Source organism: Streptomyces sp. NPDC043176 (assembly GCF_056436715.1).
On the sequence record NZ_JBWKCA010000029.1, the window covers coordinates 1 to 57,671 of the forward strand.

Below are 57,671 nucleotides of genomic sequence, written 5' to 3' on the forward strand. Positions count from 1 at the left end.
GGGGGGGGGGGGGCGGGCGGGGGGCGCCGCCCCCCCCCCCCCCCCCGGGGGGGGGGGGGGGGCCCCCCCCCCCCGGCCGGGGGGGGGGGCCCCCCCCCCCCCGCGGCTCGCGGACATCGCGGCCCAGTCCGGCGTCAGCGAGGCCACCGTCAGCCGCGTCCTCAACGGCAAGGCGGGGGTGGCCGGCGCGACCCGGCACAAGGTGCTCGCGGCGCTCGACGTGCTCGGCTACGAGCGCCCCGTACGGCTCAAACGCCGTAGCGCGGGCCTCGTCGGGCTCGTGGTGCCCGAGCTGACCAACCCGATCTTCCCGGCCTTCGCCCAGGTCGTCGAACAGGTCCTCGCCGGGCACGGCTACACCCCGGTGCTCTGCACCCAGATGCCCGGCGGCGCCACCGAGGACGAGCTCGTCGAACAGCTGGTGGAGCGCGGGGTCGCCGGCATCGTCTTCCTCTCCGGGCTGCACGCGGACGCCAGCGCCGACCCGGCGCGCTACGCCCGGCTGAGCGCCCGGGGCGTGCCGTACGTCCTCATCAACGGCTACAACGAGCACATCGACGCCAACTTCGTCTCGCCCGACGACCGGGCCGCGGCCCGGATGGCCGTGCGCCACCTGGTCGAGCTGGGCCACGAGCGGATCGGGCTCGCCATCGGCCCCACCCGCTACGTGCCCTCGCGCCGCAAGGCCGAGGGCTTCGCCGCCGAGCTGTACGAGCTCCTCGGCATCGAGCGGGCGGACGCCGAGCGGTTCATCAGGCCCACGCTCTTCGGCGTCGAGGGCGGGCACGCCGCCGCCGACATCCTGCTCCGCGAGGGCTGCACGGGCATCGTCTGCGCCTCCGACCTGATGGCGCTCGGCGTGATCCGCGCGGTCCGCGCCCGTGGCCTGGAGGTGCCCGACGACGTCTCCGTCGTGGGCTTCGACGACTCCCCGCTGATCGCCTTCACCAGTCCGCCGCTGTCCACCGTGCGCCAGCCGGTGCAGGCGATGGCGACGGCCGCCGTCGGCGCGCTCCTGGAGGAGATCGAGGGCAATCCGGTGCAGCGCACGGAGTTCGTCTTCCAGCCCGAGCTGGTGGTGCGCGGCTCCACGGCGCAGCCGCCCGGCAGGGAGTCGCAAGTCCTTTCGTAACAACTTGCGTTGCGGCGTCCGGAGGGTTGACCGGGCGCCGGGGCGCTCGTACGGTCACGGCTGAAAACAGTTGCTGAAGTTTTCGGCAACTTCTTGCGACACTGATGTCGTCCAGGAGGAAGCATGGCCAGAAGAACCGTGGCCGCTGCACTCGCCCTCGTGGCGGGAGCCGCCGCTGTGGCCGTCACGGGAAACAACCCGGCGCAGGCCACTCCGCCCGGTGAGAAGGACGTCACCGCGGTGATGTTCGAATGGAACTTCGCCTCGGTCGCCCGCGAGTGCACCGACCGCCTCGGCCCCGCAGGATACGGATACGTCCAGGTCTCACCGCCCCAGGAACACCTCCAGGGCGGCCAGTGGTGGACCTCGTACCAGCCGGTCAGCTACAAGATCGCCGGACGCCTCGGCGACCGCACCGCCTTCAAGAACATGATCGACACCTGCCACGCGGCCGGTGTGAAGGTCGTCGCCGACTCCGTCGTCAACCACATGGCGAACGGCTCCGGCACCGGAACGGGCGGGACCCCGTTCTCCAAGTACGACTACCCGGGCCTCTACTCCGGCTCCGACATGGACGACTGCCGCTCCTCGATCTCCAATTACCAGGACCGCGGCAACGTCCAGAACTGCGAACTGGTCCAGCTCCCCGACCTCGACACCGGCGAGGACCACGTCCGCGGCAAGATAGCCGGCTACCTCAACGACCTGCTCTCGCTCGGCGTCGACGGCCTCCGCATCGACGCCGCCAAGCACATGCCGGCCGCCGACCTCGCCAACATCAAGTCCCGGCTGACGAACCCGAACGCCTACTGGAAGCAGGAGGCCATCCACGGCGCCGGCGAGGCCGTCTCCCCGAGCGAGTACCTCGGCACGGGCGACGTCCAGGAGTTCCGCTACGCCCGCGACCTCAAGCGCGTCCTCCAGGGCGAGAAGATCTCCTACCTCAAGAACCTCGGCGAGGCCTGGGGCTACATGCCCTCCGGCCAGTCCGGCGTCTTCGTCGACAACCACGACACCGAGCGCGGCGGCGACACCCTGTCCTACAAGGACGGCGCCAACTACACGCTCGCCTCCGTCTTCATGCTCGCCTGGCCCTACGGCTCCCCGGACGTCCACTCCGGCTACGAGTGGACCGACAAGGACGCCGGACCGCCCAACGGCGGCCAGGTGAACGCCTGCTACAGCGACGGCTGGAAGTGCCAGCACGCCTGGCGCGAGATCTCCTCCATGGTCGCCTTCCGCAACGCCGCCCGCGGGCAGGCCGTCACGAACTGGTGGGACAACGCCAACAACGCGATCGCGTTCGGCCGCGGCTCCAAGGCCTACGTGGCGATCAACCACGAGTCCTCCGCACTCACCCGCACCTTCCAGACCTCGCTGCCCGCCGGCTCCTACTGCGACGTGCAGAGCAACACCGCCGTCACGGTGAACGCCTCCGGCCAGTTCACCGCCACCCTCGCCGCCAACACCGCGGTCGCCCTCCACGTGAACGCCACGAACTGCGGCGGGACCACCCCCACCCCGCCGCCCACGACGACCCCGCCGCCCGCCACCGCGGGTGCCTCGTTCAACGTGAACGCCACCACGGTCGTCGGCCAGAACATCTACGTCACCGGCAACCGCGCCGAGCTCGGCAGCTGGGCCCCCGCCTCCGCCCTCAAGCTCGACCCGGCCGCCTACCCCGTGTGGAAGCTGACCGTCTCCCTGCCCGCCGGAACGTCCTTCGAGTACAAGTACGTCCGCAAGGACGCGGCCGGGAACGTCACCTGGGAGTCCGGCGCCAACCGCACCGCGACCGTCCCCGCCTCGGGCCAGATCGTCCTGAACGACACCTTCCGCAGCTGAGCCTCCCCCCCACGCAAAGGGCCGCCCCGCCGGGGCGGCCCCCTCTTCCCGTACCTCCAGGGAGCACCCCCGTGACACGCAAGAGAACGGTGGTCGCACTGGCCGCCGCCCTGTGCGCGACCCTCGTGCCCGCCGTCCCCGCCGCCGCCGCGCCCCGGCCCCCCGCCCCGCCGTCCGACCGCTCGCTCGCGGCCCAGCCCGCCCGCCAGGACCTCACCCGCGAGCAGTTCTACTTCGTCCTGCCGGACCGCTTCGCCAACGGCGACACCTCCAACGACCGCGGCGGCCTCACCGGCAGCCGGACGCAGACCGGCTTCGACCCCACGGACAAGGGCTTCTACCAGGGCGGCGACCTCAAGGGCCTCACCCAGCGGCTCGACTACATCAAGGGCCTCGGCACCACCGCCATCTGGATGGCGCCGATCTTCAAGAACCGGCCCGTGCAGGGCACCGGCAAGGACGCCAGCGCCGGCTACCACGGCTACTGGATCACCGACTTCACCCAGGTCGACCCGCACTTCGGGACCAACGAGGACCTGAAGAAGCTGATCGCCGCCGCCCACCGCAAGGGCATGAAGGTCTTCTTCGACGTCATCACCAACCACACCGCCGACACCGTCGACTACGCCGAGCAGAAGTACGGCTACCGCCCCAAGGGCGCCTACCCGTACCTCGACAAGGACGGCCGGCCCTTCGACGACCGGACCGCGATCGGAAAGGTCGACGCCGACTCCTTCCCGTACACCCCCGTCGAGAAGGCGAACGCCAAGGTCCCCGCCTGGCTCAACGACCCCACGATGTACCACAACCGGGGCGACTCCACCTGGGTGGGCGAATCCGCCGAGTACGGCGACTTCGTCGGCCTGGACGACCTGTGGACCGAGCGCCCCGAGGTCGTCGAGGGCATGAAGCGGATCTACGAGAAGTGGGTCCGCGACTTCGACATCGACGGCTTCCGCATCGACACCGTCAAGCACGTCGACCTGGACTTCTGGACCCAGTGGGCCACCGCCCTCGACGCGTACGCCAAGAAGCAGGGCCGCGAGGACTTCTTCATGTTCGGCGAGGTCTACTCCGCCGACACCACCGTCACCTCCCCGTACGTCACCCGGGGCCGGCTCGACGCCACCCTCGACTTCCCCTTCCAGGACGCGGCCCGCGCCTTCGCCTCCCAGGGCGCCGGCGCCGACCGCCTCGCCAGGGTCTTCGCGGAGGACTACCGCTACACCACCGACAAGGCCAACGCCTACGAGCAGGTCACCTTCCTCGGCAACCACGACATGGGCCGCTTCGGCACCTTCCTCAAGCAGGACAACCCGAACGCCTCCGACGCCGAACTCGTCCAGCGGACCCGGCTCGCCAACGAGCTCATGTTCCTCTCCCGCGGCAACCCGGTGATCTACTCCGGCGACGAGCAGGGCTTCACCGGAGCCGACGGCGACAAGGACGCCCGCCAGCCCCTCTTCGCCTCCCAGGCCGCCGACTACCTCGACGACGACCAGCTCGGCACCGACCGCACGCACGCCACCGACGCCTACGACACCACCCACCCGGTGTACCGGTCGATCGCCGCGCTCGCGAAGCTGACCCGCGAACACCCCGCACTCCGCGACGGCGTCCAGCAGGAGCGGTACGCCGAGGGCTCCGTCTACGCCTTCACCCGCACCGACGCCGAGACCCGCACCGAATACCTCGTCGCCACCAACGGCGGCACCACCGCGCGGACCGTCACCGTCCCCGTCGACTCCGCGGACCTCCGTGCCCTGTACGGGGGGCAGGGCGCCGTCACCGCCGAGAACGGCAAGGTCACCGTCACCGTCCCCGCCCTCTCCTCCCTGGTCCTCAAGGCCGGCCGCGCCCTCCCGGCACCCGCCGCCGCACCGGCCCTCGCCCTCAAGGCCCCGGCCGCAGGCGCCACCGGCACCGTCGAGCTCACCGCCGACGTCACCGGCGGACAGCTGAACCGGGTCGTCTTCGCCGCCCAGGTCGGCAACGGCCGCTGGCAGACCCTCGGCACCGCCGACCACGCCCCCTACAAGGTCACCCAGCACGTCACCGCCCCCGCGGGCACCGCCCTGCGCTACAAGGCCGTCGTCGTCGACGCCGCCGGACGCACCGCGAGCGCCACCGCCACCACCACCGCCGGAGCGCCCCCGGCCCCCGAGAAGCCGGTCGCCGTCGAGCGGACCCACGCCGTCGTGCACTACCGCCGCGAGGACGGGAACTACGATGGCTGGAAGCTGAAGGCAGCCGGTCAGGAAGCCGCGTTCACCGGTCGCGACGCCCACGGCGCCTTCGCCTGGGTCAAGGTCCCCGACGGCGCGTCCACCCTCGCCTACACCGTCGAGAAGGACGGCACCGCCGACGGCCCGCAGCGCAGCATCACCCTCGGCCGGACCGGCGAGGTCTGGATCACGCAGGGCGCCGACGGCCAGTCCGACACGAACCCGGCCCCGGCCCCGCAGGACAAGACCAAGGCCGTCATCCACTACCAGCGGCCCGACGGCGACTACGACGGCTGGGGCCTGCACACCTGGACCGGCGCCGCCCAGCCCACCGACTGGTCCAGGCCCCTCATGCCCGTCCGCATCGACGCGTACGGCGCCGTGTACGAGGTCCCGCTCACCGACGGCGCGACCTCCCTCTCGTACATCCTCCACAAGGGCGACCAGAAGGACCTGCCCACCGACCAGTCCCTCGACCTCGCCACCTACGGCCACGAGATCTGGGCGCTGTCCGGACAGCAGAAGTACCTGCTCCCGACCGTCGGCGGCACCCCCGCCCTCGACCTCGCCAAGGCCGAGGCCCAGTGGATCGACCGGAACACCGTCGTCTGGAGGGTGAAGACCACCGACGCCACCAGCCAGCAGCTGGTGTACGCCCAGGACGGCGGCATCACCGTCACCGACGGCGCCCTGAACACCGAGGGCCGGTGGCTCCGGCTCACCCCCTCCTCCCTGAGCGACGCCCAGAAGGCGAAGCACCCGCACCTCGCCGCGTACCCGGCCTTCACCGTCGACCCGCGCGACGCCGACCGCGTACGCGACTCCCTGCGCGGCCAGCTGATCGCCACCCAGCGCGCCGCCAACGGCGCCCTCCTCGCCGCCACCGGCGTCCAGACCGCCGGCGTCCTCGACGACCTCTACGCGAAGAAGGCCACCGGCGCGGCCCTCGGCCCGGTCTTCGCGAACGGCCGCACCACCCTCTCCGTCTGGGCCCCCACCGCCCAGTCGGTGGCCCTTGAACTCGACGGCCGCACCCTGCCCATGCGGCGCGACGACGCCTCCGGCGTCTGGTCGGCCACCGGCCCGAAGTCCTGGACCGGGAAGCCCTACCGTTACGTGGTGAAGGTCTGGGCCCCCACCGTCCAGAAGGTCGTGGAGAACAGGGTCACCGACCCCTACTCCACCGCCCTCACCACCGACTCCGCCCGCAGCCTCGCCGTCGACCTCACCGACGCCCGCCTCGCCCCCAAGGGCTGGAAGGAACTGAGGAAGCCCGCCGCCGTACCGCTGCGGGACGCCCAGATCCAGGAACTCCACATCCGCGACTTCTCCGTCGCCGACCCGACGGCCAAGGCCGACCACCGGGGCACCTACCTCGCCTTCACCGACAAGGACAGCGAGGGCTCGCGCCACCTCAAGGCGCTCGCCGACTCCGGCACCTCCCACGTCCACCTCCTCCCCGCCTTCGACCTCGGCACCATCCCCGAGAAGAAGTCGGACCGGACCGAACCCGCCTGCGACCTGAAGGTCTACGCCCCCGACTCCGAGGAACAGCAGGCCTGCGTCGCCGCCGCCGCGGCCAAGGACGCCTACAACTGGGGCTACGACCCGCTGCACTACACCGTCCCCGAGGGCTCCTACGCCACCGACCCCGAGGGCACCCGCCGCACGGTCGAGTTCCGGCAGATGGTCCAGGCCCTCAACGGCGACGGCCTGCGCACCGTCATGGACGTCGTCTACAACCACACCGTCGCCGCCGGACAGTCCGACAAGTCCGTCCTCGACAGGATCGTCCCCGGCTACTACCAGCGCCTCCAGGCCGACGGCTCCGTCGCCACCTCCACCTGCTGCGCCAACACCGCCACCGAGAACGCCATGATGGGCAAGCTCGTCGTCGACTCGGTCGTCACCTGGGCACGCGACTACAAGGTGGACGGCTTCCGCTTCGACCTCATGGGCCACCACCCCAAGGAGAACATCCTCGCCGTCCGCAAGGCCCTCGACGCCCTCACCGTCGAGAAGGACGGCGTCGACGGCAAGGCGATCATCTTGTACGGCGAGGGCTGGAACTTCGGCGAGGTCGCCGACGACGCCCGCTTCGTCCAGGCCACCCAGCGCAACATGGCCGGCACCGGCATCGCCACCTTCTCCGACCGGGCCCGCGACGCCGTCCGCGGCGGCGGCCCCTTCGACGAGGACCCCGGCGTCCAGGGCTTCGCCTCCGGCCTCTTCACCGACCCCAACACCTCCACCGCCAACGGCACCCCGGAGCAGCAGAAGGCCCGCCTCCTGCACTACCAGGACCTCATCAAGGTCGGCCTCAGCGGCAACCTCGCCTCGTACACCTTCACCGACACCTCCGGGCGCACGGTCAAGGGCTCCGAGGTCGACTACAACGGCGCACCCGCCGGCTACGCCGCCGCACCCGGCGAGGCCCTCGCCTACGCCGACGCCCACGACAACGAGTCCCTGTACGACGCGCTCGCCTTCAAGCTCCCGGCGGGCACGAGCCCGGCCGACCGCGCCCGCATGCAGGTCCTCGCCATGGCGACGGCGACCCTCTCGCAGGGCCCCGCGCTCTCCCAGGCCGGCTCCGACCTGCTGCGGTCCAAGTCCCTGGACCGCAACTCCTTCGACAGCGGCGACTGGTTCAACGCCATCCACTGGGACTGCGGCGACGGCAACGGCTTCGGCCGCGGCCTGCCGCCGGCCGCCGACAACAAGGCCAAGTGGTCCTACGGCAAGCCGCTGCTCGTGAACCCGAACCTCACGGTCGGCTGCGAGCAGATCGACGGCACCTCCGCCGCCTACCGGGACCTGCAGCGGATCCGCACCACCGAGCCGGTGTTCTCGCTGGCCACCGCCGGGCAGGTCCAGTCGGCCCTGAGCTTCCCGCTCTCCGGCGCCGCCGAGACCCCGGGCGTCATCACCATGCGCCTCGGCGACCTGGTCGTCGTCCTCAACGCCACCCCGGCCGCCACCACCCAGAAGGTCGCCGACCTGGCCGGCAGGAGCTACGCCCTGCACCCCGTCCAGGCCGCCGGCTCCGACCCCGTCGTCAAGTCCGCCTCCTACGACACCGCCTCGGGTACCTTCACCGTCCCGGCCCGCACGGTCTCGGTCTTCAAGCCCGAGTAACCCTCCCGGCCCGCACGGTCTCGGTCTTCAAGCCCGAGTAACCCTCCCGGGCCGCACGGTCTCGGTCTTCAAGCCCGAGTAACCCTCCCGGGCCGCACGGTCTCGGTCTTCAAGCCCGAGTAACCCTCCCGGGCCGCACGATGTCGGTCTTCGAGTCCGAGTAACCCTCCCGGGCCGTCGGCGGCGAGCCTTTCCCGCTCCCGCCGACGGCCCGGGACTTCGGCTTTTTTCGCGCCGCCACCCGGGCCCGGCGTCCCCTCGCGCCGCCACCCGGGCCCGGCGTCCGCGCCCCCGTCCCGCCGTGTGGGCGTGCCGCCCCGTGGGTCCGGCGCCCGCGCCCCCGCCCGCGTGGGCCTCTGCGCCCGCCCCGCGTGGGCCTGCGCCTGCCACCCACCTACCTGCCGTGTGGGCAATCGTCCCGCTGGGCGGGACGGGTGGGCACACGGGACGGCGCCCTTTGCCGGGCCCAGGTTTTCCGTGCCTGAGCGGTGCGCCGGAGGTGCGGCGCCGTCGTGGGGTTGTGCCCACCCGTTCCGCCCCGCGGAACGTCTGCCCACAACCCGGGGGCACGGGGTGGGCGCGGCCCACAACCCGGGGACACGTGGAAGGTGTCGTCCACAACCCGGGGGCGCGGGGAGGGCGCCGCTCACAACCCCGGGGCGCGGGGAGGGCGCCGCCCACAACGCGGGGGCGCCAGGGGGCGCCGCCCACAACCCGGGGCACGGGAGGACGCCGCTCACAGCCTGGGCGAGGCCCGGCCCGCCGGGGCGCCCCGTCCACCCCCCGGAAGGTCACTTGTGTCACCGAGGGGATCCCCGTAAAGGTGTGGCCAAACATCCGTCGCACCGGGAGCGCCCCACATGCCGCAGATCACCGTCGACTACTCCGCCCCCCTCGACCGGCGCGGCTTCGCGCTCGCCCTGCACCCGCTCGTCGCGGAGACCGTCGACACCACCGTCGAGGCCTGCAAGACCCGCTTCCGCGAGGTGGAGGAGCTGGTCGTCGCCGACGGAGCGACCGACGACGTCCTCGTGCACGTGGAGATCGCGCTGCTGCCCGGCCGCCCGGAGGCGCTCAAGGCGCGGCTCTCGGAGGCTGTGCTCGACCTGCTGCCGGCCTACGTCAAGGAGACGGAGGGCGTACGGCTCACCGCCGAGGTCCGCGACCTCGACCCGTCCTACCGCAAGCGCTGATCGGGCACCACGGCCGTCGCCCCGACCGCGGGCACCAGCGTGACGAGCCGTGCCACCAGGTCCGCGAAGGGGCCGTCGGCCGGCTCGTCGGCGATGATCCCGACCAGGATCCCCGCCATGTCCGGGTCGTAGGCGGCGCTCACCGCGGCGAGCGCCGCGAAGTCGTGCACCAGCTGCAACTCCAGCTCCGCACGCGGCACCCGGCGGCCGTCCAGCCAGAGCAGCGCGGTCGACTCGGCCAGCGACACCCAGGACCTGACCACCAACTCCAGCCGGGCCGAGGGCTTCTCGACCTCCAGGTGGGCGAGGATCTGCTCGTACGCGGCCTGCCGGACCTCGTCGATCATCGCGTTCGTCGTCGACGAGCCCACCGCGGGCCCGCCCCGCATCAGCGCCGCGAACCCCGGCCCGTGGTCGTCCACGAAGTCGAAGAACCGGCCCATCACCCGCAGCAGCCGAGCTCCCAACGGGCCCTGCGGCGGCTCGACGAACCGGGCCGCCAACTCGTCGGCGGCCCGCCGCAGCGCCGCCTCGTACAGGCTCTGCTTGCCGGGGAAGTAGTGGTAGACCAACGGCCGCGAGATCCCCGCGGCCGCGGCGATCTCGTCGATGGACACGTCATCGGGAGAGCGGTGGCTGAAGAGTTCGAGGGCCACCCCGATCAGCTGCTGCTTGCGCTCCTCGACGCCCATCCTGCGGCGCACCCCGGTCGTCATACGAACAGCCTAACGGGGTCCGTTACGCTCCTGCTCCATGAGCGCTTCCGACCAGGACACCCCGGCAGCCGAGGCCCCCGCGGCCACGAAGACCGACGAGGCTCCCGAACCCGCCGAAACCGACGCGACCGGGGAACTCGACGCGGCCGACGAGGACGACGAGGCCAGGGAAGGCGGAGAGCTCGACGAGGCCGACGAGGCCAGGGAAGGCGGAGAGCTCGACGAGGACGACGAGTTCGACGACGCCTCCGCCTCGGGTCTCACCCCCAAGCAGGCGCGCCGCCTCCGCGTCGCCGCCGCCTCTGTCCTGCTCGTCACCCTCGCCGTGGTCCTGGTGATCCGCCTCGCGAGCCGTACGTCCGTCCTGGTCGTCGGCGTGTACGGCCTCGCGATGATCCTCTGCGGTGTGGTGATCGAGCTGTCCCGCAACGGCCGCACGCGGCTGGCCACATGGCTCCTGGTGGGTGGTCTGGGCGCCGCGCTCGCCTTCGACTGGCTGATCCTGCCGTAAGCGGGTGCGGCACTCCGTTCAGAGGTCGAGGACGAGCCGCTTCCCCGTACAGCGCGAGACGCAGATCAGCATCGAGTCGTCCCGCTCGGCATCCGTGAGCAGCTCGTCCCGGTGCTCGATCTCGCCTTCGAGGACCCGCTGTCGGCAGGTGCCGCAGAAGCCCTGCCGGCAGGAGTACGTGATGCCCGGCAGCTTCTCGCGGACCGCTTCGAGGACCGACCGGTCGGCCGCCACCGTCACGGTCCGCCCGGACCGGCGCAGTTCGACCTCGAAGGCCGTGCCGCCGGTCGTGGCCGCGGCCGAGAACCGTTCGAAGCGCGCGGCCCGGCCTTCGGGCATCGCCGCGGCCACCGCGTCCGTCAGCCCGTCGGGGCCGCAGCAGTAGACCACGGTCCCGTCCGGCAGCTCCCCGAGGAAACCGAGGCCGGGACGGCCGGACTCGTCCTCGGCGACGACGGTCACCCGGTCGTGGCCGAGCCGCTCGATCTCGTCCAGGTACGGCATGGTGGCCCGGCTCCGGCCGCAGTACAGGAGACGCCAATCCGCCCCGGCCGCCTCGGCGGCGCGCACCATCGGCAGGACCGGGGTGACGCCGATGCCGCCGGCGACGAACACGTACGCGGGGGAGTCGATCAGCGGGAAGCGGTTGCGGGGGCCGCGGATCTCCAGCTCCACGCCGTCGTGGAGCTGCTCGTGGACCTCGCGCGAGCCGCCCCGGCCGCCCTGCTCCTCCTCGACGAGGCGGGCCGCCACCGTGTACGCGCCGGTGTCGGCGGGGTCGCCGCAGAGCGAGTACTGCCGCACGAGGCCCGAGGGCAGGACCAGGTCGATGTGGGCGCCCGGCTGCCAGGCGGGCAGTCCCGCGCCCTCCAGGCGCAGTTCGACGACCCCCTCGGCGGGCGTGGCCCGGCCGGTGACCAGGACCTTGCGGGGGACGGTGCTGCCCCGGCCGTACCCGGAGACGGGCTCGTCGAGGGCGGGCATCGGCCAGAGCGGGGCCGTGGACATCCGGCTGCGGACGGCGCGGCGGACGAGCAGCGCGGCTCCGGCGGCGAGGGCGACGGTGGTGAACCGGGGCATCAGCGGCCTCCGTTGGCGCCGGGCGAGGAGGCCAGGTAGGCCATGGCCTGCGCGGTGTCGCCCTCCTGCGAGGGGTGGTAGGCGCGCGAGAGGTAGCGGGGTACCGAGCGCAGCATGTCCGGCGTCGAGGGCAGCACGCCCTTGCGGCCCCTGCGCACGAAGTCCGCGAAGGAAGCCTTCGGGTCGAGCAGGCTCGGGTCGTTCTCCAGGAAGAAGCGGACTCCGCGCTGCCAGAGGAAGACCAGCGCGGAGAAGGCGAGCGCCCAGGTGCGGGCGCGACGCCGGTAGCCGCCGTCGAGGTGCATGAACAGCTCGAAGGCGACCGAGCGGTGCTCGACCTCCTCCGCTCCGTGCCAGCGCAGCAGGTCCAGCATCACCGGGTCGGCGCCGACCCGGTCCAGCTCGTCGGCGTTGAGCACCCAGTTGCCCAGGAAGGCGGTGTAGTGCTCGATCGCGGCGATCATCGCGACCCGCTCCAGCAGCCACCAGCGGCGCGGCCGGCCCGGCGGCAGGGTCCTGTCCCCGAGGAGCTTCTCGAAGAACCAGTCGACCTGCGCGGTGTACGGAGTGGGGTCCAGGCCCAGCTTCCGCAGGTGGGGGAGGACGTCGTCGTGGGCCTGGGAGTGGATGGCCTCCTGCCCGATGAACCCGATGACGTCCTCGCGCAGCCGGTCGTCGGTGATGTACGGCAGCGCCTGCTTGTAGACGTGCACGAACCAGCGCTCACCGGCCGGCAGCAGCAGGTGCAGCACGTTGATGGTGTGCGTGGTGAGGGGGTCCCCGGGAACCCAGTGGAGCGGGGTCTCCTCCCAGTCGAAGGAGACCTTCCGGGCCTTGAGCTCGACGTGTTCCGACGCCACCGGGGCAGGCTGCGTATTAGACATGCCGTCAATGTACTGAGGGGTAGGGCCCCGGAACAGGCCCCTGCACCGCCTTTTTCCCACCCGCCCGCCGCCCCTCCGGCCCGGTCACCGCAGGGCGCGGCCCGGTTCACCGCAAGACGTGCCGCCGGGTCACCCGCAGTGCGCGCCCAGGGTCACCCGCAGTGCACGCCCAGGGTCACCCGCAGTGCGCGCGCCGGGTCACCGCAGGGCGCCCCGCCGGGTCCCGTCCTCCAAGGTGCCCACCAGGTCCGCCCGCGCCCCCGCCTCCGCCCGTACGGCGAGAACCGGGCCGTCCGAACGGCCCTTCACCCCGCCCGAGACCTCCAGGGCCGTGAACTCCGGGCTGCCCGCCGCCAGGACGTACCAGCCGCCGCCCGGGGCCTGCCACAACACGCCCGCCAGGACCCGGGGATCCCGCACCCCGCACGCGGGCGAACCCTCCGAACCGGCCGCGAGCGCCGCGGGCACCTTCGCCGACGGGACCAGGAACTGGGCGAGGACCCGGCCACCCGTACCCCGCCAGGTCTCCGCGCGCGTGCACAGCCAGGTGCCCTGCCCGGCACGCTCCGGCAGCTGCTGCCGCGCGAACCGCCAGGCGTTCACCGACCGCACCCCCCGGGCCCGTACCGCCGTCAGCCCGCACGCCGTCCGCGCCCACGCCTCCCGCGCCTCCCGGCCCGTCGCGTCCACCGGCGCCGCGGGCGAGCCCCACAGCAGCCGCGCGGGCGCCAACTCGCCGAGGTCCGTGAGGAGCCGCAGGCCCGAACCGTCCCGCACCTGCAGGGTGTTCCAGCGGGCGCAGTCCTTCGCCTCCGCCGGACTCGGCACCGGCTCCGTCACCCCGTACGCGTCCCGGGCCAGCGGCCACGGCTCCTTCGCGGCCGCCAGCAGGTCGCGCACCGCCGTCTCCCGCACCCAGGGGGCCGTCAGATAACGGACGTTGCCCGAGGCCCTCGACAGCACCAGCGCCGCCGAACCGACCGTGTCGGCCCCGTCCGTCCGCGCGAAGTCCAGCGCCGCCCCCGCCGCGCCCCCGGTCGGCTCCGCGTACCGCACCACCCGCAGCCCGTCGTGGAAGAGCACCACCCGGGCCCCGTCCACCACCCCCGCGAACAGCAGCTGCGGCGGCCCCATCGGCGGCCCCACCGGCGTCCCCGGCGTCGCCGACGACCGCACCGAGAGCCCCGGCCGCGCCCACACGGCGAGCGCCCGCCGCAGCAGCGTCCCGTCCCCGGTGAGGCCGCCGCGCGCGGGCCACACCGAGAAGTCCCGCCGCGTCGAACCCGGCCACGCCGCCGGCGGCACCCGCTTGACCGCTCCCGGGTCGAGCGCCGCCTCGGCCGCCGGATTGCGCGCGTACGACGGCGCAGCAGCACCGTTTCTTCCCCAGCCGTCCCCGGGCAGCCCCAGCAGCGTCCCGCAGACCGCCAGAGCCGCCACCGCCACCACCGCCGCCCGCCCGTGCTGCCGCCGCCGCATCAGATCCGTCGGCCGCGCCTGCAACGCACACGGATCGAACTCGTCCGACTCCAGCAACGCCGCCCCACTGACCCCCCCGGCCCGCCCGGCCCCGAGCGGCCAGGGACCACCACCGGGCGCACCGCCCCCGGCACCGAGCGGCCCTGAACTGCCCCCGGCACCGAGCGACCCTGCACCGCCTCCCGCCCCGAGCGGCCCTGCGCCGCCGTCGGCACCGAGCGGCCCGGCACCGGCGGCGGGGACGTCCGCCTTTCCGGGGCCCGGCCCGCCGGCCCGGCCACGCCCCGGCCCGGCCTGTTCCCCGACCCGCTCGCCGGACCCGCCCGGGACGACCCTGCCGGCGGGTCCCGTCACGGAGCCGCCGTCGTCCAGGGCGCCCCCGTCGTCCAGGGCGTCCAGGGCGTCCGCCTCGGCCAGGGCGGCCGTGGGGTCCTCGACACCGGCCGCGGCGAGCACGCGCAGGACCTCGGGGTCGCCCTGGAGTTCCAGACCGCGCAGCACGTAGGCCGCGCGGCCGGGGCCGGAGAGCCGGGACAGCCGCTGGTCGAGGGCGAGTTCGTCGGCGCCGCCGACCCGGGGGAAGAGCCGCAGGCCCCACACGTGCGGCAGCAGCGGCGGGAGCTGCGCCCGCCGCGGCAGCGCGAGCCGCCGCAGGGGCAGCCCGGCGACGAGCGCCTGCCGCAGCACCTCGCCCCGTACGTACGCGTACCCGGGATCGACCGCGTCCTCCGCCCGCCGCGGCTCCGGCACCGAGGCGGGGCCCGGCACCCGGCGGCGCGGCAGCGAGCGCTGCACCAGCGCGTGCGCGGTCAGCACCCGCCGGTTGCGGCCGAGCGACGACGGCAGCACGAGATAGGCGATGCGGACGAGACGCGGATAGCGCTCGACGAGCGCGGCCTCGGCCTGCTCGACGTCGACGGGACCCACGGGCGAGGGAACGAGATCCTGGGTGCTCACGTTCAGCAGAACGAGCGATTCTTCCGATGGTCACCCCGGCCCCCGGGCGGCCCGGGAGTGACCCGGGGCGACCCGCGGGCGCTCCGCGGCGCGGACTCAGGCCGGGGAGACCGTCAACCGCTCCCGGATCAGCTCCGTCACCTCGTCCGGGACCCCGAGCCCCTCCCGTACGTACTTCTCCATCGAACCGTGCCGCACCGCCACCTCGTCGAGCGCCGCGTCCAGGTACTCGGGCAGCACCCCGATCAGGTCGAGCGCCAGCTGCGGGTCGCCGCCCTGCGCCGTGAACCCCTCGATCATCGGCGCGAACGCCAGCCGTACCGCCGGATTCACCGCGAGGTACTCGGTCCGCACCGTCCCCTCGTCCGCGCCGAGCAACGACAGCACGACCGTCGCCGCCCAGCCCGTCCGGTCCTTGCCCGCCGCGCAGTGGAAGAGCAGCGGCCCGGCACCCGGTGTGCCCAGCTCGCCCAGCAGGGCGCGGTACGAGGCGCGGGCGGAGTCCCCGGAGACGAAGGTGCGGTACGTCCGCTCGAAGGCCGCCCGCACCCTGCCCCCGCCCAGGTGCTCCTCGGCGAGGGCCGGATCGGCCAGCAGCGTCTTCAGACGGGCGGCCGGCGGCAGCCCGCTGCCCGCCAGCTGGTCCGACAGCACGTCCGCGACGAGCAGCCGCGCGTCGGCGGGCAGCCGGTCCGGCCGCTCCGCCCGCTCCCTCTCCGTCCGCAGGTCGACCACCGTACGGATGCCCAGGTCCGCCACCGCCGGCTCGTCCGGATCCAGCCGGTCGAGCTGTGCCGACCGCAGGACCCGCCCGGCCCGCACCTCCCGCCCGCCGCCGACCGGCAGTCCGCCGAGATCACGGAGGTTCGCTACGGAGGTGGCGGGGATGGCGGGCATGGCATCGACTCCTCCGGTTCGCACACGTTCGTGTCGACCGTAGTGGATCGCCCTGTTACGGGCAGATCGGAGCGGGTCCGTCCGGGCGGGTCGGGTCGGGGTGGGTCGGGTCCGTCCGAGCGGGTCGGGCCGGGGTGGGTCAAGCCCGTCCGGGCGGGTCGGGCCGGAGCGGGTCCGTCCGGGCGATTCGCCCGAGCGAGCCTGTCCGAGTGGGCCCGTACGAGCGGGCCCGTCCGTACGGACCCCGTCCGAGAGGGTCGGGCCGGCCGGGTCCCTTCGGGCGGGTGGGGTCACTCCCCGGACGCGGCCAGTTCGGCCAGGACCTTCGCCTCCCGTTCGGGGGAGAGGCCGACCGGCGGCCGGTCCGGGCGCTGGGGCGCGACCCCGCCGAGGGACCGCAGCCAGGCCCAGGTGTCGGCGACGGTCTCCGCCACGGGCCGGCAGCGCAGCCCGGTGGCGACCGCCCGGGAGACGTCGGCGGTGTGCATCGCGTCGTGCATCTCGCCCGGCGGCAGCCACACGGGCAGCTCCGTCCAGGGCGCCACCCCGGCGGCGAGCAGCGCGTCCGGCGCGGCCCAGCGCAGTTCGGCGTCCGAGCCGGTGACGCGCACACAGGCGTCGAGGAGTCCGCCCATGGTCGCGTGCCCGCCCGGCGAGACGATGTTGTACGGCCCCGACAGCCCCGCCGCCACCGCGTCCAGCGTCCATTCGGCCAGGTCGCGGCCGTCGACGTACTGGACCGGCAGGTCGCGCGGCCCCGGGGCGAGGACCTCGCCCCCACGCGCGATCCGGCCCAGCCACCAGGGGAGCCGGCCCACGTTCTCGTACGGACCGAGGATCAGGCCCGCCCGGACCAGCAGCGTCCGTTCCGGTCCGAAGGCGGCCGTGGCGGCGAGCTCGCCGCCCCGCTTGGCCTCCGCGTAGGGCACGTCCCCGTCGTCCGCCGAACCCTCCACCAGCGGCCCTTCCTCCGCGAGCCCGGCGGCCGGGGGCCACGCGTACACGGACCGGCTCGACACGTACGCGTACCTCCCGACCCGGTCCGCGAGCAGCCGGGCCGCGTCCCGTACCGCCGACGGCGCGGCCGACCAGGTGTCCACGACGGCGTCCCACGAGCCGGTCGCGAGCGCGGCGAGGCCGTCGGGGGCGGTCCGGTCCCCGATAAGCGACACCGCTCCCGCCGGGGGCGTACGGCGGCCCCGATGGAACACCGTCACCTCCCAACCCCGGCCGAGCGCCGCCTCGACGACCGCGCGGCCGACGAACTCCGTACCTCCGAGCATCAGCAGTTTCATGATCCGAAGCCTGCCCGGCCGCGCCGTCCCCCGCGAGGGTGTTCCGCTCCCGGAGGATTCCGCCACGGGAGGAACGGCGCCGGAGGGCGCCGGTGCGGCCGTCCGGCCGGGATGACACCATGACGGGCGATGACGGATGCCCGGTCGCCCCTGCGCGCCCTGCGAGCCGCGCTCTTCGCGGTGGTGTGCGTGGTCTTGGCCGCCGTGGGGCATTCGTCCATGTCCGCGCACCACCTGCCGGCCTCCACCCTGCTCGCCGCCTTCGCGGCGACGACCGCCCTCGCCTGGGCCGCCGCCGGCCGCCGCAGAACCACACCGACCGTCGCGGGCGCCCTCCTCGTCCTCCAGGGCGCCCTCCACCTGACCTTCTCCACCACCGGCGCCCACGCCCACACCGCGCCCGGCACCACGAACCCGCCACCGGGCGGCACGCCCGACGCGCACGCGATGCCCGGTACCGAGCACGCGCACGCGATGACGGGGCTGGAGCACGCCCACGCGATGGGCGGCCTGGAGCACGCGCACGCGATGACGGGCCTGGAACACGCCCACGCCATGGCCGCCATGGCCGCCGATCACACGGCGTCAGCCGCTGCCGCCGCCGTGACCGCCACTGGGACCGCCACCGCCACCGCGTCCACGACCGCCCACCCCGCCTCCGGCGCCGGCATGCTCGCCGTCCACCTCGTCGCCGCGCTCCTCTGCGGCCTCTGGCTGGCCCACGGCGAGGCCGCGTTCTTCACCCTCGCCCGAGCCGCCCTCGCGTACGCCTTCACACCGCTGCGCCCGCTGTTCGCGCGCGTGCAGGTGCCCGACGCCCCGCGCCGGCCGGTCCGCCTCCGGCGCCGGAACGCCCGCCGCCCCCACGTCGTCGTCCTCGCGCACACCCTGTCCCGGCGCGGCCCGCCCCGGCTGCCCGCACCCCGCGCCACGGCCCTCGGAGCACACGTCTGACCGGGGGTCCCTTTCCCCTGTCCGCACCGAACTCCCAGGACGGCCACGTCATGACCACCACGGACGATCCCGTACGCCCGGACACCCCCGAGGCACCACCGGCGGAACCCGCCCCCACCTCCCGTCGTCCCGGCGGCACCTGGAGCGCCCTGCGCCCCCTCGTGCTGCGCCTCCACTTCTACGCGGGCGTCCTCGTCGCCCCGTTCCTCCTCGTCGCGGCCGTCAGCGGCCTGCTCTACGCGCTCTCCTTCCAGGCCGAGAAGGTGTACTACGCGCACGAGCTCGAAGTCCCCGTCGGCGACAGCACCCTGCCGCTCTCCCGGCAGGTGGACACCGCACGCGAGGCCAACCCGAACGGCACCGTCACCGCCGTCTGGCCCGGCGCCGAACCCGGAGCGACGACCCGGGTCCTGATGGCCGACCCGGACGTCCCCGAAGGCGCCTCGCTCGCCGTCTTCGTCGACCCGTACACCGGTGAGGTGCGCGGGCAGCTCCCCAGCTACGGCAGCTCCGGGGCCCTCCCGCTGCGCACCTGGCTGGACGAGCTCCACCGGGACCTGCACCTGGGCGAGTTCGGCCGCAACTACAGCGAGCTCGCCGCGAGCTGGCTGTGGGTGATCGCGCTCGGCGGCCTGCTGCTCTGGCTCGGCCGCCGGCGCCGGAACCGCCGCGCCCTCCTCCTGCCCGAGCGGGGCCCGAAGTCCCGCCGCCGCACCCTCTCCTGGCACGGCTCGGTCGGCCTGTGGGCGGTCACCGGCCTCGTCCTGCTCTCCGCCACGGGCCTGACCTGGTCGCGGTACGCCGGCGAGAACATCGGCACCGTGCAGGACGGACTCGGCGGCGCCACCCCCACCCTCAGCGCCACCCTCGACGGCGCGGCCGGGGCCTCCACCGGACACGAGGGCCACGGCGCCGGCCACACGCCGGCGGCACCCGTCGCCGGCGCGGACACCGGAGTCGACAAGGCGGTGGCGGCGGCTCGCGCGGCCGGCATCGACAGCCCGCGGATCTCGGTCGTCCTGCCGACCGACGGCAAGGGGTACGTGGTCAAGGAGACCGACACCCAGTTCCCGCTCCAGCTGGACTCGGTGGCCGTGAACCCGGCGGACGGCACGGTCCTCGACCGCCTCGCCTTCGCCGACTACCCGCTCCTCGCGAAGCTCACCCGCATCGGCATCGACGCCCACATGGGCGTCTTCCTGGGCCTGTTCAACCAGCTGGCCCTCGCCGCCGTCGCGCTCGCCCTCATCCTGCTGATCCTCTGGGGCTACCGCATGTGGTGGCTGCGCCGTCCGGGCCGCCCGGCGGCCCGCGGGGCCTGGCGGAAGGTCCCGGTGACCCTGCTGCTGCCGCTCGCGGCGGCCACGGCGGCCGTCGGCTGGTTCGTCCCGCTGCTCGGCCTCAGCCTGCTGCTCTTCCTCGCGGTGGACCTCACCCTCGCCGCGGTGGCGAAGGTGAGGGCCCGGCCGGGCCGAACCGCCTGATCAGGGGGTGTACTTGTAGCCGACCCGCCGCACGGTCTGGATCGTGTGGCGGTGCTCGGCCCCCAGCTTCCGCCGCAGCCGCGCCACGTGCACGTCGACCGTGCGCCCGTCGCCGACGTGCCCGTACCCCCACACCGTCGTGACCAACTGGTCCCGGGTGTGCACCCGGTGAGGGTGCGCCACCAGGTGCGCGAGCAGCTCGAACTCCAGGTACGTCAGGTCCAGCGCCTGCCCGTCCACGACGGCGATCCGCCGCACGTCGTCGATGCTCACCGGCCCCTCCTCCGCCGCCGCACCGGCGGCCTGCGCGGGAACCGGCGCCACGGGCAACTGCGCCTGCTGGTCGGCCGGTACGAGCACCAGGTACCCGACCATCGGCGGCCGCCCCGGCAGCGTCGGCAGCGTGTGCTGCGGCGCCGGCAGCAGCGTCGCCCCCGGCGGCAGGAAACTCGCCACCTGCGCCAGGTCGACGACCTCGTTCGGATCGACGGCCCGCAGTCGATGACGACCGGGCCGCACGGCGGTCAGAGAAGAAGCGGCGGAAGCGATCTGGGTGTGCACCATGGAGAACTCAGCTCTTTCGCGCGAGAAGGGACGGACAGGCGTCGTACGTCAGTCGTCATGCGCGCGGGCCGAAGGCCGTGGATCGGACCGTACCGATCAGGGCTTTAGAGGGCCGACGCGTTCATCGCGCGGCAACACACCCGGTCGAAGTCGTCATGCTGCCGGGACGGCCAGAACGGCTCGAGGTCGTGACGACCCGTCGCGGTGTCGTTCTTCATGATGGCCATATCCCTATTGAACCAGAAGGGAATGTCTCCGACGAGCCTTTCGGCAGTCGAACACCGTGTCATCTGTCCCACATGACGGAAGGGGCGCCCACCGTGTGGAACGGTGGGCGCCCCTTCCGGAGTGCTTGGTCAGGTGCCGATCAGGTGCTGATCAGGCGTGGATCAGACCTGGCCGGCCTTGGCGAGGGCCTCGCAGCAGGTGTCCACGATGAGGCGGGTGACGACGTAGGGGTCGACGTTGGCGTTCGGGCGGCGGTCCTCGATGTAGCCCTTCTGGTCCTGCTCGACCTGCCACGGGATGCGGACCGAGGCGCCGCGGTCGGAGACGCCGTAGGAGTACTCGTCCCACGGGGCGGTCTCGTGGAGGCCGGTGAGGCGCTCGTCGATGCCGGCGCCGTAGTTCTTGACGTGGTCCAGCGGCTTCGAGCCCTCGCCGAGGGACTCGCAGGCGGTGATGATGGCGTCGTAGCCCTCGCGCATCGCCTTGGTGGAGAAGTTGGTGTGCGCGCCGGCGCCGTTCCAGTCGCCCTTGACCGGCTTCGGGTCGAGGGTCGCGGCGACGTTGAAGTCCTCGGCGGTGCGGTACAGCAGCCAGCGGGCCACCCACAGCTGGTCGGAGACCTCGAGCGGGGCGAGCGGGCCGACCTGGAACTCCCACTGGCCGGGCATGACCTCGGCGTTGATGCCGGAGATGCCGAGACCGGCCTTGAGGCAGTTCTCGAGGTGCGCCTCGACGATCGGGCGGCCGTGGATCTCGTCCACGCCGACGCCGCAGTAGTAGCCGCCCTGCGGGGCCGGGAAGCCGTTGACCGGGAAGCCGAGCGGGCGGGTTCCCTCGAAGAAGGTGTACTCCTGCTCGATGCCGAAGATCGGCTCCTGGGAGGCGTACTTCCCGGCGACCTCGGCCAGCGCGGCACGGGTGTTGGAGGAGTGCGGCGTCATGTCCGTGTTGAGGACCTCGCACAGCACCAGGATGTCGTTGCCGCCGCGGATCGGGTCCGGGCAGACGAAGACCGGCTTGAGGACGCGGTCCGACGCGTGGCCCTCGGCCTGGTTCGTGCTGGAACCGTCGAAACCCCAGATCGGCAGCTCGTCGAGCGCGAGGCCCTCACCGGCGATGATCTTCGTCTTGGAACGAAGCTTCGCGGTCGGCTCGGTGCCGTCGATCCAGATGTACTCAGCCTTGAAGGTCACGGGTCTCATCCTTTGGCGTGCTGCTGCGGGGTTCCGTCGCGGCTCGCGGCACTGCGAGAAGCTGCGGTGTCTGCGCTGACTGCGCTGTTTGTGTTCGACCGCAGCTTCGCAACACGGGATTTCCCGTCGGTTGCCCGTTTGTGAACCCCGTGTTACTCAGCTTTCCTGATTTTCCCGGATCCGCTGTGCGACCACGTGCGCGTCCAGCAGCGAGCCGAGCCCCGCCGCCCGGATCCGCCGCACGACCTCCTCGTACGAGGTGCCGAGCGCCTCCGCGGTCCGCCCGAGGTGCCAGTCGGCGTCGGCGAGCCGCCGCAGCAGGTAGCCCTTGCGGATCTGGTTCTCGGACAGCCGGAAGCTCTTCAGGTAGGCCGTGCGGCCCTTGTGGTCGGTGATCAGCTCGCCGATGTGCTGCTCCTGCCCGCCCCGCAGGAACGGCGGCAGGAACCGGTACAGGGCGAAGGACCCCGTCCGGTACACCCGCTCGAACGCGTACGGCGTCTCCAGGAGGTCCCGCGCCATCAGCCCGTCGTGCGCCTCCGCCCAGGCCCGCTCCTGCTGCCGCGCCGCCGCCCGCAGGTCCGCGAGGGTGCGGATGCCGCCAGCCCCGTCCCGGATCCGCGCCGTGAACTCGGGCACGGGCGCGCCGTAGTGCGCGTACTGGTGCACCAGCTCCCCGTACAGGTCCTCCACCAGCGTCGGGTGCAGCAGGCGGTAGTCGTCGGGGTGGGGCACCACGAAGGCCGCGGCCAGTGCGTCGGCCACGTACAGGAGCAGGCCGCACTGCCCGGGGTGGAGCTCGAAGATCCGCAGTGCCTCGGCGAGGCCCGGCACCGACCATCCCGCGTACGCCGCCTCGGCGCGCGGCGAGAGACCGCGCCTCAGGGCCTGCCGCGACCAGTCGTCCCAGACCACGGAGGGCCCGCCGAAGTGCAGCGCGAGATACCCCTCGAGCGAGAGGTGCAGGGGCAGGAACCGCAGCCTCCGCTCGCCCCGGCGACGCTTGGCCATCCGCTGCGGGCGGCGCACGGCCACCCCCGGCGGCGCCCCCTCGCCGCCCAGCCGGGTCCCGTACGCCGCCTGCTCGGCGCCCGTCGCCGTCCAGTCGGCGACGAAGCCGTGCGGGATGTACGAGGTGTACGAGGTCCGGTCGCCGAGGTCGACGGAGGTCTCGCCCCACCCCTCGTACACCTCCCGGCCCAGCCGCAGCCCCGCCACCGGCTCGTCCCGCACCAGCGGCACGAGCCGCACCCCGCCCCACACCTGCGCGGGACGAACGCCGAGGCCGGTCAGATCGATCGTGGTCATGCCCCCGCCTCCGTCAGGAAGTGCTCCACCCGCCGGTCCAGATACGCCCGCAGCTCCGTGAGACCGGTCCGTCCCTCGGCGAACTGCGCGATCTCCACCAGCGCCGCCAGGTCCTCCGCGTCCCGGATCCCGGCCGTCGGCACGCTCGGCGCGAGCCGGCGCACGTCGAAGCCGTCCGCGTCGTATACGGGGTTGAGGTGGACGACGCTCGTCCCACGCCCCGGGTCGAGCCGCGAGCGCCAGACCCGCAGGACCTCGCCCGCGAGTCCCGGCGGCGCGTTGTCCCAGCCGTCCGAGACGATCACCAGGCGCTCCGGTCCCGCCTCCAGGCCATCCAGGATCCGAGCCCCCAGCGGCGTCGGCCCGTACGGCCTGACCAGCAGCGGATCGTCCCCGCCCGAGGTCCAGAGCGCCGTGTGTGCCCCCGGCGCCGCGAGGGCCTCCAGGAGGAAGTGGCAGCCCAGCGCGACGGCCAGCGGCCGGCGCCGCTTCACCGCCGAGCCGGACGAGGAGAAACTGTCGTCGAGCACCGCCGCCACCCGCCCCCAGCTCCCGGCGTACGGCCCCGCCGCCCGCCGCGCCGAGGCGCGCAGCGCACGCGTGAGCTCCGCCCGGCGCTCGGCCCGCTCGCCGAACGGCAGGGCGAGCACGTACAGCGCGAGCCGGGTCAGCGGCATCACGGCCAGATCGGCCCCCGCGCCCGACGCCCGCTCCGTCCTGAGCCGTTCGAGACGGGTCATCCGGGGCGCGATCCGTTCCAGGAACACCGCACGCGGCACCCCGTGCCGGGCCGCGAACCCCTCGGCGACCGTGAACGGCAGCTCGTACACCGCGGACTGCTCGTGGTGCGCCCGGCGGTACGCGTCCAGCAAGGCGTTCCCGTACCGCACGCGACGGCCCGGCGAGAACAGGAAGTCGCCGGTCTCGGGGTCGACGGGCCGGCCGTGGACGTGTCGCACGGCGGCCTTCACCCCGGCGCGGTACTTCACCGCGTCCAGCGCCGGATCGGGTCGGGACGCGAGCCACCCGCGCACGATCGCGCGCGTGCGCCGGTTGTTCACCCCGGCCGCCCGCAGCGCGCGGAACAACCGGTAGACCCGCTGCGGAGGCAGCGACGCCAACCGCGCCGCGATCAGCCTGCCCTCCGCCCGCTTCTCCTCCGCCCCGCCCGCCTCTCCGGCGGTGCGCAGCAGCCCTTCGACGATCAGCGCGGCGTTGTGGTCGTTCACGTCCAGGGCCAGCGCGGCCGCGTACACGGACCGGTAGTTGACCCGCACGTACTCGTGGAGGAATCCCAGCGAGAACCGCTGCTCCCCGGCGGTCGAACGGAACTCCCGCTGCCCCGTCGCCGTCACGGCGGCGTTCACGAAGAGCAGGACGTCCTCGGCGGCGACGAGCTCGGACACGGCGCTCCCCCTCTGATGGACGCCGGCCGGGGAATGAGGGCGCGAACAGCGAAGACGTTGCTTCAGAGGCAAGTTCGGAAGTCGCACCGGAGTCCCGCGGCCGGCGGAGGAACGCTAACACCGGGGTGGGGGAGGGCTGCCATCGGATTTCGACGAGGGGCGACCGGGTCGTACGGGGTTCGGTCGTCGGCCGTGTGGGGCGGGGCCGGGTCGTGCGGGGCGTGGCCGTCGGTCGTGCGGGGCGCGGCCCGGTCGTACGGGGTCCGGACTTCGGCTGTACGGGGTCCGGGCTTCGGCCGTACGGGATTCCGGCCTGGTCGTACGGGGCACCGGCCGGGTCCTGAGGGGGCGCCGTCCGGTTGTCGGTGGCGCCCGGCAGACTGGGGGCATGGCGAAGAAGCTGGGCGCGAAGCCCCGTATCGGACTCCTCGGCACCGGCCCCTGGGCGGCCCGGACGCACGCGCCCGCGCTGGCCGGACACACGGGCGTCGAGTTCGGCGGGGTGTGGGGGAGACGGCCCGAGGCGGCGGCGGAGCTCGCCGCGGCGTCGGGCACCCGGGCGTACGACGACGTGGACGCGCTCTTCGAGGAGTGCGACGCCGTCGCCCTGGCGCTCCCGCCGGACGTCCAGGCGCCGCTGGCGGTACGGGCCGCGGAGGCCGGCTGCCACGTGCTCCTGGACAAGCCGGTCGCCACGACGGTGGCCGGGGCCCGCGCGGTGACCGACGCGGTCGAGGCGGCCGGTGTCGCCTCGGTGGTCTTCTGCACGCTGCGGTTCGCGGAGCCGACGGCCCGCTGGGTCGAGGAGCGGGCGGCGGACGGCGGCTGGTTCCTGGGCGAGGCGCACTGGCTGGGCTCGCTCTACGGCCCCGGCTCCGCGAGCGCCTACGCGGCCTCCCCCTGGCGGCGGGAGAAGGGCGGCCTCTGGGACGTCGGCCCGCACGTCCTCTCGGTCTACCTGCCGATCCTCGGCGACGTCACGGAGATAACGGCCGTGCCGGGTCCGGGCGACACCCACCACCTGGTCCTGCGGCACGCGTCGGGCGCGAGCAGCACCGCCACGCTCACCCTCAGCGCCCCGCCGGAGGCGGCGGAGGCGGCCCTCACCCTGTACGGCACCGGGGGCCGCGCCGAACTGCCCCGCTGGGACGGTGCGCTGGACGCCTTCCGCGCCGCCGTCGACGCCCTCGTCACCGCGGCCCGCACCGGCGAACCGCACCCCTGCGACGCCCGCTTCGGCCTCCGGCTGACCGAGATCCTGACCGAGGCGGAGCGCCGTTCCGCCGACGGCCCCTGACCGCGCCCCTACAGCGCACCCGTACAGCGCACCCGCTCGTCCGGCCCGTTGCCGTTGCCGTTGCCGTTGCCGTTGCCGTTGCCGTTGCCGCTGCCGCTGCCGACCGGCCGGACCGGCGCGCCGCGCGCCCGCGCCTGTCCGGCCGGACCGGGGGATTGAGTCTCGGCCCGGCGTCGGCCCGGCTTCTCGACCCCGTCCCTTCCGGCCCCGTCCCTCCCAGGTCTCTCGTGATCCCACCGGTCCGACGCGTCACCCCCGAGCGCCGACCGCCTCCGCCAGCGCCGAGCACAGGGCGTCCAGGGCCGCGCCGTAGAGGCGTTCCGGCGGGGTGGCGTAGCCGACGACCAGGCCGTCCGGGTGGGCGGGGTCCGGGGCGTGGGGGTGGCGGTAGGCGGTCAGGCCCTCGACGGCGACCCCGTGGCGGGCCGCCGCGGCGAGCGCGGCGGTCTCGGTGCCGGCGGGAAGTCCGAGGACGGCGTGCAGCCCGGCGGCGATGCCCGTGACCCGTACGGTGGGTGCCCGTTCGGCGAGTGCGGTCACCAGCCGGTCGCGGCGCTGCCGGTGACGCCGGCGCATGCGGCGGACGTGCCGGTCGTAGGCGCCGGAGTCGAGGAAGGCGGCGAGGGTGAGCTGCTCGGTGGCGGAGGCGTACGGCTCGCGTTCGCCCTTCGCCGCGACGACGCCGTCCACGAGCGACGCGGGCAGGCACATCCAGCCGATCCGCAGCGCGGGCGAGAGGCTCTTGCTGACGGAGCCGAGGAGGACGGTCCGCTCGGGGTCGAGGCCCTGGACGGCGCCCACCGGCCGCCGGTCGTAGCGGAACTCGCCGTCGTAGTCGTCCTCCACGACGAGCCCGCCGGTACGCCGCGCCCATGCCAGGGCTCCGGACCGCCGCTCCGGGTCGAGCGGGCCGCCGGTGGGGAACTGATGGGCGGGCGTGAGCAGCACCGCGCCGGCCCCGGCCGGGATCTCCCCGACCCGCGCCCCCTTCTCGTCGACCGGCACGGGCAGCGTGCCCACCCCGGCCTCGGCGAGGAGCGCCCGGTGGAACGGCAGCCCGTACGCCTCGACGGCCCACGGCCCCGCGGGCCCCACGACCCGCGCGAGCAACCGCAGCGCGTGCGCGGCCCCCGAACAGATCACGATCCGCTCGGGGCAGGTCCGTACCCCTCGCACCCGGGCCAGATAGGCCGAGAGGGCCCTCCGCAGCTCCACCCGCCCGCGCGGATCACCGATCCCGAACGCCTCGTGCGGCGCCTCCGACCACGCCCGCCGCGCCGCCTCCAGCCACGCTCCACGCGGAAAGGCACCGGGGTCGGGCTTGCCCTGCACCAGGTCGTACGCGACCGCCGACGCGACGTCTCCGCCGGCTGCCGACGCCGACGCGACGTCTCCGCCGGCTGCCGACGCGACCCCTCCGACCGCTGCCGACGCGGCCTCGCCGACAGCCGCCGACGACCACGCGGCCTCGCCGGCCGCTCCGGCGCCGGCCGCACCGCTCACGGGCGTCCCGGAGCCGTCCCGGCGGGCGGTGAGCCAGGCCTCGGCGACTCCCTCCGCCACCCGTGTGCCGGAGCCCTGGCGGGCGGTGAGCCAGCCCTCGGCGACGAGCTCGGCGTAGGCGTCTGCGACGGTGTTGCGGGCGATGCCGAGGTCGGCGGCGAGGGAACGGTACGGCGGGAGCAGTGTCCCGGGGGCCAGCCGCCCGTCCTGGACGGCCTCGCGGAGCGCCCTGATGAGCGCGGCGCGCCGGCTCCCGCCGGAGGTGAGGTCCAGATGCAGATCGTTGCCGAGCACGACGTCGTGGCTCCGTGGGGATCCGTCTCAGCGGGACAGCGCGTCCCGCACGGCCTCTTCGGTGCGGCCGACGACGGCCGTGCCGTCCTCGGCGGTGATGATGGGCCGCTGGATCAGCTTGGGGTGCGCGGACAGCGCCTCGATCCACCGCTCCCGGTTCGCCGCGTCACGGGGCCATTCCTTCACGCCGAGCTCCTTGGCGACGGCCTCCTGGGTCCGCGTGATGTCCCACGGTTCGAGGCCGAGCCGTTCGAGGACCGCCCGGATCTCCTCGGGCTTCGGCACGTCCTCGAGATAGCGCCGGACGGTGTAGTCGGCGCCTTCCGCGTCGAGCAGGGTGAGGGCGCTGCGGCACTTGGAACAGGCGGGATTGATCCAGATCTCCATGCCCCACACGGTACCCCCCACGCCTCCCTCCACCACCCCCTAAACCCCATCTGGCCAGGGGCGATTGTCAGTGGGGGTCTCTAAAATAGGGGGTGAAGGTGAGGGTCCCGGGGAGGGCCCCCATCCCGCCGTTCGCCAGGAGGTAGCCCATGGCTCTCGCCGTGATCCGCACGCCGTCCATCGAACCCTGGAAGCCCCTCCAGCGGAAGCCCCTTCCCGCGGGCCGCCCCCGCGAGTGGTACGTCACGCACAACCGGCGACTCAAGGCCATGCGCCTCGCCATCGCCCTGCTCGACGCGGGCGTCTACCTCCCGTCGAAGGCCACCGACACGACCATACGCACCACCGCCGAGAGCATCGGCATCCACCCGCCCTCCGACACCACCTGCCGCATGGTCCGCGCCCTCATCCGCTACGGCCGCTGACCCCGGAGGGGCGCGGGCCCGCCCCGCCCGGGCCCCCCCCCCCCCCCCCCCCCCCCCGGGCCCGCCCCCCGGCGCCGGGGGGGGGGGGGGGCCGGCGGCGCGCGCCACTACGCCACCCCCCCCCCCCCCCCCACCCCCCGGGCCTTGGGGGCCCGCCCGCCCCGCCCGGGGGGGGGGGGGGGGGGGGGGGGGGGCCGGGGGGGGGGGGGCCCCCCCCGCCGCCGGATCCCGCCCGCTACCAGGCCACCGGCAGCCGTTCGGGGAGCCGCTTCATGAAGTTGGTGCGCCACACCAGCTGCTCGACCGGCACCGCGAGCCGCAGCTGCGGCAGCCGGTCGAGGAGCGTCTCCAGGGCGATCTCGGCGTGCCGCTTGCCGAGCGCCGTCGCCGGGCAGTAGTGCCGTCCGCCGCCGAAGGAGAGGTGCTCGGCGGCGTTCTCCCGGTCCGGCCGGAAGGCCAGCGGGTCGGGGAAGCGCTCCGGGTCGTGGTTGGCTGCCTCCACGAGCACCAGGACGAGTTCGCCGGCCCGCACCTCGACCTCGCCGAGCCGCACGTCCTCCAGGGCGAGCCGCGGCAGCCCGTCACCGATCGACAGGTTCACCCGCAGCAGTTCGTCCATGGCTCCGGCGACCCCCGGCGCGCCGCCGGCGGTCAGCGCCTCACGCACGTCCGGCCGGGTCAGCACCGACACCAGCGCCATCGTCAGGAAACCGGCGGTGGAGATCACCCCGGCTCCGAACAGGGTCACGCCCACCGTCGCCAGCATCTCGTCCGTCAGATGCGCGTATTCGGGATCCTCGCGCAGCGCCGCGAGCTCCGCCATCAGCCCGCCCGTCGCCGGATCGTCCAGGCGCTCGGTCATGTAGGCGATGTCGCGGTCCCAGTGGAGCCGGGCCGCCTCGATCTCGCGCGGTGCGTTCATGAAGGCCACGTCCAGGCTGCGCATCAGCCGCGGCCCGTCCTCCTCCGGGATGCCCAGCATCCGGCAGTGCAGCCCGGCCGAGTACGGATCGGCGTAGGCGCCCCGCAGCTCCGCGGGCGCCCCCTCGGTGACCAGCGCGTCCACCAGGCCCGCGGCCCGCGCACGCAGCCACTCCTCCAGGCCGGGCGCCTTCGGGTTGATCGCCTTCATGACGGCCTTGCGCAGCCCGGCCCCGGTGATGTTGCCCATGTTGTTCACCACGTGTGGCGGGATCGTCAGCGCGTACTGGCGGGGCGCTCCCGGCGCCGAGGTGTCCTTGAGGCTGAACCTGGGGTCCTCCAGGACCTGTCGGCACAGCTCGTACGAGGAGACCAGCCAGGCCTCGGCCCCGGCGATGGTGCGGACCTTGCGGACCGGTTCGGCGCGCAGCGCGTCGATCTCGGCGGGCAGCCGGGTCCCGTCCCAGTCGAAGGGGAAGGCCGGCGGAATCTTGACGGCGACGCTCATGGCGCGGCTCCTTCGACGGTGGTCGCGGTGTTCTCGGCGGGCGTCAGGATGCCGTGGCCCTGGTTGCGCGAGGCCCGGAGTCCGGACCCCCGCCCGTACAGCAGATCGGCCAGCGGCAGTGCCTGGTGGTAGCAGTTGAGCGAGGACGGCACGCCGAGGATCGCGGGGGTGTCCAGGAAGAGCGGCACCTCGGCGCAGATGTACGCCCGGCACACCTCCCGCTGCCGCTCGTCGGTCCGCTGTCCCGGCGCCAGCTTTCCGGCCAGGAAGATGCCGGTCAGGGCGTCGCAGGTCTCCCGTACCACCGGGTCCGCCGCCACCGCGTCGAGCACCGTGCGGTGCAGCTCGCGGTAGGCCGGGACGTCGCCGAACTCCGACATCCCGCGGGCCCGTAGCCGCAGCCCCGCGGGATCGGCCTCGGCCACGGCCGCCCCGACCTTCGCCCTCACCCCCCGCAGGTTCTTGACGGCCTTGCGCCGCGCCTCGTCGGCCCCGTATCCCAGCGCCTCGTACATGTCGGCGACATGCAGATCGGTGTAGACGAGATCGACCTGATCGAAGTGGTCCAAGCCCCAGCGCGTCAGCTCGCGCAGCCGCTGGGCGGTGAAATAACTGTTTCCCGGGGAGACGCCGATGACCACGTGCGCGCCCTCGTCGGCGATGACGCGGCAGTGATCGGTGTACGGCTGCAGTCGAAGTGTCTCCGCAGGGGCGAAAGCCGCCTGAGTCACGTAGGCAGTCCTCATCGCGCCAGCTAGTCCCAGCGGAGCCTTGTGCTCCGGGTGTGGCGGCAGCGACGACGACACGCTATCGGCCGGTTGCGCAGAGTGAACCCCCTACTCGCAGGTACGGTCGAGAGTTCGTCACCTGTTCGCACTCCTGTGATCTTGGCCGGAAACGGCGAGGCCCGCCGCCCCCTCGAAGGGGACGACGGGCCTCGGGAGAACCTCGCTCGCGCGGTACGGCTTAGAGGTCGAAGTAGAGCTCGAACTCGTGCGGGTGCGGGCGCAGCTGGATCGGGGCGATCTCGTGGGTGCGCTTGTAGTCGATCCAGGTCTCGATGAGGTCGGAGGTGAAGACACCGCCGGCCTGGAGGTACTCGTTGTCGTCCTCGAGGGCGTGGAGGACGGCCTCCAGGTTGGTCGGGACCTGCTGGACGTTGGCGTGCTCCTCGGGAGCGAGCTCGTACAGGTCCTTGTCGATCGGCTCCGCGGGCTCGATCTTGTTCTTGATGCCGTCGAGGCCCGCGAGGAGCAGCGCCGAGAAGGCGAGGTACGGGTTCGAGGACGGGTCCGGCGCGCGGAACTCGACGCGCTTGGCCTTCGGGTTCGAGCCGGTGATCGGGATGCGCATGGCGGCGGAGCGGTTGCGCTGCGAGTACACCATGTTGACCGGGGCCTCGAAGCCCGGGACCAGGCGGTGGTACGAGTTCACCGTCGGGTTGGTGAAGGCGAGCAGCGACGGGGCGTGCTTGAGGATGCCGCCGATGTAGTAGCGGGCGGTGTCCGAGAGGCCCGCGTAGCCGGTCTCGTCGTAGAACAGCGGGTCGCCGTTCGACCACAGCGACTGGTGGACGTGCATGCCCGAGCCGTTGTCGCCGAAGATCGGCTTCGGCATGAAGGTCGCGGTCTTGTTGTTGCGCCAGGCGACGTTCTTCACGATGTACTTGAAGAGCATCAGGTCGTCGGCCGCGGCGAGCAGCGTGTTGAACTTGTAGTTGATCTCCGCCTGGCCGGCGGTGCCGACCTCGTGGTGCTGGCGCTCGACCTGGAGGCCGACGTTCTCCAGCTCCAGGGAGATCTCGGAGCGCAGGTCGGCGAAGTGGTCGACCGGCGGGGCCGGGAAGTAGCCGCCCTTGTAGCGGACCTTGTAGCCGCGGTTGTTCTCCTCCGCACCGGTGTTCCAGGCGCCGGCCTCGGAGTCGATGTGGTAGAAGCCCTGGTTCGCGGAGGTCTCGAAGCGCACCGAGTCGAAGACGTAGAACTCCGCCTCGGGGCCGAAGTAGGCGGTGTCGGCGATGCCGGTGGAGGCGAGGTACGCCTCGGCCTTCTTCGCGATGTTGCGCGGGTCACGGCTGTACTGCTCGCCCGTGATCGGGTCGTGGATGAAGAAGTTGATGTTCAGCGTCTTGTCGCGGCGGAAGGGGTCCACGCGGGCCGTCGACAGGTCGGCGCGGAGCGCCATGTCGGACTCGTGGATCGCCTGGAAGCCGCGGATGGACGAGCCGTCGAAGGCGAGCTCCTCGGACGGGTCGAAGGCCGTCGCGGGGATCGTGAAGTGCTGCATCACGCCCGGAAGGTCGCAGAACCGGACGTCGACCATCTTGACGTCGTTGTCCTTGATGAACTTCTGGACCTCGTCGGCGTTCTGGAACCCGTGCTTCTCGGACATCCAACTCCTCCTACTCCCGGCCCGGGGAGGGGCGGGGTTGCAGCTGTCGTGCGGCCAGTGCGGTGGCACACGCTGGACCCGACCATAGGCAGCCGGGATTTCTCAAGCATGACCCATTTGTTTCGTCGAAGTTAACCGGGGTGGGTGCCGGTGCGCGTGCCGGAGTCGTACGCGTACCCGGGCGGAAGTGATCGAAAACGGGCGCAGTACCGTGGGCGGGTGGACAACAGGCAAGCACTCGGATCTTGGCTCTCCGGCCCGCGCGCGGCGGCCGAGGACGCAGGCGTCGACTTCGGCTACCGCGGTCAGCAGCTGGGGCTGCCGGAGGAGGGCCCCGGCTCGATCGCCCGCCCCGGGCGGCGGCTCGGCGCCCTGGCCGTCGACTGGGCCCTCTGCATGCTGATCGCATACGGCCTCGTCACCGACGGCTACAGCCAGGCGACGGGCAACTGGGCCCTCGGCATCCTCCTCGTGCTGAGCGTGCTCACGGTCGGCACGGTCGGCTCGACGCCCGGCAAGCGCCTCTTCGGCCTGCGGGTCGTCTCCGCGAGCGGCGGCCGGCTGGGACTGGGGCGCGTGGCGGTCCGGTCCCTCCTCGTCTGCCTCGCCCTCCCGGCCCTCATCTGGGACCGCGACGGCCGCGGCCTCCACGACCGCCTCTCCGGCGCCGTCCAGGTCCGTATCTGAACCATCCCCCCGTCGGGCCCCCGAGGGAGCCTTCCCCGTCACACCGCCGAGGAAGCCTCCTTCCCCGTCACTCCACGGGGAAGTCCCTGCCGCACACCGGCGGGGAAGCCTCCGTCGCACACCCACGGGGAAGCCCCCGCCCCATCGACGGGGAAGCCCCCGCCCCGCCCGCGAGGAAGCCCCCGTCACGCCTACGAGGAAGGCCCCGGACCAAGCGGTCCGGGGCCTTCCTCGTAGGGATCGTGGTGTCAGCGCGTCTTTCCGCCGCGCGGCATCCGCATGCCCTTCGGCATCGGGCCCTTGGGCAGCGGCATGTTGCTCATCAGGTCGCCCATCGCCCGCAGCCGGTCGTTGGCGACGGTCACCTGGGGGCCGGTGAGCACGCGGGGCATCTTGAGCATGGTCGTGCGGACCTTCTTGAGGGGCACCTGGCCCTCGCCGTCGCCGACGATGATGTCGTGCACCGGCACGTCCACCACGACGCGGCTCATCCGCTTCTTCTCGGCCGCCAGCAGGGTCTTGACCCGGTTCGGGTTGCCCTCGGCGACCAGCACGATGCCCGCCCGGCCGACCGCGCGGTGCACGACGTCCTGACTGCGGTTCATCGCGACCGCGGGGGTGGTGGTCCAGCCGCGTCCGACGTTCTGGAGCACCGCCGCGGCAGCGCCCGGCTGGCCTTCCATCTGTCCGAAGGCGGCGCGCTCGGCGCGCCGTCCGAACACGATGGCCGCCGCCAGGAGCGCCAGGACGAAGCCCAGGATGCCCAGATAGACCGGATGACCGATGAGGAAGCCGATCCCGAGGAGGACACCGAGTACGACGATGCCCACGCCCGCGACGACCAGACCGACCTTGGGGTCGGCCTTCCGGGTCATCTGGTACGTGAGGGCGATCTGCTTCAGTCGCCCTGGAGTCGCAGCGTCAGCGCTGCCCGTGTTTGCCTTCCTCGCCATGTCCTGAAGTTTACGTGGCCCGGGAGGTGCGGCCCGACGCGGCCTCCATCACATGCTGGGCCTCGACCCGGTCCTTGGCGCGGCGGCGGTCCTCCAGGACGGAGTTCCAGGCGTTGCGCCGGGCGGTGCGCTGTCCGGCGCCCAGGAGCAGGGCCTCCACGGCCTTCAGGGCGTCGGTGACGGACGGGATCGCGGTGACGCGGACGTGCGTCGATGCGGCCGGCATGTCGGGGTCCTCTCTCGATGGCGGGTGAGACGAGGTGGGGGGATGCGAGGGGGTGGTGGCGGTGAGTGAATCCAGGCTCACAGATCGGTGTTACCAGGGCGTGACCCGGTGGTCAAACACTGGTGAAACGTTGATGCGGCCAGTCGGGTCACCGGGAGAACGCCGATGCGGCCCGTACGCCCCCGCTGAGCTGCGGGGCCGTACGGGCCGCACCGGATTTGGCCACTACTGGCCGGTAACTACTTGTGCTCGGATTCACACGGGGCTCGGAAGCCCCGGGCGGCACCGGAGGAGCCGGGCCGGGACCTCAGACGGCCTGCGTGGCGTTGTCGACCGCGCCGCGCTTCTCGATCGCCTGCTGGAAGAGGCGTCCGGCGCGGTACGAGGAGCGGACCAGCGGGCCCGACATCACGCCGGAGAAGCCGATCTGGTCGGCCTCGTCCTTCAGCTCCACGAACTCCTGCGGCTTCACCCAGCGCTCCACGGGGTGGTGCCGGACGGAGGGACGCAGGTACTGGGTGATCGTGATGAGCTCGCACCCCGCGTCGTGCAGCTGCCGGAGCGCCTCGCTGACCTCCTCGCGGGTCTCGCCCATGCCGAGGATGAGGTTCGACTTCGTGACCAGACCGTAGTCGCGGGCCTGGGTGATGACGTCCAGGGAGCGCTCGTAGCGGAAGCCGGGACGGATCCGCTTGAAGATCCGCGGCACCGTCTCGACGTTGTGCGCGAAGACCTCGGGACGGGAGTCGAAGACCTCCGCCAGGAGCTCCGGCACCGCGTTGAAGTCGGGGGCGAGCAGCTCGACCTTGGTGCGGCCCTCGGCGCGCTCCGCCGTCTGCTGGTGGATCTGGCGCACGGTCTCCGCGTACAGCCAGGCGCCGCCGTCCTCCAGGTCGTCGCGCGCGACGCCGGTGATGGTGGCGTAGTTCAGGTCCATCGTGACGACCGACTCGCCCACCCGGCGCGGCTCGTCACGGTCCAGCGCCTCGGGCTTGCCGGTGTCGATCTGGCAGAAGTCGCAGCGCCGGGTGCACTGGTCACCGCCGATGAGGAAGGTGGCCTCGCGGTCCTCCCAGCACTCGAAGATGTTGGGACAGCCCGCCTCCTGGCAGACCGTGTGCAGGCCCTCGCTCTTCACGAGGCCCTGCATCTTCGTGTACTCCGGACCCATCTTCGCGCGGGTCTTGATCCACTCGGGCTTGCGCTCGATGGGGGTCTGGGCGTTCCGGACCTCCAGGCGCAGCATCTTGCGTCCGTCGGGGGCGACTGCGGACACATCGGCTCCTGTAGCTTCGATTCTTCGGCGCACACCAGGGTACGCCGTTGGTTCCCATGCCTTACTACGTCTGGCCAACCTCTGGCCAGGGCCCTGCATTCCTTCCGGTGGTCCTCAGGCCGAGGCCGGTTCCACCGGACGCTCGATCTCGCGGGGCTTCAGCTCCGCGTGCTCCAGGACCTCCCGCAGGTGGCGCTCCACGACCGGGAGCACCTCCTCGATCGTGATGTCACGGCCCAGCTCGTTGGCGAGCGAGGTCACGCCCGCGTCGCGGATGCCGCACGGGATGATCCGGTCGAACCAGGCGTTGTCGGGGTTCACGTTGAACGAGAAGCCGTGCATCGTGACGCCCTTGGCCACCCGGATGCCGATGGCGGCGAGCTTGCGGTCCTCGCGGCGCTGGCCGGCGTTGGACGGGGCGTACTCGGGGCCGTTCAGGCGCGGGTCGAACTCCTCGTCCGTCAGCCGCGGGTCGAAGTCGAGGGAGAGCCCGCCGAACGACGGCCGCTGCTCGACCGGGTCGCCGAGGACCCAGACGCCGCTGCGCCCCTCGACCCGCGTCGTCTCCACGCCGAACTCGGCGGCCGTGCGGATCAGGGCCTCCTCCAGGCGGCGGACGTGCGCGACGACGTCGACCGGGCGGGGCAGCTTCATGATCGGGTAGCCGACGAGCTGGCCGGGGCCGTGCCAGGTGATCTTGCCGCCGCGGTCCACGTCCACCACCGGCGTCCCGTCCAGGGGGCGCTCGTTCTCCGCCGTGCGCCGGCCGGCCGTGTAGACGGGCGGGTGCTCCAGGAGCAGGCAGGTGTCGTCGATCTCGTCGGCGAACCGCGCGGCGTGCACCTCGCGCTGCCGGTCCCAGGCCACCTGGTAGTCGACGGCCTCCGCGCCGAACCCGAGACGGACGAATCGCAGCTCACTCACGGCCATGCCTCCTCCTGGGTGCCGTGGTCCGGGGACCGGGGATCATCCCGGGCCGGAACGGCACCATGCGTCATTCGCGCCCCTGCCACTGTACGGCGGCGACGCGGACACCCCTCCGGCAGGTGACCGGGGCCACCTACGTCAGCGATGCCGTCAATCCTCACACGATCGGATGAATGTGGGGCGAAGGTGGCGGTACGGGCCTTGGAGACCGCTAAATTCACGCCGTTCCATGAGGGTCCGACGGGGCTGCCGCCCGGACCCGGAAGGCAGGAGACCGCACAGCTGATGACGGAACGACCACCGCAGCGCATCCCGAACCGCCAGCTCGCCGCGCTCATCGCCGAAGCCGGGTTCTCCAACGCGGGCCTCGCCAGACGGGTCGACCAGCTCGGTCTCGAACACGGCCTCGACCTGCGGTACGACAAGACCTCCGTGACCCGCTGGCTCCGCGGACAGCAGCCGCGCGGCACCACCCCCGCCCTCATCGCCGAGGTCTTCACCCGCCGCCTCGGCCGCCGGCTCTCCGCCCAGGACCTCGGCCTCGACGCCTGCGCACCCGTCTACGCGGGCCTGGAGTTCGCCGCCACCCCCGAAGAGGCCGTCGACATCGTCAGCGGCCTGTGGCGCAAGGACTCCGGCAGCCACGCCGAACTCCGCAAGATCGCCTTCACCCCGGCGGGCCTCGTCGTCCCCAGCCGCGACTGGCTGATCGGCCGCGCCGACGACCGGGTGGCCCGCGGGGAACCCGCCCCGGCCGCCCCCCGGCCCCCCGCCGGCCCGCCGCCGCACGACCTCCGCGTCCCGCCCCAGGGCCGCTTCTCCGTACCCCGCCAGCGCGGTACGGACCGGGGGCCGGGCCAGCGGGTCTCCAGCGGCGACATCGCCGCGCTCCGCTCCGTCGCCGAACTCTTCCGCACCCTCGACCACGCCTACGGCGGCGGCCACGCCCGCCAGGCGCTCGTCCGCTACCTGGAGCACGAGGCCGAGCCGATGCTGCGCGGCACCTACGGCGAGTCCGTCGGCCGCCGCCTCTTCGCCGCCGCCGCCGACCTCACCCGGCTCGCCGGCTGGACGTCGTACGACATCGCCGCCCACGGCCTCGCCCAGCGCTACTTCGTCCAGGCGCTGCGCCTCGCCCAGGCGGCCGGTGACCGGGCCTACGGCTCGTACGTGCTCCTCACCATGAGCTGCCAGGCCGTCTACCTCGGCCACGGACGCGAGGCCGTGCAGCTCGCCCGGGTCGCCCAGCAGGGCGTCGGTCCCGCCGCGCCCCCCGTCGTCCAGGCGATGCTGCACGCCATCGAGGCGCGGGGACACGCCGTCCTCGGCGAGGCCCGCGCGTGCAGCGCCTCCCTCGTCCGGGCCGAACGCGCCCTCGAAGCGGCCCGGCCCGGCGACGAGGTCCCCTACTGGGCCCGGATGTTCGACGAGGCCCAGCTCGCCGACGAACTCGGCCACTGCCACCGCGACCTCCAGCAGTACCGGCCCGCCGCGCAGCACGCCGAACGCGCCCTCCAGCTCCGCGCCCCCGGCTTCGCCCGCAGCCGCCTCTTCTGCCGGGTCGTCCTCGCCACCTCCCGGCTCGCCCTCGGCGAACTCGACCAGGCCTGCGCGCTGGGCGCCGAGGCGGCGCAGCAGGCCTCCGAGATGCGGTCCGCCCGTGCCGTCGAGTACGTCCGCGACTTCGAGCGCCGCCTTGAGCCCTACCGGGACGCCGCCCCCGCCCGCACCTACCGCGACCGCGTAGCCGCCCTGGGCTGACGCCCGCCGTCCGGCCCCTCCGCCCCCCCGCCCGGCGCCCGCGCCCGGGTCCTGCACCGCGTGCGGCCGGTGCCCGCGCGCCACCGTATGGACCCGCGCCCGCCCCGGCCCGGGTGGGCCCGCGCCCGCCACGCACCCGCCGTGTGGGCGTGCCGCCCCACGAGCCCGCGCCTGCCCGCCCGTGTGGGCCTGCGCCCCCGCCCGCGTGGGCTCGCGTTCCGCCGGGCGGCCGTGCCGCCCCGCGGGTCCGGCGCCCGCGTCCAGCCGGGCGGCTGTGCCGCCCCGCGGGTCCGGTGCCCGCGCCCCCGCTCTGCGTGGGCCTGCGCCCGCCCCGCCCGCCGTGTGGGCCTGCGCCCGCCCGTGTGGGCCCGCCGCCCGCCCCGCTCTGCGTGGGCGCTTGCGTCCACCACCCATCCACCTGCCGTGTGGGCAATCGTCCCGCTGGGCGGGACGGGTGGGCACACGGGACGGCGCCCTTTGCCGGGCCCAGGTTTTCCGTGCCTGAGCGGTGCGCCGGAGGTGCGGCGCCGTCGTGGGGTTGTGCCCACCCGTTCCGCCCCGCGGAACGCCTGCCCACAACCCCGGGGGCACGGGGAAGATGCCGTCCACAACCCGGGGGCGCAGGGTGGGTGCGGCCCACAACCCCGGGGCGCAGGGTGGGCACGGCCCACAACCCGGGGGCGCAGGGTGGGCGCGGCCCACAACCCCGGGGGCGCAGGGGCGCGGATGCCGCCCACGGGCCGGGGGCGGGTAGGGGTGCTCGCCACGACCCGGGGCGGGAGTGCCGCCCGCCGCCCGGGGCGGGTGGGTGCCCGCCACGCCCCAGGGCGCGGGGGTGCGCGCGGGCCCACGACCCACGACCCAGGGCGCGCGGGCCCACGACCCGGAGCGCGGGGGTGCGCGCGGGCCCACGATCCGGGACGCGAGAGGCGGGTGCCGCCTACGACCCGGGGGCGGGTGGGTGCCCGCCCACGGCCCGGGACGCGAGGGGGCCGGGTGCCGCCCATGGCCCGGGGCGGGGCACCCGGGGGGTCAGGCGGCTCGGGGGGTGTGGAGGGGGAGGCCGAGGTCGGTGAGGAGGGCGTCGGCGGCGCGGTGGGCGGAGGAGAGGGCGCCGCGGACGGTCCCGGAGGAGCGGTGGTCGCCGCAGACGTAGAGGCCGGCGAGGAGGCGGACGGAGCGGCCGGTGTCGTGCGGCGGTGGCATGGCGGGGACGGCGTGGGGGGTGTGGTGGAGGGCGAGGAGCTCCCACTCGTCGGTGGACGTGCCGTACAACGTGGCGAGGTGCTTGCGGACGCGCCGCTCGGTGTCGTCCGGCGGCGTACCGAGCACCGTCGAGGTGACGAGGGCCCGCCCGGCGGGGGCGCGGCTCGGGTCGACCGCGCTCATCACGGCGGTGTGGGCGACGGGCCCGCCCGGGTCGGATTCGAGGATCAGGGTCGGGTCCGCGGTGGGCGCCGACGGCGCGGTGTGGTGCAGGACCGTGACCGGGTGGAAGGCGGGCGTCCGCAGGCCGGGCAGCAGCTCGGCGGCCGACCGGGCACCGGTGGCGAGGATCATGGAGCGGCAGCCGAACACGCCGTGGTCCGCCGTCGTGACCCGGGAGACGGACGCCTCGGTGACCCGGACGCCGGTTCGGACGGTCCCGGGCGGCAGCGCGGCGGCGAGCCGCTCCGGGAGCGCCGCCGAACCGCCCTCGGGCGCGGAGAGCCGGCCCCGGGCGAAGGCGCGGAGCGCGAGGTCCGCCTGGCGGCTCGACGTGCCGAGGTCCGGGTCCGCGAGGAGCGCCGCGAGCAGGGGCCGCAGCACTCCCTGGACGGTCCGGGCGGGCAGCCGCGCGGTCAGCGCCTCCCGGGCGGTCCGGTCCGGGCGGGCGAGCAGCCGCTGCGTCGGGGTCGCGGCGAGCCGGACGAGGGAGGCGCCGAGCCGCGCCTGGTCGAGCGAGGCGGCCGGATGCCGGGGGGCGCTCGCGAGGGCGCGCGCCACGCTGAACGCTCCCCCCACGCTCCGGTGGCCTCCGGTCCGTACCCCGGCGGGGGTCCGCCGGGGGTGCGGTGCGCCCCATCGCGCGTACCGGCCGTCGGTGTGCACGAGCACCCCGGGGCCGAAGGGGCGGAGCGCGAGGCCTTCGAGCCCCGGCATCGCCCGCAGTTGCTCGTACGACAGGGTGAGCAGGGGGCCCACGCGGTCCAGCAGGAAGCCGTCGACGTCGTCGGTCGCCAGCCGGCCCCCGATCCGCGGCTCCGCCTCCAGGACGGCGACGGAGAGTCCGGCGCCGGTCAGCCGGTGGGCGGCCGCGAGCCCCGCGATGCCGGCTCCCACGATCACGACGTCGACGGTCTCCACGACGTCCGTACGCTGTGCGGTCCTTGCGCTGTCTGTGCTGCTGAGCACGTGCCCCTCCCCAGGTCGGCGCGGACGGTGGGAGGCCTATGCCCCCAACGGGCCTCCGGAATGCCCGAGTTCGCCGTTCGGGTCGAGCCTAGGCAGCGCTCCCACGCCTGCCAGCCGCGCGCACCGGGGTGCCTGCGGCACGGGGGAGCACAGGGGCGTGCGGCCGAGGCGCACGGGGACCGCCGCCACCGCGGACCCCTCTCGCGCGGGGGTACGGCCACGGGGGCCGCGGGCTGCGGTCGCCGGTGCCGCACGGGCGCGCCCGCCCGGCCGCCCGGCGGCCGCGCCGGGGCAGGCCGACGTACGGGCGTCCGGCGGCACGAGCCGTGGTTCCGGGGCCCCTCGGGTCAGCCGGTCGCCGCGCGGATGGAGTCGTCGATGGTGGGGAAGGCGAAGTCGAAGCCGGACTCCAACAGGCGGGCGGGAAGCACCCGCTGACTGCCCAGCACGTCCTGGGCGAAGTCGCCCAGGACGACCTTGAGGGCCGCGGCGGGGACGGTGCAGAACGTCGGGCGGCGCAGGACGCGGCCCATCGCGGCGGTGACCTCGCGGTTGGTGACCGGGTCGGGGGCCGTGAGGTTCACCGGGCCGGTGACGGAGGGGGTGTCGACGAGGTGGCGGAGGGCGGCGACCTCGTCGTGGAGGGAGATGTAGGACCAGTACTGGCGGCCGTCGCCCATCCGCCCGCCGAGCCCGGCGCGGAAGAGGGGGAACAGCCGCCCCCAGGCGCCCCCCTCGCGCGCCACGACCAGGCCCGTGCGGGCGTAGGTGACACGGATGCCGGCCTCTTCGGCGGGGGCCGCGGCGGCCTCCCACTCGACGCACACGGACGGCAGGAAGCCGGTGCCGGCGGGCGCGCTCTCGTCGACGGCGCGGTCGCCGGTGTCCCCGTACCAGCCGAGCGCCGTGCCGCAGACGAGGCTCTCCGGCGGGTCCGCGAGGGAGGCGAGGGCCTGGGAGATCGCCGTCGTGCCGAGCACGCGGCTGTCCCGGATCTCCTGCTTGTACGCCTCGGTCCAGCGGCGCTCGCCGACCCCGGCGCCCGCGAGGTGGACGACGGAGTCGACGCCGACGAGCCCGGCGGCGTCGACGTACAGCCGCCCGGGGTCCCACTCGACCTCGTCGGCGGTCCGGGCAGGGCGGCGGACGAGGCGGAGGACGTCGTGGCCGTCGGCGCGCAGGGAGCGGACGAGGGCGGAGCCGATGAGCCCGGAGGCGCCGGTGACGGCGACACGCTTGCGGGTTGCGGAACGCTGCATGGTCACCATCCTGCCCTTCCCGCCCGGTGGGTGGCACAGTGGCCGTCATGATCGTGCCGGAGACGCAGATACGTGCCGCGGGACCCGACGACGAGGACGTCCTCGCCGCCCTCGACCGGGCGGCCTGGTCCACCCTCCACGCCGTGCAGCCCGCCCCGGCGGAGCCGTACGCGCCCTTCTTCGACGAGCGTCACCCGCCGGGGGACTACCTGGTCGCGGTGCGCGGGGAGGCGCTCGTCGGCTACGTGCGGGTGGTCGCGCCGACCCCGCTCGCCGCCAACGCCCACGTCCGGCAGATCCAGGGCCTGGTCGTCGCCGGGTCCGCCCGGGGGCGGGGGGTCGCCAGGGCGCTCCTGCGGGCCGCGATGGACCGGGCCAGGGAGGACGGGGCCCTCCGGATCACGCTGCGCGTGCTCGGCCACAACGCGCCGGCCCGCGCGCTCTACGCTTCCGAGGGCTTCGCCGTCGAGGGCGTGCTGCCGGGGGAGTTCCTCCTCGACGGGGAGTACGTGGACGACGTCCTCATGGGCCGGTCCCTCATGCGCTGACGCCCGGGCCGAACAGCCTCATCCCGCCCGTCAGTTCGCGCAGACACCGGACCGCGAGGGCGGCCGGGGACGCCTCCGTCTCCGGCGTCGCCCCCGCGTCCGGCGGGGCCCCGGCGTCCGGCGGGCCCACGGCGTCCGGTGCCGTGTCCGCCTCCGCCCAGCTCTCCAGTGCGATGCGGATGGCGTCCGTGGCCGCCGCGGCCGCGAGCCGTACCTCCAGCGGGTCCGCGCCCGGTCCGGCGAGCGCGGCGACGACCTCGCGGAGGCGTTCCTCGGACTCCTGGTTGACGCGGTACCAGACGGCGCGGAGGGCGGGGTCCTCGGCGGCGGCGCGCAGCAGCCCGCGCGTCCAGCGCAGGCCCTCGGCGGCGGCGTCGTCCGCGGGGGTGAGCGACGCGGCGATCGAGCGTTCCAGGAGCTGCGGGAGGCCGGCCCCCGGCTCGGGGCCGGCCGCCGCGAGCTGCTCGCGCCAGCGGTCGGCGCCGCCCGCGAGGAGGGGGGCCACGGCGTCCTGCTTGGAGCGGAAGTAGCGGTAGAAGGTGCGCAGGGCGACCCCGGCCCGGTGGGCGATGTCCTCGGCCGTGGTGCCGTCGGGACCGCGCTCGGTGAAGAGCTCGGCGGCGGCACGCGCGATGTCCAGCTGGGTGGCGGCCTTGCGGCGCTCCGTCAGCGACGGGGAGGGGGGCTTGGTGCTCACCGTACGAAGCGTACGCCCGCGGCCGCCGGAAGTGCACGAAATGCAGGTATGGCAAAACGTGCCACTTGGGCGTACGGTGGCGGCGTTCCACCGCGTGCTTGACATCGAGAGGTTGCCGCCATGAACCAGCTGACCCGTTACGAAGGACGCCGCGTCCTCATCACCGGCGGTGGCTCCGGCATCGGCCAGGCCACCGTCCTGCGCATGCTGGCGGAGGGCGGCCGGGTCGTCGCCGCCGACATCAGCGAGGACGGCCTCAAGGACACCGTCGCCAAGGCCGGCGATGCCGCCGACCGCCTCACCACCGTCGTCCTGGACGTCGCCGACGAGGACTCCGTACGGGCCGGCGTCGCCGCCGCCGTCGAGGCGCTCGGCGGCCTGGACGTCCTGGTCAACGCGGCCGGCATCCTGCGCTCCTCGCACACCCACGAGACGAGCCTCGACTCCTTCGAGCAGGTGATCCGGATCAACCTCACCGGCACCTTCCTCGTGATCCGCGAGGCGATCCCCGCACTCCTCGCGGGTGACGGCTCCGCCGTCGTGAACTTCTCCTCCACCTCCGCGATGTTCGCCCACCCCTACATGTCCGCCTACGCGGCCAGCAAGGGCGGCATCCAGTCCATGACCCACGCGCTGGCCGCCGAGTACGCCGGGCAGGGCATCCGCTTCACCGCCGTCCAGCCCGGCTCCATCTCCTCCGGCATGACCGACGGCACCGGCGCCAGCCGTCAGAGCGTCGGCCCCGGCCTGCCGGAGGACACCGACTTCTCCCTCTTCGCGAAGCTCGCGCCCGCCCTCGGCCAGGGCTTCGCCGGCCCGGAGACCGTCGCCGGCGTCGTCGCGATGCTCGCGAGCGAGGACGGGAAGTTCATCACCGGCACCGAGGTCCGCATCGACGGCGGCACCCACTTCTGAGGCCGCCCCGGCCCCGCGGGCGCGGATCCCGGGACCCCCTCCTCCGGGATCAGGGATCCGCCGCCCCGCCCCACCCCGTCGCGTGCCGCGCCCGACGCGTCCGGGGGCGGCGGCCGCCCCCGGAGCCAGGACCCGCTACCCGGTCCCGAAGCGCTCCCACAGCCGGGGGAGACGCGCTGCCAGCGCGTCGTCGTCGAGCAGGTCCAGCGGCGGGCCGAGCGGTTCCTTGTCCGGCACGGGGAGCCCCAGCTCGGGGGTCTCGGCGCCGGTCAGCGCCTCGTACGCCTCGTCCGCCGCGAAGCCGATCTCCTCGCCGTCCCCGTCGATCTCGACGTCGAAGTCGCCGAGCAGGTCCGCGAGCGCGTCCGGATCGTGCACCGCCCCCTCGTACACCTCCCGGCCCTGGCCGATCAGCCAGCACCGGAACGAGTCGAAGGTCTCGTCGCCCGCCCCGTCGAACAGCACGGCCGCCGCGGCCCACAGGTCCCAGAGGTACGCGCGGTTGAAGCGGGCCTCGAAATGGCGCGCGTAGTCGAGCACGGAGTCGGGGTCCAGTCGCGTCAGCCGTTCCACGAGCAGATCGGCCTGCTCCTCGGGGTCGCCCTCGGCGTCCTCGCGGCTGGCGTCGATGATCTCCCAGAACTCGGTCTCGTCCATCACGGGACCAGCATCCTGCCCCGGCGAGTGCGACGCACCCGGAAAGTCCGAAATGAATCCGGACAGAGGATGTCGTGATTTCCTGGCAGCGTGGGCACCATGACGACTGAGACCACTGAGACCACACCACTGCGAGGACGGATCTGCCTGGTCGCGGGGGCCACCCGGGGCGCCGGACGCGCGATCGCCGTCCAGCTCGGTGCCGCCGGAGCCACCGTCTACGTCACCGGACGCACCACCCGCGAACGGCTGAGTGAGGTCGGCCGGGCGACCGAGACCATCGAGGAGACCGCCGAACTGGTGACGGCGGCCGGCGGGGAGGGCATCGCCGTCCCCACCGACCACCTGGAGCCCGGACAGGTCCAGGCCCTGATCGAGCGGATCGACCGCGAGCAGGGGCGCCTCGACGTCCTCGTCAACGACGTCTGGGGCGGCGAGCACCTGATCACCTTCGGCCGGAAGACCTGGGAGAACGACCTCACGGGCGGCCTCCGGATGCTCGAACTCGGGGTGCGGACGCACGCCATCACCTCGCACACCGCCCTGCCGCTGCTGATCCGCCACCGGGGCGGACTGGTCGTCGAGGTCACCGACGGCACCGCCGAGTACAACGGCACCCGCTTCCGCGAGAACCTCTTCTACGACCTGGCCAAGAACGCCCCCCTGCGGATGGCCTTCGGCCTCGGCAAGGAGCTGGAGGAGTACGGCGGCACCGCTGTCGCCCTCACCCCGGGCTGGCTCCGGTCCGAGCAGATGCTGGCCACCTTCGGCGTCACCGAGGAGAACTGGCGCGACGCCCTCGCCGACACCCCCGACTTCGCGATCTCCGAGTCCCCGGTCTACGTGGGCCGGGCCGTCGCCGCCCTCGCCGCCGACCCCGACCGGCACCGCTGGAACGGCCGGTCGACCTCCAGCGCGGAGCTCGCCGGCGCGTACGGCTTCACCGACGCGGACGGATCACAGCCGGACGCCTTCGGCTTCATCATCGCGAGCGAGACGGGAAAACCGGACCCCGCCGACTACCGATAGGCCGCTCCCCGGAGGCCCCGGGCCGCCCCCGCGCCGGGCGTCAGTCGTACAGCGCGGCGAGGCCCCGTGCCGCGTCGGCGAAGCGCTCGCGCAGGGAGGCGGGGGACAGCACCTCGGCGTCCGGGCCGAGGGCGAGCAGCTGGGACAGGGCGACCTCCTCGCTCTCGACCGGGAGCGTCGCGGTCAACCGGCCCGCCGCGTCCCGCGTTCCGGCCGCGACGGCCTCCTCGGCGGCCGCGCGGTCGGTGACGTACGGCAGCCTGCGGGCTCCCGCCTCCGTGAGCCGTACGACGACCTCGGCGCGCAGGATCGAGCGGGCGAACTCCGCGGCCCGCTCGGCCCAGAAGGCCGACAGGTCGAAGGTCTCGTCGCGGACGAAGCGCTCCCCGGTGAGGGCGACCGCCGTGAAGCGGTCCATCCGGTAGGTGCGGAAGGCCGTGTCGGAGCGCGCGCACAGGTACCAGACGCCCGCCTTCAGGACGAGCCCGTACGGGGCGAGGTCCCGCTCCACCTCGCGGTCGCCGCGCCGGTAGCGGGCCGCGAGCATCCGGTCGTCCCAGACGGCCTCCGCGACCGGCGGCAGCAACTCGGGGGCCTCCGGCTCCTGGTACCAGCCGGGCGCGTCGAGCAGGAACCGCTGCGCCGCGCTCTCGGGCGCGTCGCGCAGCGAGGGCAGCAGCGCCGCGGTGACCTTCAGACGGGCCGCCGAGGCCGCGTCGTCCAGGCCCATGTCCCGCAGCGCGCCCGGCAGTCCGGACAGGAACAGCGCCTCGGCCTCACCGCGCCCCAGGCCCGTCAGTCGCGTGCGGTAGCCGCCGACCAGCCGGTACCCGCCGGCCCGGCCCCGGTCCGCGTACACCGGCACCCCGGCCTCGGACAGCGCCAGCGCGTCCCGGCTGACGGTGCGCTCCGACACGTCCAGCTCGGCGGCCAGTTCGGCCGCCGTCATCGACGGGCGGGACTGGAGCAGCAGGACCAACTTGATGAGGCGGGCGGCACGCATGACTCCATCATGCGTGCCGCCCGCCTCGTCGGGTGGGGGCCCTTACAGGCCGTAGCGCTCGCGCGCCTCCTTCACGGCCGTCGCGCGGACCGCGCCGCGGCGGGCCAGCTGCGCGAGGGCGGCGACGACGATCGACTGGGCGTCGACGCCGAAGTGGCGGCGGGCCGCGTCACGGGTGTCCGAGAGGCCGAAGCCGTCGGCGCCCAGCGAGGACCAGTCCTGCTCGACCCACTGCGCGATCTGGTCGGGGACCTGGCGCATGTAGTCGGAGACCGCGAGGACCGGGGAGTCGACGCCCTCCAGGGCCTTGCGGAGGTACGGCACCCGCTCCTCGCCGCGCAGGAGGGCCGCGTCGGCCTCCAGCGCGTCGCGGCGCAGCTCCGTCCAGGAGGTCGCGGACCACACGTCGGCGGCCACGCCCCACTCGGCGGCGAGCAGCTTCTGCGCGTCCAGGGCCCAGTGGATGGCCGTGCCGGAGGAGAGGAGCTGGATGCGCGAGGCGTTCGCGGGCACGTCGAGACCGGCGGACTCGGCCGTGTTGAAGCGGTAGAGGCCCTTGACGATGCCCTCGTCGATCCCGGCGGGCTTGGCCGGCTGCGGCATCGGCTCGTTGTAGACGGTGAGGTAGTAGAAGACGTTCTGGTCCTCGCCCTCGGCGGCCTCGCCGTACATCCGGCGCAGACCCTCCTTGACGATGGCCGCGACCTCGTAGGCGAACGCCGGGTCGTACGTCAGCGCCGCCGGGTTGGTGGCCGCGATGACGGGGGAGTGGCCGTCGGCGTGCTGGAGGCCCTCACCGGTCAGGGTGGTGCGGCCGGCGGTGGCGCCGACGAGGAAGCCGCGGCCGAGCTGGTCGCCGAGCTGCCACATCTGGTCGGCGGTCCGCTGCCAGCCGAACATCGAGTAGAAGATGTAGAAGGGGATCATCGCCTCGCCGTGCGTGGAGTACGCGGTGGACGCGGCGATGAAGTCGGCCATCGAGCCGGCCTCGGTGATGCCCTCGTTGAGGATCTGGCCGTTCTTGGCTTCCTTGTAGTACATCAGCTGGTCGCGGTCGACCGGCTCGTACGTCTGGCCCTTCGGCGAGTAGATGCCGAGCGACGGGAAGAGCGACTCCATACCGAAGGTACGGGCCTCGTCCGGGACGATCGGGACCCAGCGCTTGCCGGTCTCCTTGTCGCGGACCAGGTCCTTGACGAGCCGTACGAACGCCATCGTCGTGGCCATCGACTGCGAGCCGGAGCCCTTGTCGAACGCGGCGAACGACTTGTCGGCCGGGGCCGGCAGCGGCGCGATCGCGTGGGTGCGGCGGGCCGGGGCGGGGCCGCCGAGGGCCGCGCGGCGCTCCTGGAGGTAGCGGACCTCGGGGGCGTCGGCGCCGGGGTGGCCGTAGGGCACCTGGCCGTCGACGAACTGCGAGTCGGAGATCGGCAGCTCGAGGAGGTCGCGCATGTTCTTGAACTCGTCGGTCGTGAGCTTCTTCATCTGGTGGTTCGCGTTCTTCGACGCGAAGCCCTCACCGAGGGTGAAGCCCTTGACGGTCTGCGCGAGGATGACCGTCGGCGCGCCCTTGAACTCCACGGCGGCCTTGTACGCGGCGTACACCTTGCGGGGCTCGTGGCCGCCGCGGGAGAGGTGGAAGCACTCCAGGATCTTGTCGTCGCTCAGCAGCTGCGCCATCGCGACGAGCGCCGGGTCCTTGCCGAAGAAGTCCTGGCGGATGTAGGCGGCGTCGCGGGTCTGGTACGTCTGGACCTGCGCGTCCGGCACCTCGCGGAGGCGGCGGACGAGGGCGCCGGTGGTGTCGAGCGCGAACAGCTCGTCCCAGGCGTTGCCCCACAGCGACTTCACGACGTTCCAGCCGGCGCCGCGGAACTGGGCCTCCAGCTCCTGAACGATCTTGAAGTTGGCGCGGACCGGGCCGTCGAGGCGCTGCAGGTTGCAGTTGACGACGAAGGTCAGGTTGTCCAGGCCCTCGCGGGCGGCGAGCGCCAGCGCCGCGGTGGCCTCGGGCTCGTCCATCTCGCCGTCGCCGAGGAACGCCCACACGTGGGACGCGGAGACGTCCTTGATGGAGCGGTTCGTCAGGTAGCGGTTGAAGCGCGCCTGGTAGATCGCGGAGAGCGGGCCGAGGCCCATGGAGACGGTGGGGAACTCCCACAGCCAGGGCAGGCGCCGCGGGTGCGGGTAGGAGGGCAGGCCCTCGCCGCCGGACTCCTGCCGGAACTTGTCGAGGTGCGCCTCGGTGAGGCGGCCGTCGAGGAAGGCGCGGGCGTAGATGCCGGGGGAGGCGTGGCCCTGGATGAAGAGCTGGTCGCCGGAACCGTCGGCTTCCTTGCCCTTGAAGAAGTGGTTGAAGCCGGTCTCGTAGAGCCAGGCCGCCGAGGCGAAGGTGGCGATGTGGCCGCCGACGCCGTACTTGGAGCCGCGGGTGACCATCGCGGCCGCGTTCCAGCGGTTCCACGCGGTGATCTTCCGCTCCATCTCCTCGTCGCCGCCGGACGCGCCGACCGAGGGCTCCGCGGAGGTGGGGATGGTGTTGACGTAGTCCGTCTCCAGCAGCTTGGGCAGGGCGAGGCCCGCGCCCTCGGCGTGCTGGAGCGTGCGGCGCATCAGGTAGGCGGCCCGGTGAGGGCCGGCGGCCTTGGTGACGGCGTCCAGGGAGGCCGCCCACTCGGCGGTCTCCTCGGTGTCACGGTCCGGGAGCTGGTCGAGCTCGCTCGGAATCTTGCCTACGGGATCGGTCATGATCGCCGCCTTCCGGACAGATGGGGGTGGAGATAAGGGGCCTTGTCTGGCAGGACAGGGCGAAGGGCCGGGTGACGGCCCGCCGAAGACTGTAAACCGGCGATCGATGATCGATCAAAGGGTTGAAGGGAAAAACCTCTTCAGATCGAGAAAGTCGGCACAGGGTGCCAGGAAAACGGGCACCCGGTGCCTGATTCCGACCCCGTTTCCGCAGGTGGGACCGGCTGTATGAGGAGGCGCCCGCACAGGTGAGCGGGCCCACCGGACGGTGGGCCCGCTCACTCCGCGTGAAACCCTGGGTCAGGCCCTGGGGGCGCAGCCCAGCACATGGGCCTTCACGAGGGCCCCGATGTTCGGGTCGCCCCGGCGGAAGGCCTCCACGAGCTCTTGGTGCTCCTCCGCGTACGACTTCTGGACCGTGCCGAGCCAGCGGATCGACAGGGCCGTGAAGACCTCGATGCCCAGCGTCTCCCAGGTGTGCAGCAGGACGCCGTTCCCGGCCGCCTTCACCAGCTCCCGGTGGAAGGCCACCGTGTGCCGCACCTGGGCCGTCCCGTCGGACGTGGCGTCCGCCTCGTACAGCGCCGTCACGTGCGGCTCCAGGGCCGAGCAGTCGGTCGCCAGCCGCGTCGCGGCCAGCTCGGCCGCGATCTGCTCCAGACCGGCCCGCACCGGGTAACTCTCCTCCAGGTCCGCCGCGGTGAGGTTGCGGACCCGCACGCCCTTGTTGGGCGCCGACTCGATCAGCCGCAGCGACTCCAGCTCGCGCAGCGCCTCGCGGACGGGGGTCTGGCTGACCTCCAGCTCGGTCGCGATCCGGCGCTCCACGATCCGCTCGCCCGGCTTCCAGCGGCCGCTGACGATCCCCTCCACGATGTGCTCGCGGATCTGTTCGCGCAGCGAGTGGACGACGGGGACGGTCATGAAGGCTCCTCGGGGAGTGTTGACCCTTAGACAATACGGCGGCGCCCCCGTCCGGAAACACTTCCGGACGGGGGCGCCGCAGGTGAGGCTCGTTACGTTGCGCCTCGGGGGCCGCCTGGGGCCGAGGCTCAGAGGCCGAGGTCGACCTCGAACTCGCCGGCCTCCAGGATCGCCTTGACGGCCGTCAGGTAGCGGGCGGCGTCCGCGCCGTCCACCAGACGGTGGTCGTAGGACAGCGCGACGTACGTCATGTCGCGGATCGCGATCGTCTCACCCAGGTCCGGGTGGTCGATGACGACCGGACGGCGCACGGTGGCGCCGATGCCCAGGATGGCGACCTGGTTCGGGGGCACGATGATCGTGTCGAACAGCGCGCCGCGCGAACCGGTGTTGGAGATGGTGAAGGTCGCACCGGCCAGGTCGTCCGGCGTGATCTTGCTGGCGCGCACGGCACCGGCCAGCTCCGCGGTCTTCTTCGAGATGCCGGCGATGTTGAGGTCGCCCGCACCCTTGATGACCGGGGTCATCAGACCCTTCTCGGAGTCCACCGCGATACCGATGTTCTCGGTGTCGAAGTAGGTGATCGTGCCCTCGTCCTCGTTGATCCGGGCGTTGATGACCGGGAAGGCCTTCAGCGCCTGGGCCGCCGCCTTGACGAAGAACGGCATCGGGGACAGCTTGACGCCCTCACGGGCGGCGAAGGCGTCCTTGGCGCGGGCGCGCAGCTTCATCAGCTTGGTGATGTCGACCTCGACGACCGAGGTCAGCTGGGCCTGGCCGTGCAGCGCCTTCATCATGTTGTCGCCGATGACCTTGCGCATGCGGGTCATCTTGACGGTCTGACCGCGCAGCGGGGAGGCCTCGAGGGACGGGGCCTTCGACGCGGCGGCCGGAGCGGCGGCGGGGGCCGGGGCGGCCTTCTTGGCCTCGGCGGCCGCGAGGACGTCCTGCTTGCGGATGCGACCGCCGACGCCCGAACCCTTGACGGCCGCCAGGTCGACACCGTTCTCGGTGGCGAGCTTGCGGACCAGCGGGGTCACGTACGCGCCGTCCTCGGCCGGAGCCGGGGCGGGGGTCGCCGGGACCGGGGTCACGACGGCCGGGGCGATCGACGGAGCGGCGGCGGCCGGGGCCGGAGCGGCGGCCGGGGCGGCGGGCGCCACCGGGGCCGGAGCGGCCGGAGCCTGGGCCGGAGCGGCGGCCGGGGCGGCCGGAGCCGGGGCGGCCGGAGCCGGGGCGGCCGGGGCCGGGGCCGCGGCGGGGGCCGGAGCGGCACCCGCGGCGCCGATGACGGCCAGCTTGGCGCCGACCTCGGCGGACTCGTCCTCGGCGACGACGATCTCCAGGAGGACACCCGAGACCGGGGCCGGGATCTCGGTGTCGACCTTGTCCGTGGAGACCTCGAGCAGCGGCTCGTCGGCCTCGACGGTCTCGCCGACCGACTTCAGCCAGCGGGTGACGGTGCCCTCGGTGACGGACTCGCCCAGCGCGGGCAGCACGACGTCGGTGCCCTCGGCGGCGCCGCCACCGGCGGCGGCTTCGGCCGTCGGGGCCGGAGCCGCGGCGGGGGCGCCCGAGCCGTCGTCGATGATGGCCAGCTCGGCGCCGACCTCGACGGTCTCGTCCTCGGCGACCTTGATGGAGGCCAGGATGCCCGAGGCGGGGGCGGGGATCTCGGTGTCGACCTTGTCGGTCGAGACCTCGAGCAGCGGCTCGTCGGCCTCGACACGCTCACCCTCGGCCTTGAGCCAGCGGGTGACGGTGCCCTCGGTGACGCTCTCGCCGAGCGCCGGCAGGGTTACGGAAACCGACATGGTTTCAGTTGCTCCTAACGAATTGCGGAAAGTGGTCGTCGCGCCCTGTGATGACGTGAGCGTCAGTCGTGGGAGTGCAGAGGCTTGCCGGCCAGGGCCAGGTGGGCCTCGCCGAGCGCCTCGTTCTGGGTCGGGTGGGCGTGGATGAGCTGCGCGACCTCGGCCGGCAGCGCCTCCCAGTTGTAGATCAGCTGTGCTTCGCCGACCTGCTCGCCCATGCGGTCACCGACCATGTGGACGCCGACCACGGCACCGTCCTTGACCTGGACGAGCTTGATCTCGCCCGCGGTCTTGAGGATCTTGCTCTTGCCGTTGCCCGCGAGGTTGTACTTCAGGGCGACGACCTTGTCCGCGCCGTAGATCTCCTTGGCCTTGGCCTCGGTGATGCCGACGGAGGCGACCTCGGGGTGGCAGTACGTCACCCGGGGCACGCCGTCGTAGTCGATCGGGACGGCCTTCAGGCCGGCCAGGCGCTCCGCGACGAGGATGCCCTCGGCGAAGCCGACGTGCGCGAGCTGGAGCGTCGGGACGAGGTCGCCCACGGCCGAGATCGTCGGCACGTTGGTACGCATGTACTCGTCGACCAGGACGTAGCCGCGTTCCGTCGCGACGCCCTGCTCCTCGTAACCGAGGCCGGCGGAGACCGGGCCGCGGCCGATGGCGACCAGCAGCACCTCGGCCTCGAAGGTCTTGCCGTCGGCCAGGGTGACCTTGACGCCGTTGTCGGTGTACTCGGCGGACTGGAAGAAGGTGCCGAGGTTGAACTTGATGCCGCGCTTGCGGAACGCGCGCTCAAGAAGCTTCGAGCTGTTCTCGTCCTCGACCGGGACGAGGTGCTTCAGGCCCTCGATGACCGTGACGTCGGTGCCGAAGGACTTCCACGCGGAGGCGAACTCGACGCCGATGACGCCGCCGCCCAGGATGATCGCGGACTCCGGGACCCGGTCCAGCGTCAGCGCGTGGTCCGAGGAGATGATCCGGTTGCCGTCGATCTCCAGACCGGGGAGCGACTTCGGCACGGAGCCGGTGGCCAGGAGGACGTGCCGACCCTCGACGCGACGGCCGTCCACGTCGACGGAGGTCGGGGAGGACAGGTGACCGGTGCCCTCGATGTAGGTCACCTTGCGGGAGGCGACGAGACCCTGCAGACCCTTGTACAGGCCCGAGATCACGTCGTCCTTGTACTTGTGCACGGCCTTGATGTCGATGCCCTCGAAGGAGGCCTTGACACCGAACTGCTCCGCCTCGCGCGCCTGGTCGGCGACCTCGCCGGCGTGGAGCAGGGCCTTCGTCGGGATGCAGCCGTTGTGCAGGCAGGTGCCGCCGAGCTTGTTCTTCTCGATCAGTGCGACGTCCAGGCCCAGCTGCGCTCCGCGCAGCGCCGCGGCGTAACCGCCGCTACCGCCGCCGAGGATCACTAGGTCGAAAACGGTGCTGGCGTCGTTCGCCACGTCACGTCCTCCATGCATGTGCGCTCGTCGCCGGTCTTCGATGACCGGGCGGCGGCTGGTGTTCGGCCGCTTTATTTCGGCCCTGTGGTGGGGGCCCTGTCCTGCCGAGAACCCATCTTCGCACTTGTTGACGGGCGGCGGGACGCGGGGCCGTGCTCTGAGACGGCCGATCGTCCGTACGGCGGGGTCGGCGCGGCGTACGAACCTACGGATTTCGTCGCGAGCGAACGGGTACGGCCCCGGGCGCGGGGCCCGGGGCCGTACCTGTCGGGGTGCGGTCAGAGCTCGCCGGCCGCCGTGCGCTCGGCCAGCTTCACCAGGGTGCGGACCGCGGAGCCGGTGCCGCCCTTCGGGGTGTAGCCGTACGGGGCGCCCTCGTGGAAGGCCGGGCCCGCGATGTCCAGGTGGGCCCAGGGGATGCCCTCGCCCACGAACTCCTGCAGGAAGAGACCGGCGACCAGGCCGCCGCCCATCCGGACACCCATGTTGGCCATGTCGGCGCTGGGGGAGTCCATGGTCTTGCGCAGGTCCGCCGGGAGCGGCATCGGCCAGGACTGCTCGCCGACCTCCTCGGCGATCTCGTGGATCGCGGTGCGGTAGTCGTCGTCGTTCGCCATGATGCCGAAGGTGCGGTCGCCCAGGGCGAGGACCATCGCGCCGGTCAGGGTCGCCACGTCGACGATCGCGTCCGGGTGCTCCTCGGAGGCCCTGGTCAGCGCGTCGGCGAGGACGAGCCGGCCCTCGGCGTCGGTGTTCAGGACCTCGACGGTCTTGCCGCTGTACATGTTCAGCACGTCACCCGGGCGGGTGGCGGAGCCGGACGGCATGTTCTCGGCGAGCGCCAGCCAGCCGGTGACGTTGACCTCGAGGCCGAGGCGGGCCGCGGCGACGACGGTGGACAGGACGGCGGCGGCGCCGGCCATGTCGCACTTCATCGTCTCGTTGTGGCCGGCCGGCTTCAGGGAGATGCCGCCCGAGTCGTAGGTGATGCCCTTGCCGACCAGGGCGAGGGTCTTCTCCGCCTTCGGGTGGGTGTAGGCGACGCGGACCAGGCGCGGCGGGTTCACGGAGCCGTTGCCGACGCCCAGGATGCCGCCGTAGCCGCCCTTGGTGAGCGCCTTCTCGTCGAGGACCTGGACCTTGAGGCCGTGCTCCTTGCCGGCGACCTGGGTGGCGGCGGCGAAGGTGGCCGGGGTCAGCTCGTTCGGCGGCATGTTGACCAGGTCGCGGGCGCGGTTCATCTCCTCCGCGACGGCCAGGGCGCGCTCCGCGGCGGCCTTGAAGGCCTTGTCGCGGGGCTTGGCGCCGAGCAGGGTGACCTCGCCCAGCGGCTTCTTCGCGTCGGTGGTGTCCTGGAACGCGGTGTAGACGTACGCGCCGAGCAGCGCGCCCTCGCCGATGGCGGCGGCGTCCTCGGGAGCCGTGACCGGCAGGGCGAACGCGGCCTTCTTCACGCCGGTCAGCGTGCGGGTGGCGGTGCCGGCGGCACGCCGCAGGACCTCCGAGCCGTACGCCTCGCCGTCCTCGGGGGCGGTGCCGAGGCCGACGGCCAGCACGACCGGGGCCTTCACGCCGGAGGGAGCGGGCAGCTTGATCGCCTCACCCTCGGCACCCGAGGCGCCCAGGGTCTCCAGGACGGCGGCGAGCCGGCCTTCGAAGGCCTTGTCGACGGCCTCGGCGCCCGGGGCGACGACGAGCGCCTTGCCGGACTTCGCGACGCCGACGACGAGGACGTCGGCACGCAGCGTCGCCGCGCCGGCGGTGCTGAGAGTGAGAGCAGTCACGGTGGTGAAATCTCGCTTCCATTGAGTTCTGTGCTGGTCGAGGGATGGGCCGACCGTGCCCGCCTCATCGTATTTCGGCCCCGAGAGGGCCGAGAACGAGCCTACGCTCGCTCAGCCGGTTCGATCACGGCGACGGCGGTTCACTCATCCGTGGTGTCTCTTTCATGTTTACCTTCCCGGCTCGGAGACCTGCTCCACACTCGCCTCAATCACGCAAGGACGACGCCGTCGCCTTTGCATCATCTGCATCATCTCCACAGGTCCCCCCGATCCCGCTACGGCCCGGGCGGACCTGGCGAGGGGGGACACACCCGATGGACTCCGGCCGAATCCGTACGCCCAGAAGCACCCACCGCGCCCGCACCGCGCCCCGCACCGGCGCACCCCGCGGCGCCCGTCTCGCGGTGCTCGCCGCGGCCGCGCTGCTCGCCACCGTCGTGCCGTCCGCGCAGGCGGTCGCCGCGACGGTGCCCCGCATCGACCTCACCGTCCTCGTCGTCGACGACGGCGGCAGCGCGGTCGAGGCGATCACCGCCGAGCTGAAGGGCTCCGGTGTCCCGTACCGCAGGATCGACCTCGCCGACCCGAACCGGCCGGTCCTCGACGCGGCCTTCCTCAGCGACACGGTCGACGGCCGCCCCCGCGCCAAGTACCAGGGCGTGGTCCTGCCCCACGAGAGCGCCTTCGGCCCCGACTCCGCCGAGCACACCGCCCTCCAGGCGTACGAGCGGACCTTCGGCATCCCGCAGGTCGACGCCTACACCTGGTCGCACCCCGGCGTCGGCCTCGACTACACCGACCAGGGCGGCTACTCCGGCGTCCTCGACGGGGCCACCGCCGGCGTCACCGCCGCCGGACAGGCAGGCCCCTTCCGGTACCTGGCCGGGACCCTCGCCTTCGAGGACAACGACCCCTCGATCGCCGAGAGCTACGGCTACGCCGGCCGCCCGCGGGCCGGCTACACCAGCTACGTCGACATCCCCGTCGGCGGCGGCCGGGCCAGCCTCATCGGCGAGTACGCCGCCGACGGCCGCCGCGAACTCGTCGTCACCTTCGCCTACAACCAGTACCAGCGGCAGTTCCGGTCCCTCGCCCGCGGCATCGTCGAATGGCTCACCCAGGGCGTCCACCTCGGCCAGAGCCGCAACTACCTCTCCGTCCACGTCGACGACGTCTTCGCCCCCGACGCCCGCTGGGACCCCGCGCTCAACTGCACCCCCGGCGACTTCGACTGCGTCGGCGACGACGGCGAGGGCGTGAACCCGATCCGCATGACGGTCGCCGACGCGCAGTACGCCGTCGCCTGGCAGAAGGCCTCCGGCTTCACCCTCGACATGGTCTACAACGGCGGCCAGGGCGAGCAGTGGAAGACCGAGCACGGCGGCACCGACCCGCTCACCGACCGGCTGGTGGCCGACCGCGCCCAGTACCGGTGGATCAATCACACCTACACCCACCCCTTCCTCGGATGCGTCCAGGACAACACCGTCGTCCCCTGGCAGTGCGCGAAGGACACCACCGGGAAGACCCTCTGGGTCAGCCGCTCCGAGCTCTCCGCCCAGATCCGCGACAACCACGACTGGGCCGTCGGCAAGGGCATCTCCGTCGACCGCGGCGAACTCGTCACCGGCGAGCACTCCGGCCTGAAGACCCTGCCCCAGCAGCCCGTCGACAACCCCAACCTCGCCGGCGCCCTCGCCGACAACGGCGTCAAGTGGACCGCGAGCGACAACTCCCGCGAACCGCAGCAGCGCGCGGTCGGCGCCGCGAAGACCGTGCCCCGCCACCCCATGAACGTGTACTACAACGTGGGCACCGCCGCCGAGATGGCCGACGAGTACAACTGGATCTACACCTCGCGCGCCGACGGCGGCAGCGGGATCTGCGAGTCCAACCCGGCCTCCACCTGCCTGCCCGCCCCGCTCGACACCACCACCGGCTACGCCGACCGGATCGTCCCGCAGGAGGCCCGCACCGCGCTCTCCCACGTGCTGGGCAACGACCCTCGCCCGCACTACGTGCACCAGTCCAACCTCGCCGAGGAACGGCTCCTCTACCCCGTCCTCGACCGCGTACTCGGCGACTACCGGGCCCTGTTCGCGGCCAACACGCCGCTGGTCAACCCCGCCCAGCGGGACGTCGGCACCGAACTGGCCCGCCGCGCCGCCTGGGACCAGGCCCTCGCCGCCGGAAAGGTCACCGCCTACCGCATCGGCGGCACGGTCACGGTCAAGGCACCCGCCGGCGTCACCGCGCCCGTCACCGCCCCCGAGGGCACCCGCAAGCGGCTCCTCCTCGGCAGTGCCGTGTTCGGCTCGCCCTACGCCGGAACGCGCTCCGCCTGGACCGCGCCCGAACTGCTCCAGAGCACCGTCACACTCACGCTGCCGACCACCTGACCAG

Annotated in this window: 45 protein-coding genes; 15 read left to right on the plus strand and 30 right to left on the minus strand. The window is 73.4% G+C overall.

Annotated features, from left to right (window positions below):
• Positions 1 to 115: 115 nt before the first annotated feature.
• From AC067A_RS32860 to AC067A_RS32875, 4 genes are all read left to right on the plus strand, one after another.
• Positions 116 to 1,132 carry a LacI family DNA-binding transcriptional regulator gene (locus AC067A_RS32860; RefSeq protein WP_479246732.1) on the plus strand — a complete coding sequence of 339 codons (1,017 nt, stop codon included), beginning with the start codon at positions 116 to 118 and terminating at the stop codon, positions 1,130 to 1,132.
• Positions 1,133 to 1,255: 123 nt separating this feature from the next.
• On the plus strand, positions 1,256 to 2,977 hold the full coding sequence (locus tag AC067A_RS32865) for a carbohydrate-binding module family 20 domain-containing protein (protein ID WP_479246630.1): 1,722 nt from the start codon (positions 1,256 to 1,258) through the stop codon (positions 2,975 to 2,977).
• A gap of 71 nt (positions 2,978 to 3,048) precedes the next feature.
• Positions 3,049 to 8,340, plus strand: a complete 5,292-nt coding sequence (pulA, locus tag AC067A_RS32870) for a pullulanase-type alpha-1,6-glucosidase (protein ID WP_479246632.1) — start codon at positions 3,049 to 3,051, stop codon at positions 8,338 to 8,340.
• An 860-nt stretch (positions 8,341 to 9,200) separates the two neighbouring features.
• Complete coding sequence (locus AC067A_RS32875; protein ID WP_479246633.1) at positions 9,201 to 9,533, plus strand: 5-carboxymethyl-2-hydroxymuconate Delta-isomerase; 333 nt, start codon at positions 9,201 to 9,203, stop codon at positions 9,531 to 9,533.
• Here AC067A_RS32875 and AC067A_RS32880 read toward each other — a convergent pair.
• The gene (locus tag AC067A_RS32880) at positions 9,518 to 10,249 is read right to left on the minus strand and encodes a TetR/AcrR family transcriptional regulator (protein WP_479246635.1); all 732 of its coding nucleotides are present in this window, start codon (positions 10,247 to 10,249) and stop codon (positions 9,518 to 9,520) included. The two genes, AC067A_RS32875 and AC067A_RS32880, sit on opposite strands and share 16 nt — an antisense overlap.
• Positions 10,250 to 10,286: 37 nt before the next feature.
• On the opposite strand from AC067A_RS32880, the gene AC067A_RS32885 reads away from it, so the two are divergent.
• Positions 10,287 to 10,760 carry a hypothetical protein gene (locus tag AC067A_RS32885; protein ID WP_479246637.1) on the plus strand — a complete coding sequence of 158 codons (474 nt, stop codon included), beginning with the start codon at positions 10,287 to 10,289 and terminating at the stop codon, positions 10,758 to 10,760.
• An 18-nt stretch (positions 10,761 to 10,778) separates the two neighbouring features.
• Here AC067A_RS32885 and AC067A_RS32890 read toward each other — a convergent pair whose 3' ends face one another.
• The 5 genes from AC067A_RS32890 to AC067A_RS32910 all read right to left on the minus strand — a co-directional run bounded on the left by AC067A_RS32890 (position 10,779) and on the right by AC067A_RS32910 (position 17,352).
• A complete protein-coding gene (locus AC067A_RS32890) occupies positions 10,779 to 11,840 on the minus strand; it encodes a PDR/VanB family oxidoreductase (RefSeq protein ID WP_479246639.1) in 1,062 nt (353 codons plus the stop codon).
• Complete coding sequence (locus AC067A_RS32895) at positions 11,840 to 12,724, minus strand: metal-dependent hydrolase (RefSeq protein ID WP_479246641.1); 885 nt, start codon at positions 12,722 to 12,724, stop codon at positions 11,840 to 11,842. Before AC067A_RS32895 ends, AC067A_RS32890 begins: the two co-directional genes overlap by 1 nt.
• 198 nt (positions 12,725 to 12,922) lie before the next feature.
• Positions 12,923 to 15,160 (minus strand): hypothetical protein, encoded by a 2,238-nt coding sequence (locus AC067A_RS32900; protein ID WP_479246642.1) that lies wholly within the window; start codon positions 15,158 to 15,160, stop codon positions 12,923 to 12,925.
• Between the two features lie 96 nt (positions 15,161 to 15,256).
• Positions 15,257 to 16,057 carry a tyrosine-protein phosphatase gene (locus AC067A_RS32905; protein WP_479246643.1) on the minus strand — a complete coding sequence of 267 codons (801 nt, stop codon included), beginning with the start codon at positions 16,055 to 16,057 and terminating at the stop codon, positions 15,257 to 15,259.
• Between the two features lie 290 nt (positions 16,058 to 16,347).
• Entirely contained in the window at positions 16,348 to 17,352 is a 1,005-nt protein-coding gene (locus AC067A_RS32910; protein WP_479246645.1) for an NAD-dependent epimerase/dehydratase family protein, read from the minus strand.
• 129 nt (positions 17,353 to 17,481) lie between these two features.
• Between AC067A_RS32910 and AC067A_RS32915 the strand changes: the two genes are divergently transcribed.
• Positions 17,482 to 18,306 (plus strand): hypothetical protein, encoded by an 825-nt coding sequence (locus AC067A_RS32915; protein WP_479246647.1) that lies wholly within the window; start codon positions 17,482 to 17,484, stop codon positions 18,304 to 18,306.
• A 50-nt stretch (positions 18,307 to 18,356) separates the two neighbouring features.
• Complete coding sequence (locus AC067A_RS32920) at positions 18,357 to 19,790, plus strand: PepSY-associated TM helix domain-containing protein (RefSeq protein WP_479246649.1); 1,434 nt, start codon at positions 18,357 to 18,359, stop codon at positions 19,788 to 19,790.
• Here AC067A_RS32920 and AC067A_RS32925 read toward each other — a convergent pair whose 3' ends face one another.
• The 5 genes from AC067A_RS32925 to AC067A_RS32945 form a co-directional block, all read right to left on the minus strand.
• On the minus strand, positions 19,791 to 20,354 hold the full coding sequence (locus AC067A_RS32925) for a winged helix-turn-helix domain-containing protein (protein WP_479246651.1): 564 nt from the start codon (positions 20,352 to 20,354) through the stop codon (positions 19,791 to 19,793).
• A gap of 104 nt (positions 20,355 to 20,458) precedes the next feature.
• Positions 20,459 to 20,581: a hypothetical protein gene (locus AC067A_RS32930; protein ID WP_479246652.1), complete on the minus strand. Its 123-nt coding sequence runs from the start codon at positions 20,579 to 20,581 to the stop codon at positions 20,459 to 20,461.
• Positions 20,582 to 20,743: 162 nt separating this feature from the next.
• Entirely contained in the window at positions 20,744 to 21,775 is a 1,032-nt protein-coding gene (gene glnII, locus AC067A_RS32935) for a glutamine synthetase (RefSeq protein ID WP_479246653.1), read from the minus strand.
• A gap of 156 nt (positions 21,776 to 21,931) precedes the next feature.
• Positions 21,932 to 23,083, minus strand: coding sequence for an ARPP-2 domain-containing protein (locus AC067A_RS32940; protein WP_479246655.1), 1,152 nt, complete (start codon positions 23,081 to 23,083; stop codon positions 21,932 to 21,934).
• Positions 23,080 to 24,489: a hypothetical protein gene (locus AC067A_RS32945; protein ID WP_479246656.1), complete on the minus strand. Its 1,410-nt coding sequence runs from the start codon at positions 24,487 to 24,489 to the stop codon at positions 23,080 to 23,082. Before AC067A_RS32945 ends, AC067A_RS32940 begins: the two co-directional genes overlap by 4 nt.
• Before the next feature lie 388 nt (positions 24,490 to 24,877).
• Here AC067A_RS32945 and AC067A_RS32950 point away from each other — a divergent pair, with 388 nt between their 5' ends.
• Entirely contained in the window at positions 24,878 to 25,786 is a 909-nt protein-coding gene (locus tag AC067A_RS32950) for a Gfo/Idh/MocA family protein (protein WP_479246658.1), read from the plus strand.
• Between the two features lie 249 nt (positions 25,787 to 26,035).
• Here the strand turns inward: AC067A_RS32950 and pdxR are convergent, their stop codons facing one another.
• Together pdxR and AC067A_RS32960 are read right to left on the minus strand one after the other, a co-directional pair.
• Positions 26,036 to 27,583: a MocR-like pyridoxine biosynthesis transcription factor PdxR gene (gene pdxR / locus AC067A_RS32955; RefSeq protein ID WP_479246660.1), complete on the minus strand. Its 1,548-nt coding sequence runs from the start codon at positions 27,581 to 27,583 to the stop codon at positions 26,036 to 26,038.
• 27 nt (positions 27,584 to 27,610) lie between these two features.
• Positions 27,611 to 27,970, minus strand: a complete 360-nt coding sequence (locus AC067A_RS32960) for an ArsC/Spx/MgsR family protein (RefSeq protein WP_479246662.1) — start codon at positions 27,968 to 27,970, stop codon at positions 27,611 to 27,613.
• Between the two features lie 149 nt (positions 27,971 to 28,119).
• On the opposite strand from AC067A_RS32960, the gene AC067A_RS32965 reads away from it, so the two are divergent.
• Positions 28,120 to 28,395 (plus strand): hypothetical protein, encoded by a 276-nt coding sequence (locus AC067A_RS32965; protein WP_386249172.1) that lies wholly within the window; start codon positions 28,120 to 28,122, stop codon positions 28,393 to 28,395.
• 235 nt (positions 28,396 to 28,630) lie between these two features.
• Here the strand turns inward: AC067A_RS32965 and AC067A_RS32970 are convergent, their stop codons facing one another.
• The 3 genes from AC067A_RS32970 to glnA all read right to left on the minus strand — a co-directional run bounded on the left by AC067A_RS32970 (position 28,631) and on the right by glnA (position 32,215).
• Positions 28,631 to 29,824, minus strand: a complete 1,194-nt coding sequence (locus AC067A_RS32970) for a cytochrome P450 (RefSeq protein ID WP_479246665.1) — start codon at positions 29,822 to 29,824, stop codon at positions 28,631 to 28,633.
• Positions 29,821 to 30,555, minus strand: coding sequence for a cyclodityrosine synthase (locus AC067A_RS32975; protein WP_479246667.1), 735 nt, complete (start codon positions 30,553 to 30,555; stop codon positions 29,821 to 29,823). Before AC067A_RS32975 ends, AC067A_RS32970 begins: the two co-directional genes overlap by 4 nt.
• A gap of 235 nt (positions 30,556 to 30,790) precedes the next feature.
• Positions 30,791 to 32,215: a type I glutamate--ammonia ligase gene (glnA, locus tag AC067A_RS32980; protein ID WP_367825117.1), complete on the minus strand. Its 1,425-nt coding sequence runs from the start codon at positions 32,213 to 32,215 to the stop codon at positions 30,791 to 30,793.
• 219 nt (positions 32,216 to 32,434) lie between these two features.
• Here glnA and AC067A_RS32985 point away from each other — a divergent pair, with 219 nt between their 5' ends.
• Positions 32,435 to 32,902, plus strand: a complete 468-nt coding sequence (locus AC067A_RS32985) for an RDD family protein (RefSeq protein WP_479246669.1) — start codon at positions 32,435 to 32,437, stop codon at positions 32,900 to 32,902.
• 248 nt (positions 32,903 to 33,150) lie between these two features.
• Here the strand turns inward: AC067A_RS32985 and AC067A_RS32990 are convergent, their stop codons facing one another.
• The 4 genes from AC067A_RS32990 to lipB form a co-directional block, all read right to left on the minus strand.
• The gene (locus tag AC067A_RS32990; protein ID WP_479246671.1) at positions 33,151 to 33,855 is read right to left on the minus strand and encodes a DUF4191 domain-containing protein; all 705 of its coding nucleotides are present in this window, start codon (positions 33,853 to 33,855) and stop codon (positions 33,151 to 33,153) included.
• A 10-nt stretch (positions 33,856 to 33,865) separates the two neighbouring features.
• A complete protein-coding gene (locus AC067A_RS32995; RefSeq protein ID WP_017238898.1) occupies positions 33,866 to 34,081 on the minus strand; it encodes an SCO2195 family GlnR-regulated protein in 216 nt (71 codons plus the stop codon).
• 307 nt (positions 34,082 to 34,388) lie between these two features.
• Positions 34,389 to 35,357: a lipoyl synthase gene (gene lipA, locus AC067A_RS33000; protein ID WP_479246673.1), complete on the minus strand. Its 969-nt coding sequence runs from the start codon at positions 35,355 to 35,357 to the stop codon at positions 34,389 to 34,391.
• 114 nt (positions 35,358 to 35,471) lie between these two features.
• On the minus strand, positions 35,472 to 36,281 hold the full coding sequence (lipB, locus tag AC067A_RS33005) for a lipoyl(octanoyl) transferase LipB (RefSeq protein WP_479246675.1): 810 nt from the start codon (positions 36,279 to 36,281) through the stop codon (positions 35,472 to 35,474).
• A 288-nt stretch (positions 36,282 to 36,569) separates the two neighbouring features.
• Here lipB and AC067A_RS33010 point away from each other — a divergent pair, with 288 nt between their 5' ends.
• On the plus strand, positions 36,570 to 38,045 hold the full coding sequence (locus AC067A_RS33010) for a regulator (protein WP_479246677.1): 1,476 nt from the start codon (positions 36,570 to 36,572) through the stop codon (positions 38,043 to 38,045).
• A 1,032-nt stretch (positions 38,046 to 39,077) separates the two neighbouring features.
• Here AC067A_RS33010 and AC067A_RS33015 read toward each other — a convergent pair.
• Positions 39,078 to 40,439, minus strand: a complete 1,362-nt coding sequence (locus AC067A_RS33015; RefSeq protein WP_479246678.1) for an NAD(P)/FAD-dependent oxidoreductase — start codon at positions 40,437 to 40,439, stop codon at positions 39,078 to 39,080.
• Between the two features lie 347 nt (positions 40,440 to 40,786).
• Positions 40,787 to 41,707, minus strand: a complete 921-nt coding sequence (locus tag AC067A_RS33020) for a TIGR01777 family oxidoreductase (protein ID WP_479246680.1) — start codon at positions 41,705 to 41,707, stop codon at positions 40,787 to 40,789.
• Between the two features lie 38 nt (positions 41,708 to 41,745).
• Here AC067A_RS33020 and AC067A_RS33025 point away from each other — a divergent pair, with 38 nt between their 5' ends.
• Positions 41,746 to 42,246 (plus strand): N-acetyltransferase family protein, encoded by a 501-nt coding sequence (locus tag AC067A_RS33025; protein WP_479246682.1) that lies wholly within the window; start codon positions 41,746 to 41,748, stop codon positions 42,244 to 42,246.
• On the opposite strand, the gene AC067A_RS33030 is transcribed toward AC067A_RS33025, so the two are convergent.
• Positions 42,236 to 42,943: a TetR/AcrR family transcriptional regulator gene (locus AC067A_RS33030; RefSeq protein ID WP_479246683.1), complete on the minus strand. Its 708-nt coding sequence runs from the start codon at positions 42,941 to 42,943 to the stop codon at positions 42,236 to 42,238. The two genes, AC067A_RS33025 and AC067A_RS33030, sit on opposite strands and share 11 nt — an antisense overlap.
• 120 nt (positions 42,944 to 43,063) lie before the next feature.
• Between AC067A_RS33030 and AC067A_RS33035 the strand changes: the two genes are divergently transcribed.
• Entirely contained in the window at positions 43,064 to 43,858 is a 795-nt protein-coding gene (locus AC067A_RS33035) for an SDR family NAD(P)-dependent oxidoreductase (RefSeq protein WP_479246685.1), read from the plus strand.
• A gap of 135 nt (positions 43,859 to 43,993) precedes the next feature.
• Here AC067A_RS33035 and AC067A_RS33040 read toward each other — a convergent pair whose 3' ends face one another.
• Positions 43,994 to 44,515, minus strand: coding sequence for a DUF4240 domain-containing protein (locus AC067A_RS33040; protein ID WP_479246735.1), 522 nt, complete (start codon positions 44,513 to 44,515; stop codon positions 43,994 to 43,996).
• Positions 44,516 to 44,614: 99 nt separating this feature from the next.
• On the opposite strand from AC067A_RS33040, the gene AC067A_RS33045 reads away from it, so the two are divergent.
• Positions 44,615 to 45,544 carry an SDR family oxidoreductase gene (locus AC067A_RS33045; protein ID WP_479246686.1) on the plus strand — a complete coding sequence of 310 codons (930 nt, stop codon included), beginning with the start codon at positions 44,615 to 44,617 and terminating at the stop codon, positions 45,542 to 45,544.
• A 40-nt stretch (positions 45,545 to 45,584) separates the two neighbouring features.
• Here AC067A_RS33045 and AC067A_RS33050 read toward each other — a convergent pair whose 3' ends face one another.
• The 6 genes from AC067A_RS33050 to AC067A_RS33075 form a co-directional block, all read right to left on the minus strand.
• Positions 45,585 to 46,547 carry a helix-turn-helix transcriptional regulator gene (locus tag AC067A_RS33050; protein WP_479246688.1) on the minus strand — a complete coding sequence of 321 codons (963 nt, stop codon included), beginning with the start codon at positions 46,545 to 46,547 and terminating at the stop codon, positions 45,585 to 45,587.
• Between the two features lie 42 nt (positions 46,548 to 46,589).
• The gene (gene aceE, locus AC067A_RS33055; RefSeq protein WP_479246690.1) at positions 46,590 to 49,295 is read right to left on the minus strand and encodes a pyruvate dehydrogenase (acetyl-transferring), homodimeric type; all 2,706 of its coding nucleotides are present in this window, start codon (positions 49,293 to 49,295) and stop codon (positions 46,590 to 46,592) included.
• A gap of 300 nt (positions 49,296 to 49,595) precedes the next feature.
• On the minus strand, positions 49,596 to 50,219 hold the full coding sequence (locus AC067A_RS33060) for a GntR family transcriptional regulator (RefSeq protein WP_479246692.1): 624 nt from the start codon (positions 50,217 to 50,219) through the stop codon (positions 49,596 to 49,598).
• Positions 50,220 to 50,347: 128 nt separating this feature from the next.
• Positions 50,348 to 52,033 (minus strand): 2-oxoglutarate dehydrogenase, E2 component, dihydrolipoamide succinyltransferase, encoded by a 1,686-nt coding sequence (gene sucB, locus AC067A_RS33065; RefSeq protein WP_479246694.1) that lies wholly within the window; start codon positions 52,031 to 52,033, stop codon positions 50,348 to 50,350.
• 62 nt (positions 52,034 to 52,095) lie between these two features.
• On the minus strand, positions 52,096 to 53,484 hold the full coding sequence (gene lpdA / locus AC067A_RS33070) for a dihydrolipoyl dehydrogenase (RefSeq protein ID WP_479246695.1): 1,389 nt from the start codon (positions 53,482 to 53,484) through the stop codon (positions 52,096 to 52,098).
• 278 nt (positions 53,485 to 53,762) lie between these two features.
• The gene (locus AC067A_RS33075) at positions 53,763 to 55,268 is read right to left on the minus strand and encodes a leucyl aminopeptidase (protein ID WP_479246696.1); all 1,506 of its coding nucleotides are present in this window, start codon (positions 55,266 to 55,268) and stop codon (positions 53,763 to 53,765) included.
• Positions 55,269 to 55,582: 314 nt separating this feature from the next.
• Between AC067A_RS33075 and AC067A_RS33080 the strand changes: the two genes are divergently transcribed.
• Positions 55,583 to 57,667: a hypothetical protein gene (locus AC067A_RS33080; RefSeq protein ID WP_479246697.1), complete on the plus strand. Its 2,085-nt coding sequence runs from the start codon at positions 55,583 to 55,585 to the stop codon at positions 57,665 to 57,667.
• Positions 57,668 to 57,671 lie beyond the last annotated feature (4 nt).

Bases quoted from the DNA above. Each gene is read 5' to 3' on its own strand.
- AC067A_RS32865 (WP_479246630.1), top strand. From the start codon at position 1,256: ATGGCCAGAAGAACCGTGGCCGCTGCACTCGCCCTCGTGGCGGGAGCC.
- AC067A_RS32875 (WP_479246633.1), top strand. From the start codon at position 9,201: ATGCCGCAGATCACCGTCGACTACTCCGCCCCCCTCGACCGGCGCGGC.
- AC067A_RS32880 (WP_479246635.1), bottom strand. From the start codon at position 10,249: ATGACGACCGGGGTGCGCCGCAGGATGGGCGTCGAGGAGCGCAAGCAG.
- AC067A_RS32885 (WP_479246637.1), top strand. From the start codon at position 10,287: ATGAGCGCTTCCGACCAGGACACCCCGGCAGCCGAGGCCCCCGCGGCC.
- AC067A_RS32890 (WP_479246639.1), bottom strand. From the start codon at position 11,840: ATGCCCCGGTTCACCACCGTCGCCCTCGCCGCCGGAGCCGCGCTGCTC.
- AC067A_RS32895 (WP_479246641.1), bottom strand. From the start codon at position 12,724: ATGTCTAATACGCAGCCTGCCCCGGTGGCGTCGGAACACGTCGAGCTC.
- AC067A_RS32905 (WP_479246643.1), bottom strand. From the start codon at position 16,057: ATGCCCGCCATCCCCGCCACCTCCGTAGCGAACCTCCGTGATCTCGGC.
- AC067A_RS32910 (WP_479246645.1), bottom strand. From the start codon at position 17,352: ATGAAACTGCTGATGCTCGGAGGTACGGAGTTCGTCGGCCGCGCGGTC.
- AC067A_RS32915 (WP_479246647.1), top strand. From the start codon at position 17,482: ATGACGGATGCCCGGTCGCCCCTGCGCGCCCTGCGAGCCGCGCTCTTC.
- AC067A_RS32920 (WP_479246649.1), top strand. From the start codon at position 18,357: ATGACCACCACGGACGATCCCGTACGCCCGGACACCCCCGAGGCACCA.
- AC067A_RS32925 (WP_479246651.1), bottom strand. From the start codon at position 20,354: ATGGTGCACACCCAGATCGCTTCCGCCGCTTCTTCTCTGACCGCCGTG.
- AC067A_RS32930 (WP_479246652.1), bottom strand. From the start codon at position 20,581: ATGGCCATCATGAAGAACGACACCGCGACGGGTCGTCACGACCTCGAG.
- AC067A_RS32940 (WP_479246655.1), bottom strand. From the start codon at position 23,083: ATGACCACGATCGATCTGACCGGCCTCGGCGTTCGTCCCGCGCAGGTG.
- AC067A_RS32950 (WP_479246658.1), top strand. From the start codon at position 24,878: ATGGCGAAGAAGCTGGGCGCGAAGCCCCGTATCGGACTCCTCGGCACC.
- AC067A_RS32960 (WP_479246662.1), bottom strand. From the start codon at position 27,970: ATGGAGATCTGGATCAATCCCGCCTGTTCCAAGTGCCGCAGCGCCCTC.
- AC067A_RS32965 (WP_386249172.1), top strand. From the start codon at position 28,120: ATGGCTCTCGCCGTGATCCGCACGCCGTCCATCGAACCCTGGAAGCCC.
- AC067A_RS32970 (WP_479246665.1), bottom strand. From the start codon at position 29,824: ATGAGCGTCGCCGTCAAGATTCCGCCGGCCTTCCCCTTCGACTGGGAC.
- glnA (WP_367825117.1), bottom strand. From the start codon at position 32,215: ATGTCCGAGAAGCACGGGTTCCAGAACGCCGACGAGGTCCAGAAGTTC.
- AC067A_RS32990 (WP_479246671.1), bottom strand. From the start codon at position 33,855: ATGGCGAGGAAGGCAAACACGGGCAGCGCTGACGCTGCGACTCCAGGG.
- AC067A_RS32995 (WP_017238898.1), bottom strand. From the start codon at position 34,081: ATGCCGGCCGCATCGACGCACGTCCGCGTCACCGCGATCCCGTCCGTC.
- AC067A_RS33010 (WP_479246677.1), top strand. From the start codon at position 36,570: ATGACGGAACGACCACCGCAGCGCATCCCGAACCGCCAGCTCGCCGCG.
- AC067A_RS33020 (WP_479246680.1), bottom strand. From the start codon at position 41,707: ATGGTGACCATGCAGCGTTCCGCAACCCGCAAGCGTGTCGCCGTCACC.
- AC067A_RS33025 (WP_479246682.1), top strand. From the start codon at position 41,746: ATGATCGTGCCGGAGACGCAGATACGTGCCGCGGGACCCGACGACGAG.
- AC067A_RS33035 (WP_479246685.1), top strand. From the start codon at position 43,064: ATGAACCAGCTGACCCGTTACGAAGGACGCCGCGTCCTCATCACCGGC.
- AC067A_RS33040 (WP_479246735.1), bottom strand. From the start codon at position 44,515: ATGGACGAGACCGAGTTCTGGGAGATCATCGACGCCAGCCGCGAGGAC.
- AC067A_RS33045 (WP_479246686.1), top strand. From the start codon at position 44,615: ATGACGACTGAGACCACTGAGACCACACCACTGCGAGGACGGATCTGC.
- AC067A_RS33050 (WP_479246688.1), bottom strand. From the start codon at position 46,547: ATGCGTGCCGCCCGCCTCATCAAGTTGGTCCTGCTGCTCCAGTCCCGC.
- aceE (WP_479246690.1), bottom strand. From the start codon at position 49,295: ATGACCGATCCCGTAGGCAAGATTCCGAGCGAGCTCGACCAGCTCCCG.
- AC067A_RS33060 (WP_479246692.1), bottom strand. From the start codon at position 50,219: ATGACCGTCCCCGTCGTCCACTCGCTGCGCGAACAGATCCGCGAGCAC.
- sucB (WP_479246694.1), bottom strand. From the start codon at position 52,033: ATGTCGGTTTCCGTAACCCTGCCGGCGCTCGGCGAGAGCGTCACCGAG.
- AC067A_RS33080 (WP_479246697.1), top strand. From the start codon at position 55,583: ATGGACTCCGGCCGAATCCGTACGCCCAGAAGCACCCACCGCGCCCGC.